52 protein-coding genes and 1 tRNA gene (2 of these 53 cut by a window edge) are annotated in these 57671 nt (G+C 36.9%); 31 read left to right on the top strand and 22 right to left on the bottom strand.

Annotation, left to right across the window (positions count from 1 at the left end):
* From J0871_RS03835 to J0871_RS03810, 6 genes are all read left to right on the top strand, one after another.
* Positions 1–2844: the 3' portion of a DUF4175 family protein gene (locus J0871_RS03835; RefSeq protein ID WP_208223556.1), read on the top strand. Its footprint begins 417 nt before the window's first position; 2844 of the gene's 3261 nt are visible here — the last part of the coding sequence; its start codon lies off the left edge, out of view; the stop codon is at positions 2842–2844.
* Positions 2837–3256: an rRNA maturation RNase YbeY gene (gene ybeY, locus J0871_RS03830; protein ID WP_208223924.1), complete on the top strand. Its 420-nt coding sequence runs from the start codon at positions 2837–2839 to the stop codon at positions 3254–3256. The genes J0871_RS03835 and ybeY overlap by 8 nt, the downstream gene beginning before the upstream one ends.
* Positions 3257–3276: 20 nt before the next feature.
* Entirely contained in the window at positions 3277–5148 is a 1872-nt protein-coding gene (gene mnmG / locus J0871_RS03825) for a tRNA uridine-5-carboxymethylaminomethyl(34) synthesis enzyme MnmG (RefSeq protein ID WP_208223554.1), read from the top strand.
* Between the two features lie 141 nt (positions 5149–5289).
* Positions 5290–5781 (top strand): hypothetical protein, encoded by a 492-nt coding sequence (locus tag J0871_RS03820; RefSeq protein WP_208223552.1) that lies wholly within the window; start codon positions 5290–5292, stop codon positions 5779–5781.
* On the top strand, positions 5781–6614 hold the full coding sequence (locus J0871_RS03815) for a class I SAM-dependent methyltransferase (protein WP_208223550.1): 834 nt from the start codon (positions 5781–5783) through the stop codon (positions 6612–6614). Before J0871_RS03820 ends, J0871_RS03815 begins: the two co-directional genes overlap by 1 nt.
* Before the next feature lie 230 nt (positions 6615–6844).
* Positions 6845–7357 carry an OmpH family outer membrane protein gene (locus J0871_RS03810; protein ID WP_075325361.1) on the top strand — a complete coding sequence of 171 codons (513 nt, stop codon included), beginning with the start codon at positions 6845–6847 and terminating at the stop codon, positions 7355–7357.
* A gap of 147 nt (positions 7358–7504) precedes the next feature.
* Here J0871_RS03810 and J0871_RS03805 read toward each other — a convergent pair whose 3' ends face one another.
* Both J0871_RS03805 and J0871_RS03800 read right to left on the bottom strand, forming a co-directional pair.
* A complete protein-coding gene (locus tag J0871_RS03805) occupies positions 7505–7900 on the bottom strand; it encodes a DoxX family protein (protein ID WP_208223548.1) in 396 nt (131 codons plus the stop codon).
* Between the two features lie 4 nt (positions 7901–7904).
* On the bottom strand, positions 7905–9059 hold the full coding sequence (locus J0871_RS03800) for a DNA polymerase III subunit delta' (RefSeq protein ID WP_208223546.1): 1155 nt from the start codon (positions 9057–9059) through the stop codon (positions 7905–7907).
* 140 nt (positions 9060–9199) lie between these two features.
* Between J0871_RS03800 and J0871_RS03795 the strand changes: the two genes are divergently transcribed.
* The 3 genes from J0871_RS03795 to J0871_RS03785 are packed head-to-tail and all read left to right on the top strand — an operon-like array spanning position 9200 to position 13023.
* Positions 9200–10384, top strand: a complete 1185-nt coding sequence (locus J0871_RS03795; RefSeq protein ID WP_075325358.1) for a phosphoglycerate kinase — start codon at positions 9200–9202, stop codon at positions 10382–10384.
* 50 nt (positions 10385–10434) lie between these two features.
* Complete coding sequence (locus J0871_RS03790; RefSeq protein WP_208223544.1) at positions 10435–12018, top strand: LysM peptidoglycan-binding domain-containing protein; 1584 nt, start codon at positions 10435–10437, stop codon at positions 12016–12018.
* A gap of 24 nt (positions 12019–12042) precedes the next feature.
* A complete protein-coding gene (locus tag J0871_RS03785; RefSeq protein WP_208223542.1) occupies positions 12043–13023 on the top strand; it encodes a DUF4837 family protein in 981 nt (326 codons plus the stop codon).
* A 71-nt stretch (positions 13024–13094) separates the two neighbouring features.
* Here J0871_RS03785 and tatA read toward each other — a convergent pair whose 3' ends face one another.
* Positions 13095–13307 carry a twin-arginine translocase TatA/TatE family subunit gene (gene tatA / locus J0871_RS03780; protein ID WP_075325355.1) on the bottom strand — a complete coding sequence of 71 codons (213 nt, stop codon included), beginning with the start codon at positions 13305–13307 and terminating at the stop codon, positions 13095–13097.
* A 214-nt stretch (positions 13308–13521) separates the two neighbouring features.
* On the opposite strand from tatA, the gene J0871_RS03775 reads away from it, so the two are divergent.
* The 7 genes from J0871_RS03775 (at position 13522) to J0871_RS03745 (ending at position 20853) form a co-directional block, all read left to right on the top strand.
* On the top strand, positions 13522–14391 hold the full coding sequence (locus J0871_RS03775) for a M23 family metallopeptidase (protein WP_075325354.1): 870 nt from the start codon (positions 13522–13524) through the stop codon (positions 14389–14391).
* Between the two features lie 69 nt (positions 14392–14460).
* Complete coding sequence (locus J0871_RS03770; protein ID WP_208223540.1) at positions 14461–15960, top strand: GH3 auxin-responsive promoter family protein; 1500 nt, start codon at positions 14461–14463, stop codon at positions 15958–15960.
* Between the two features lie 7 nt (positions 15961–15967).
* Positions 15968–17650, top strand: a complete 1683-nt coding sequence (locus J0871_RS03765; protein WP_075325352.1) for a hypothetical protein — start codon at positions 15968–15970, stop codon at positions 17648–17650.
* Positions 17651–17653: 3 nt separating this feature from the next.
* On the top strand, positions 17654–18199 hold the full coding sequence (gene rfbC / locus J0871_RS03760; protein ID WP_075325351.1) for a dTDP-4-dehydrorhamnose 3,5-epimerase: 546 nt from the start codon (positions 17654–17656) through the stop codon (positions 18197–18199).
* Positions 18196–19044 carry a dTDP-4-dehydrorhamnose reductase gene (gene rfbD / locus J0871_RS03755; RefSeq protein ID WP_208223539.1) on the top strand — a complete coding sequence of 283 codons (849 nt, stop codon included), beginning with the start codon at positions 18196–18198 and terminating at the stop codon, positions 19042–19044. The genes rfbC and rfbD overlap by 4 nt, the downstream gene beginning before the upstream one ends.
* A gap of 41 nt (positions 19045–19085) precedes the next feature.
* A complete protein-coding gene (locus tag J0871_RS03750; RefSeq protein ID WP_208223537.1) occupies positions 19086–20075 on the top strand; it encodes a UDP-glucuronic acid decarboxylase family protein in 990 nt (329 codons plus the stop codon).
* A gap of 7 nt (positions 20076–20082) precedes the next feature.
* Positions 20083–20853, top strand: coding sequence for a glycosyltransferase family 2 protein (locus J0871_RS03745; RefSeq protein ID WP_208223535.1), 771 nt, complete (start codon positions 20083–20085; stop codon positions 20851–20853).
* A 166-nt stretch (positions 20854–21019) separates the two neighbouring features.
* Here J0871_RS03745 and J0871_RS03740 read toward each other — a convergent pair whose 3' ends face one another.
* Positions 21020–22327 carry a phenylacetate--CoA ligase family protein gene (locus J0871_RS03740; RefSeq protein ID WP_208223533.1) on the bottom strand — a complete coding sequence of 436 codons (1308 nt, stop codon included), beginning with the start codon at positions 22325–22327 and terminating at the stop codon, positions 21020–21022.
* A gap of 85 nt (positions 22328–22412) precedes the next feature.
* Between J0871_RS03740 and purD the strand changes: the two genes are divergently transcribed.
* Positions 22413–23687 (top strand): phosphoribosylamine--glycine ligase, encoded by a 1275-nt coding sequence (gene purD, locus J0871_RS03735; RefSeq protein WP_208223531.1) that lies wholly within the window; start codon positions 22413–22415, stop codon positions 23685–23687.
* Here the strand turns inward: purD and J0871_RS03730 are convergent.
* Positions 23679–23912: a uracil phosphoribosyltransferase gene (locus J0871_RS03730; protein WP_075325345.1), complete on the bottom strand. Its 234-nt coding sequence runs from the start codon at positions 23910–23912 to the stop codon at positions 23679–23681. The genes purD and J0871_RS03730 overlap by 9 nt on opposite strands.
* A gap of 111 nt (positions 23913–24023) precedes the next feature.
* Here J0871_RS03730 and J0871_RS03725 point away from each other — a divergent pair, with 111 nt between their 5' ends.
* The 6 genes from J0871_RS03725 (at position 24024) to J0871_RS03700 (ending at position 29016) form a co-directional block, all read left to right on the top strand.
* Positions 24024–24947: a DUF6427 family protein gene (locus tag J0871_RS03725; protein WP_208223529.1), complete on the top strand. Its 924-nt coding sequence runs from the start codon at positions 24024–24026 to the stop codon at positions 24945–24947.
* Positions 24948–25583 (top strand): hypothetical protein, encoded by a 636-nt coding sequence (locus tag J0871_RS03720; RefSeq protein WP_208223527.1) that lies wholly within the window; start codon positions 24948–24950, stop codon positions 25581–25583.
* A complete protein-coding gene (locus J0871_RS03715) occupies positions 25580–26578 on the top strand; it encodes a DNA adenine methylase (protein ID WP_208223525.1) in 999 nt (332 codons plus the stop codon). Before J0871_RS03720 ends, J0871_RS03715 begins: the two co-directional genes overlap by 4 nt.
* Before the next feature lie 3 nt (positions 26579–26581).
* Positions 26582–27187, top strand: coding sequence for a DUF4254 domain-containing protein (locus tag J0871_RS03710; protein ID WP_208223523.1), 606 nt, complete (start codon positions 26582–26584; stop codon positions 27185–27187).
* A gap of 19 nt (positions 27188–27206) precedes the next feature.
* The gene (locus J0871_RS03705; protein WP_208223522.1) at positions 27207–28304 is read left to right on the top strand and encodes a glycosyltransferase family 9 protein; all 1098 of its coding nucleotides are present in this window, start codon (positions 27207–27209) and stop codon (positions 28302–28304) included.
* 106 nt (positions 28305–28410) lie between these two features.
* Entirely contained in the window at positions 28411–29016 is a 606-nt protein-coding gene (locus J0871_RS03700) for an HAD family hydrolase (protein ID WP_093304771.1), read from the top strand.
* Positions 29017–29168: 152 nt separating this feature from the next.
* Here the strand turns inward: J0871_RS03700 and J0871_RS03695 are convergent, their stop codons facing one another.
* The 5 genes from J0871_RS03695 to J0871_RS03675 all read right to left on the bottom strand — a co-directional run bounded on the left by J0871_RS03695 (position 29169) and on the right by J0871_RS03675 (position 34956).
* Entirely contained in the window at positions 29169–31325 is a 2157-nt protein-coding gene (locus J0871_RS03695; RefSeq protein WP_208223520.1) for a prolyl oligopeptidase family serine peptidase, read from the bottom strand.
* Between the two features lie 90 nt (positions 31326–31415).
* Complete coding sequence (locus J0871_RS03690) at positions 31416–32405, bottom strand: aspartate-semialdehyde dehydrogenase (RefSeq protein WP_208223518.1); 990 nt, start codon at positions 32403–32405, stop codon at positions 31416–31418.
* 303 nt (positions 32406–32708) lie between these two features.
* Positions 32709–33143 carry a large conductance mechanosensitive channel protein MscL gene (gene mscL / locus J0871_RS03685; RefSeq protein WP_075325337.1) on the bottom strand — a complete coding sequence of 145 codons (435 nt, stop codon included), beginning with the start codon at positions 33141–33143 and terminating at the stop codon, positions 32709–32711.
* 66 nt (positions 33144–33209) lie between these two features.
* Complete coding sequence (alr, locus tag J0871_RS03680; RefSeq protein ID WP_208223511.1) at positions 33210–34316, bottom strand: alanine racemase; 1107 nt, start codon at positions 34314–34316, stop codon at positions 33210–33212.
* A complete protein-coding gene (locus tag J0871_RS03675; protein WP_070054255.1) occupies positions 34309–34956 on the bottom strand; it encodes a thymidine kinase in 648 nt (215 codons plus the stop codon). Before J0871_RS03675 ends, alr begins: the two co-directional genes overlap by 8 nt.
* A 195-nt stretch (positions 34957–35151) precedes the next feature.
* On the opposite strand from J0871_RS03675, the gene J0871_RS03670 reads away from it, so the two are divergent.
* The 3 genes from J0871_RS03670 to J0871_RS03660 are packed head-to-tail and all read left to right on the top strand — an operon-like array spanning position 35152 to position 37194.
* Positions 35152–35946 carry a hypothetical protein gene (locus tag J0871_RS03670; protein ID WP_208223510.1) on the top strand — a complete coding sequence of 265 codons (795 nt, stop codon included), beginning with the start codon at positions 35152–35154 and terminating at the stop codon, positions 35944–35946.
* Positions 35947–35956: 10 nt separating this feature from the next.
* Entirely contained in the window at positions 35957–36628 is a 672-nt protein-coding gene (rsmI, locus tag J0871_RS03665) for a 16S rRNA (cytidine(1402)-2'-O)-methyltransferase (protein WP_208223508.1), read from the top strand.
* Positions 36628–37194 carry a uracil-DNA glycosylase family protein gene (locus tag J0871_RS03660; protein WP_208223507.1) on the top strand — a complete coding sequence of 189 codons (567 nt, stop codon included), beginning with the start codon at positions 36628–36630 and terminating at the stop codon, positions 37192–37194. Before rsmI ends, J0871_RS03660 begins: the two co-directional genes overlap by 1 nt.
* A 17-nt stretch (positions 37195–37211) precedes the next feature.
* Here J0871_RS03660 and ade read toward each other — a convergent pair whose 3' ends face one another.
* Entirely contained in the window at positions 37212–38837 is a 1626-nt protein-coding gene (ade, locus tag J0871_RS03655) for an adenine deaminase (RefSeq protein WP_208223505.1), read from the bottom strand.
* A 133-nt stretch (positions 38838–38970) separates the two neighbouring features.
* Here ade and recJ point away from each other — a divergent pair, with 133 nt between their 5' ends.
* Positions 38971–40665, top strand: coding sequence for a single-stranded-DNA-specific exonuclease RecJ (gene recJ / locus J0871_RS03650; protein WP_208223503.1), 1695 nt, complete (start codon positions 38971–38973; stop codon positions 40663–40665).
* 109 nt (positions 40666–40774) lie between these two features.
* Positions 40775–41128, top strand: a complete 354-nt coding sequence (locus tag J0871_RS03645; protein ID WP_208223501.1) for a hypothetical protein — start codon at positions 40775–40777, stop codon at positions 41126–41128.
* Here the strand turns inward: J0871_RS03645 and J0871_RS03640 are convergent.
* Positions 41125–41883 carry a UDP-2,3-diacylglucosamine diphosphatase gene (locus J0871_RS03640; RefSeq protein WP_075325329.1) on the bottom strand — a complete coding sequence of 253 codons (759 nt, stop codon included), beginning with the start codon at positions 41881–41883 and terminating at the stop codon, positions 41125–41127. The genes J0871_RS03645 and J0871_RS03640 overlap by 4 nt on opposite strands.
* 81 nt (positions 41884–41964) lie before the next feature.
* A complete protein-coding gene (locus J0871_RS03635) occupies positions 41965–42414 on the bottom strand; it encodes a 6-carboxytetrahydropterin synthase (RefSeq protein ID WP_208223499.1) in 450 nt (149 codons plus the stop codon).
* A gap of 101 nt (positions 42415–42515) precedes the next feature.
* Between J0871_RS03635 and J0871_RS03630 the strand changes: the two genes are divergently transcribed.
* The gene (locus tag J0871_RS03630; RefSeq protein ID WP_075325327.1) at positions 42516–43172 is read left to right on the top strand and encodes a 2OG-Fe(II) oxygenase; all 657 of its coding nucleotides are present in this window, start codon (positions 42516–42518) and stop codon (positions 43170–43172) included.
* 188 nt (positions 43173–43360) lie between these two features.
* On the opposite strand, the gene J0871_RS03625 is transcribed toward J0871_RS03630, so the two are convergent.
* The 4 genes from J0871_RS03625 to J0871_RS03610 form a co-directional block, all read right to left on the bottom strand.
* Complete coding sequence (locus J0871_RS03625; protein ID WP_057480960.1) at positions 43361–43549, bottom strand: hypothetical protein; 189 nt, start codon at positions 43547–43549, stop codon at positions 43361–43363.
* Between the two features lie 268 nt (positions 43550–43817).
* The gene (locus J0871_RS03620; protein WP_208223497.1) at positions 43818–44585 is read right to left on the bottom strand and encodes an enoyl-CoA hydratase/isomerase family protein; all 768 of its coding nucleotides are present in this window, start codon (positions 44583–44585) and stop codon (positions 43818–43820) included.
* Between the two features lie 444 nt (positions 44586–45029).
* Positions 45030–46358, bottom strand: coding sequence for an MATE family efflux transporter (locus J0871_RS03615; RefSeq protein WP_208223496.1), 1329 nt, complete (start codon positions 46356–46358; stop codon positions 45030–45032).
* 79 nt (positions 46359–46437) lie between these two features.
* Complete coding sequence (locus tag J0871_RS03610; RefSeq protein WP_208223495.1) at positions 46438–46959, bottom strand: GNAT family N-acetyltransferase; 522 nt, start codon at positions 46957–46959, stop codon at positions 46438–46440.
* A 73-nt stretch (positions 46960–47032) separates the two neighbouring features.
* On the opposite strand from J0871_RS03610, the gene J0871_RS03605 reads away from it, so the two are divergent.
* Positions 47033–47106 (top strand) — tRNA-Ala (locus J0871_RS03605).
* Positions 47107–47423: 317 nt separating this feature from the next.
* On the opposite strand, the gene J0871_RS03600 is transcribed toward J0871_RS03605, so the two are convergent.
* The 5 genes from J0871_RS03600 to J0871_RS03580 all read right to left on the bottom strand — a co-directional run bounded on the left by J0871_RS03600 (position 47424) and on the right by J0871_RS03580 (position 57104).
* The gene (locus J0871_RS03600; protein ID WP_208223494.1) at positions 47424–48326 is read right to left on the bottom strand and encodes an alpha/beta fold hydrolase; all 903 of its coding nucleotides are present in this window, start codon (positions 48324–48326) and stop codon (positions 47424–47426) included.
* A gap of 7 nt (positions 48327–48333) precedes the next feature.
* Positions 48334–51069 carry a PD-(D/E)XK nuclease family protein gene (locus J0871_RS03595; protein ID WP_208223493.1) on the bottom strand — a complete coding sequence of 912 codons (2736 nt, stop codon included), beginning with the start codon at positions 51067–51069 and terminating at the stop codon, positions 48334–48336.
* A gap of 74 nt (positions 51070–51143) precedes the next feature.
* A complete protein-coding gene (locus tag J0871_RS03590; RefSeq protein WP_075325320.1) occupies positions 51144–52553 on the bottom strand; it encodes an OmpA family protein in 1410 nt (469 codons plus the stop codon).
* A 193-nt stretch (positions 52554–52746) separates the two neighbouring features.
* On the bottom strand, positions 52747–53940 hold the full coding sequence (gene kbl, locus J0871_RS03585) for a glycine C-acetyltransferase (RefSeq protein WP_075325319.1): 1194 nt from the start codon (positions 53938–53940) through the stop codon (positions 52747–52749).
* Between the two features lie 32 nt (positions 53941–53972).
* The gene (locus J0871_RS03580; RefSeq protein WP_208223492.1) at positions 53973–57104 is read right to left on the bottom strand and encodes a UvrD-helicase domain-containing protein; all 3132 of its coding nucleotides are present in this window, start codon (positions 57102–57104) and stop codon (positions 53973–53975) included.
* A gap of 166 nt (positions 57105–57270) precedes the next feature.
* Between J0871_RS03580 and J0871_RS03575 the strand changes: the two genes are divergently transcribed.
* Positions 57271–57671: the 5' portion of a superoxide dismutase gene (locus J0871_RS03575; RefSeq protein WP_075325317.1), read on the top strand. The gene runs 208 nt beyond the window's last position; the window shows 401 of its 609 coding nt (coding positions 1–401); the start codon lies at positions 57271–57273; its stop codon lies beyond the right edge, outside the window.

Genomic DNA, 57671 nt, shown 5'->3' with positions numbered 1-57671 from the left:
TTTACCCGTGCTGTAGATTATAAGGAGAACCGAAAATACTTAAAATACGCCTTATTTCCAGTAGTATTGATTTTAGGGCTTTTAGTAACCGGAAATATGAAGTTGATTGCTTCGCCATTAGATAGACTTGCAAAACATAATACCGAATTTGAAGCGCCCGCGCCATTCAGGTTTATAATTTTGAACGATTCTTTAAAAGCCAGGGAGAATTCAGAATATAAAATCCTGGTAAAAACAGAAGGAAATATCACTCCCGGAAAGCCTGAAATTTCTTACAACGGACAAACCTATTTTTTAAAACAAGTTGCCCCGGGAAGTTTTGAATATACTTTTAAAAGGCTTCAAAATAATGTGAATTTTAGGTTGAGTGCCAACGGCATAAATTCTAAAGAATATACCCTTGAAACTCTAAAAGTACCCAAACTTTTAGATTTTAAAATTAAGTTTGACTATCCTAATTACATAGGAAAGCTTAATGATAGTTTAAGTGGTTCAGGGAATGTAAATGTACCGGAAGGCACAAAAATCACCTGGAATTTTAATACAAGAAATACCGAAATTCTCAATTTTACGATTGAAGATTCTTTAATTAAACTTTCTGCTGAAAATTCAGATTTCCAATATTCACAGGCTGTTTATTCTCGTTTGGATTATAATGTTAGCACTTCAAATAGGGCTATTAAAAACTTTGAGGCTTTAGATTATTCCGTAAACGTTATCAAGGATGAATATCCGGTAATTGAAATTCAACAGAAACTGGATAGTACAGATAATACTACACAGTATTTCTATGGAAAACTTTCTGACGATTACGGTTTAAATAGCTTAAAACTGGTTTATTATGTTGAAAATAAAGAAGATAGCCTTCAAAAGGATGAGATTTCGATCTCTAATGCCGCTTTTGATGATTTCCATTACACATTTCCCGGAAATTTGGATCTAGAACCCGGAGAAACCTATAATTTCTACTTTCAGCTTTGGGATAATGATGCGGTGAATGGAAGTAAAAATACAAAAACTTCAACCTTTAGTTTTAGAAAGAAAACAAACGAGGAAATAGAAGAGGAGAAGTTAAGACAACAAGGTGAGTCTATAAATAATTTGAGTGAAAGTTTAAAAAACATTCAATCTTCAGAAGAAGAATTAAATGAACTTAACCGCTTGCAAAAGGAAAATGAAAACCTGGATTATAATCAGCGTAAAAAACTTCAAAACTTTATTCAACGTCAAAAGCAACAATCTGAAATGATGCGTAATTATTCTGAAAAACTTAAAAACAGTTTTGAAGAAAATCAGCAGGAATTAAGTTCAGATTCTCCTGAAAAAGATGAACTCAAAAAACGTTTAGATAGAAATGAAAAACGCCTTCAGGAGAATGAAGCACTATTGGAAGAATTGCAAGAAATAGCCGATAAAATTAACCGGGAAGAGTTGGGAGAAAAACTGGAAGAACTTTCTAAAAGAAATCAGAGTGAAGAAAGAAATTTAGAGCAGCTTTTAGAATTAACCAAACGCTATTATGTAGAAGAGAAGCTTCACAAATTGGCGAGAGATTTGGATAAACTTTCTGAAAAACAAAACCAATTGTCAGAAAATTCTTATGCGGAAACTTTAGAAGAACAAAAGAAAATTTCGGAGGAATTTGAAGAATTTCAGCAAGAAATGAATCAATTGGAAGATGATAATAAGGATTTACAAAAGCCCACAGATTTACCTCGTGACGAAGTTGATGAAGAAAGTATAGAAAAAGATTTGAATGATGCAGAGCAAAATTTAGATAATGGAGACAGGGAAAAGGCAAAGGAAAAACAGAAGAATGCTGCTCAGCAAATGAAGGAAATGAGCCAAAAAATGCAGCAGCGTTCAATGCAGCAAAGTGGAGAAGAACTAAAAGCTGATATTGAAACGCTTCGACAAATATTAGATAATTTGGTCACATTTTCATTTCAGCAGGAGGAGCTTTTGGAGGATTTCAGTAAAATAGATATCAATAATCCGGGATATGCTGCCAGGCTTAGAAGACAAAACGATCTCAGGGAAAACTTTAGACATATTGATGATAGTTTATATTCCCTTGCGCTTAGTAATCCTATGATCACCGAGAATATTACTAAAAGCTTAACTGACATAGAATTTGATATCGATAAATCACTTGAGCGGCTTGGCGAGAATCAATTACCCCAGGGAACCGCGAGCCAGCAATATGTAGTAACCGGCACAAATGATTTGGCTTATATGTTGAGTGAAATTCTGTCGATGATGCAACAACAGGCAAATCCGCAATTGGGAAAAGGACAGGGTGAAAATTCAGAATTTCAGCTTCAGGATATTATTAAAAAGCAGCAGGAAATTAATAAAGAATTTCAGGAGCAGGGAAAACAGCAAAAAGGAAAGCAGAATGAAGGAAGGAAGCCCGGGGAAGGAATGGGAGAAGGGGAGATGGAAAGGCTGTTCGAAATTTATAAAGATCAGCAAGAACTGCGGCAAAGCTTACAGGAATTAAATGAGAAAGAAAGTTCGCAACGGGGAAAACAAATTGAAGAGCAAATGAAGGAGGCCGAGGAACAATTACTGGACAAAGGTTTTGATCCTGAAAATCTTCAGAAATTGCAGCAATTGGAACACGAATTGATGGAATATGAAGACGCGCGTTTGCAACAGGGAGAAAATAATAAACGAGAGTCTGAAACCAATCTTCAGCAGTTTGACAACACGACTAAAGATCAAAGTATTAAGGCTAAAGAATATTTTAATTCTATAGAAATTTTAAATAGACAAAGCTTACCTTTGCGCGAAATTTATAAACAGAAAGTAAAATCCTATTTTGAGCGAACAGATAATTAATTTTTATTCGGAAAATGATTTCGAGTTTCAGGAGGAAAAATCTTTTGATACCTGGATTAGAAAAGTAATCTCTTCAGAAGAGAAACAGCTTGGAGAGATTAATTATATTTTTTGTGACGATCATTATTTATATAAGATTAATCTCAAATTTTTGGACCACGATACTTATACCGACATTATCTCTTTTGATAATTCTGAGGGAGAAGAATTGAACGGAGATATTTTTATTAGTACAGATCGGGTAACCGAAAATGCGAAAGAGTATAATGTTGATTTTTCTGAAGAACTTAAAAGGGTTATGATCCACGGGATATTGCATTTATGTGGATATGGAGATAAGACTGAAAGTGAGGCCGCTTTAATGCGACAGAAGGAAGACGAAAAGATTGCATTGTTCCACGTGGAACAATAAATTTAGAAAGAAGAATTTTTATGTTCGAAAGTGAATATGATGTTATTGTAGTAGGTGCCGGTCACGCTGGAAGTGAAGCCGCTGCCGCTGCCGCAAATATGGGTTCTAAAACCTTATTGGTGACGATGAACCTACAGAATATTGCGCAAATGAGTTGTAATCCTGCGATGGGTGGGATTGCAAAAGGACAAATTTTGCGTGAGATAGATGCGATGGGTGGTTACAGCGGGTTAGTTAGTGATACGAGTGCCATTCAATTTAAAATGCTTAATAAATCTAAAGGACCCGCAATGTGGAGCCCAAGAGTGCAAAGCGACCGTATGATGTTTGCTGAGCATTGGCGACTTAGATTAGAGCAAACTCCAAATCTGGATTTCTACCAGGAAATGGTAGCCGGTTTGATTTTAGAAGGGAACGAACTTAAAGGGGTGAGAACTTCTTTAGGTTTGGAAATTCGTGCTAAATCTGTAGTGCTTACTAACGGTACTTTTTTAAATGGATTAATTCATATTGGCGATAAGAATTTTGGAGGCGGTAGAGCAGGAGAGAGAGCCGCAACCGGGATTACAAAAGATCTTGTTGATGCAGGTTTTGAATCGGGTAGAATGAAAACCGGAACACCTCCAAGAGTAGATGGTAGATCTTTGGATTATTCTAAAATGATAGAGCAACCCGGGGATGATGTTCCTTCTAAATTTTCTTTTTTAGATGAAACCCAACCTTTAAAAAAACAGCGGTCTTGTTATATGACTTACACCTCGCCAGAGGTGCATGAAATCCTTAAAGATGGCTTTGAAAGATCGCCCATGTTTAATGGACGTATTCAAAGTATTGGTCCCAGGTATTGCCCTAGTATAGAAGATAAAATAAACAGGTTTGCAGATAAGGACAGGCATCAACTTTTTGTTGAACCTGAAGGATGGAATACGGTAGAAGTTTATGTAAATGGCTTTTCTACTTCGCTTCCTGAAGATGTTCAATTTAAAGCTTTAAAATCTGTAGCCGGATTTGAAAATGTGAAATTTTTTAGACCTGGTTATGCGATAGAATACGATTATTTTCCACCTACGCAGTTGAAACATACTTTGGAAACCAAGTTGGTTGATGGGCTATATTTTGCCGGTCAAATTAATGGAACTACAGGATACGAAGAAGCCGCTTGCCAGGGATTAATGGCAGGAATAAATGCTGCTTTAAAAGTTCAGGAAAAGGAAGAATTTATCATTAAGAGAAACGAAGCTTATATAGGTGTTCTTATAGACGATCTTATTACGAAGGGTACAGAAGAGCCTTATAGAATGTTTACTTCCCGTGCTGAATACAGAACTTTATTGCGTCAGGATAACGCCGATTTTAGATTGACCGAGCGTTCTTATAAATTAGGTTTGGCTTCTGAAGAACGTATGCGAAAAATGGAAGAGAAGAAGGAAAAGTCTTCTGATTTTGTAAATTTCCTTAAGAACAAAAGCGTTTCTCACGAGGATGCAAATCCTATTTTGGAGGAGAATAATTCTTCCCCAATGAAGCAAAGTGATAAGATCTTTAAAATATTTTCCCGTCCAAATATTACTATGGATGATGTGCGAAATTTCCCCGGAGTAGAGGAGTATATTCAGGAGAATAATTTGAATACCGAGATTTTGGAACAGACCGAAATCCAGGTAAAATATTCTGGATATATTGAGAAGGAAAAGAACAATGCCGATAAATTGAATAGGCTGGAAGATGTAAAAATCCCTAATAGTTTTGATTATTCTAAGATCAAATCTATGTCTTTTGAGGCACGGGAAAAGCTTAATAAAATTCAACCAACATCAATTTCACAAGCATCAAGAATAAGCGGGGTGAGTCCAAATGATATTTCCGTTTTATTGGTTTATATGGGAAGATAATTTTAAAAGTTCCACGTGGAACAATTTTATTTTTGAAGTACTTTGTTGAGATAAATTTCGCAGGATTAACTTGAAAAACTATTAAAGATCAATCGAATTTTTCATCATTTAAAAACGAGTGTAGGTAATAAGAGCTTCTTATTGCTCTTCACTTTTTTGATTTTTCAATCCTGCATAATTACTACGCATTCCGTAAAGGAAATTAAGACTTCAGAATTAAATTCTCCCGAAGATAAATCTGATTATACTTCTTTTAAATTTAGTAGTTCCATTAAGGTACAAAAAACAAGAGATTGGTTTAGAAATTATTTTGCCTTAGAAAGTGAAGATGATTTAATGAATTTTGAAACCAGTTTTTTAAAAGGATCAGATCACGAATTTATTGTCACCGTTTTTGATTATTCCGATAGGGAACAATATATGGATCTTACCGGACTTTTTTTTGGCGATGGTGTGGAAACTAGGGAGAGCGATCTAAAGTTTTTTGTTGGTATTACAGTTACCGATAAAACCGGAATAGATCACTTAGCAGAAAGTTCTATTTTTCAAAAACCGCTACTCGAACAATTAGCTGAAATGCGAGAAGAATTTAGAAACTTTACCGTGAATAATCCCGATCAAAAATTCTTTTAATGAGCGATAAAAATTTTCATTTAACCTGTAAAGATCATTTAGTTTCTGGCGAAGAATTTCAATTACAAAAGAGAAGTGATTTTGAAATCTTAGAAACAATTCCAAAACCAGAAAATCTTTCGGCTTACTATGAAAGTGAAAATTATATTTCCCATACAGATTCGAGTAAAAGTCTTACCGATAAAATTTACCAGGCTGTTAAGAATTTTATGCTACTGCAAAAATTGAAATGGGTAAATAAAGTTGCTAAAGGAAATAACTTATTAGACATCGGCGCTGGAACCGGGGATTTTTTACAAACGGCTAAAAGAAAGAAATGGAATGTTGAAGGTATTGAACCAAATGCACAGGCAAGAAAATTAGCTGCTGAAAAAGGGATTGAGCTTCAGCAAGAATTATCTTACTTTGAAGATAATTCTTTTGATGTAGTTTCTATGTGGCACGTTTTGGAACACGTTTCAGATTTTGATTTTCAGCTAAAGGAATTGTATCGCTTATTAAAACCAAATGGGGTAGCGGTTATCGCAGTTCCGAATTTTAAAAGTTTTGATGCCGAATATTACAAAGAATTTTGGGCGGCTTACGATGTGCCTAGACATCTTTGGCATTTTTCTCAAACTGGAATTACCGGGTTATTCAAAAAACATAATTTTGAAAAGCTCAACACCAAACCTCTTGTTTTTGATTCCTTCTACGTGAGTTTACTTTCAGAAAAAAACAAAATGGGAAAATCAAATATTATAAAAGCTTTTAAAACTGGCCTGGAATCAAATTTAAGAGCACAACGTACTTCAGAGTATTCTTCTCTCGTTTATTTCTTTCAGAAATGCTAAAAAACGTATTTTAAGCTTATTTAAGCTCGTTTGGCTATTAGGATGATATGATATCAGGTCAATTTTGAGAAACAAGCTTATTTCTAAGCTATTTAATTCATTTTTTATCTATTAAATTTATCATTATAATTTTATATATAAGAATTTCTTATACACCCTTCATAAGTCAGTTTTGATTTAAATCGAAAATTTAACTTTCATACATTTGCGACAAACAAATTCAATTAATGATGAAAAAACTTTTAATGATTTTGGTAGTTGCTGTTTTGCTTACTTCCTGCGACCAGGAAAAAACGGCTTATGTAGATACCACAAAACTTATCCAGGAGTACAAAGAAATGAAAGATGTTGAAGCTGACTTTACTTCTAAATCAGATTCGGTAAAAAAACAATTAGATTCTATTGCCAGAGGATTTCAGCAGGAAGTTCAGGCTTACCAACAGGAAATGAATTCTATGTCCCAGGCGCAACGCCAGGAAAAAGAGCAAGAATTAATGCAGAAGCAGCAAAGAATCCAACAGCAACAGCAAATGCAGGGCAATCGTCTAAGAGAGCAGAGCGATGCTGTTATAGATTCTATTGTAGATAAAGTAAAGGAATATGTAGCAGATTACGGCGAAGAGAATGGCTACACCTACATTTTTGGTTCTAATGAGTCTGCCAACATTATGTATGCGAAAGATGGGAAAGATCTAACCCAGGAAATCCTTGATAATTTGAATGAGACTTATAACAAGAACTAGATTTAAGTTCTGAGTTTTTAAAAGAGGTCTGAGAAGTTTTCTATAAACGTCATCCTGAATTTATTTCAGGATCTAGGTTCAAATTAGCTTAGAAGCTGAAACCAGTTCAGCTTGACGAAAGGAAAACTTCTCAGGCCTTTTTCTATTTTAAGACATTAAGTAAACTCCAAAGATCACTACGATAAAGTAGCCGGTTAATGTGAAAGCTCCGGCGTAATCTTTAGCAATTCTTTGTCCGAATAATAACATTAAAAGGGTGATAGCGGCCAGGATGCAAGCGTAAAACGCTATTGTAGGGTCGTTATAAGCGATTAGCCAAATTATTCCCGGGATAGTGGCAAAACCTGTAATGATTTCAATTATCATTATTATTCCCACCATAAGTGGCACCTGCCCGGCAAGAAATGTTCCTGAAAAATGCTCTTTTAACCAACCGGTATTTCCTTTCCAATCTGCAGCTTTATCTATCCCAGATTGCAAAAATGTAATTAGAATAAATAAAAGAATAAGAAGTTCGGTAATATTCGTGTAAAGGTTCTCCATAATTTTAAGCGGCTTTTTTATGTAAATATCGGGTTAGTCTTATAGAAAGATCGGTGAGTATAATTTTTGCATTTCCGTTTCTTTCAATATGATAAATGGCTTCTTCAAGAGCTTCTATAATATCTTTTATATTATTTCCGTGCACGAACGGGGCAAATTTTTCCAGTTTAAATCCCGGCGTTGCCGGTTCAAGATAGACTAGCTTTTCGGCTTTATAATTCAGCATTAAAGCCTGTCGGAAAAAGTCTATGCAATACAGTAAAAAGCTCTTTTGAGATTCCCTTCCCATTCCTGCAATTTCTTCGCTCCAGGCAATAAGTTCAAGAACTGTAGATCTATTTCCTTTGGCTTTAAATGCACTACGTACCCAATTGATAAACCAGGTTTCAAATTGCTGATCTCCGCTATTTTTTTGTAATAAATGTAATGCGCGGGTATAACTACCATTGGCCTGGTGGGCAATTTTTAAAGCCTCAGGTTTACTGCAGTTTTCATTTTTTTCTAAAAATGCGGCAATTTCATCTTCCGGTAAAGGAGGGAAATGTAGTTTCTGACAACGAGACCGTATGGTTTGTATAATTTGTTCTTCATCTTCGGTCACTAGAAGAAAAAGGGTATTGTTTGGTGGTTCTTCTATTAATTTCAATAATTTATTGGCTGCCGCAGTATTCATCTTTTCGGCCATCCAAATGATCATTATTTTAAATCCGCCTTCATAAGCTTTTAGAGAAAGGGATTTAACCACTTCCTGGGCTTCGTCTACACCAATTTGACCTTGTTTATTTTCTATTCCAAGTTTTTGGTACCATTCAAATAAACTTCCGTAGGGATTGGTTTTTACAAATTCCCGCCATTCTTCTAAAAAGTGGGAAGAAACAGGATGTTTTTTTATTTTTTGATTGGCAGCAACTGGAAATGCAAAATGAAGATCGGGATGCGCCAATTTTTTAAATCGTTCATTACAATTGCTGTTTCCAGAATTGTTTTCTCCTTCCTTATTTTTGCAAAGTATGTATTGCGCGTAAGCAATAGCCAGAGGTAAAGTACCACTACCACTTTTTCCTACAAACAACTGTGCGTGGGGAACACGGCCATTATCTACCGTTGTGGTAAGATGTTTCTTTAAATGCTGTAAACCTATTATTTCTTCAAAAAGCATAAGCAAATATAAAATTTATATACACTTTAATGTCTTCGGAAAAATTTATATTTGTAAATAGCGTATGCTGAATAAAAGCCGATTGGGCTTAATCTTAATCAACCAAACCATATTTTTGGTTCTAAAAAATGAAATGAAAAATGAAGACTTTAAACGATTTTAATTTTAAAGACAAACAGGCATTAATAAGAGTAGATTTTAATGTTCCATTAAATAAAGATCAGGAAGTAACTGATGCTAATAGAATTGAAGCTGCAAAGCCTACTATTCTTAAAATTTTGGAAGATGGTGGGAGCGTTGTTTTAATGTCGCATCTTGGCAGGCCAGAAGGCAGAGAAGAAAAATATTCTTTAAAACATATTGTGAAAAAAGTCGCAGAGGTTATTGGGGTAGAACCCAAATTTGTGAACGATTGTGTTGGAGATGAAGTTAAAACTGCAGCCGATAATTTACATCCAGGTGAAATTTTATTACTGGAAAACCTTAGATTTCATAAGGAAGAAAAAGGTGGGGACGAAGATTTTGCAAAACAACTCTCGCAACTTGGAGATATTTATGTAAACGATGCCTTTGGTACCGCACACCGTGCTCACGCATCTACTACTATTGTTGCCAAATATTTTGACGATAAATGCTTTGGATATTTATTGGAAAAAGAAATTAAAAACCTTGATAAGGTACTTCACAGTAAAGAAAAGCCGGTAACTGCGGTTTTAGGTGGCGCTAAAGTTTCGTCTAAAATCACCGTAATTGAAAATATTCTTGATAAAGTAGATCATTTAATTATTGGTGGGGGAATGGCCTATACTTTTATCCTTGCCAAGGGAGGTAAAATAGGAAATTCTCTTGTAGAAGAAGATAAACAGGAATTAGCTCTGGAGATTCTTAAAAAAGCCGAAGCCAAGAATGTACAGGTTCATCTTCCCGTAGATTCTATAATTGCCGATAGTTTTTCTGAACAGGCTTCTACAGATACCGCTAAAATCAATGAAATTCCCGATGGTTGGATGGGACTTGATGCCGGGCCAGAAAGTATCCAAAATTTTGATGCAGTAATCCAGGAATCAAGAATTATTCTTTGGAATGGGCCGCTTGGTGTATTTGAAATGGATAAATTCTCAAAAGGAACTATTGCTTTAGGAAATTCTATTGCTGAAGCTACCCAAAATGGTGCTTTCTCTTTAGTAGGAGGTGGAGATTCTGTAGCCGCGGTTAAAAAATTCGGTTTTGAAGATAAAGTAAGCTATGTTTCTACAGGCGGTGGTGCTATGTTAGAAATGTTAGAAGGAAAATCATTGCCCGGTATTGAGGCAATAGGGAAATAAAACGTACTAAAATCTAAGATTTTACGTTCTTTTTTAAATATTGAATAATTATGGGCAGGTATATAATTTTATCTCTTGTATTCCTTTTTGGGATTAGCCTTCAGGCGCAGGAAGAGGAGAAGGGGAAGCAGGTAGAGAAAGCTAATTTTAGGGTGCAGATCTTCCAGAAGGTAGATAGCAATGAAATTATTCTTGCTCATCCCGACCCGGAGTTCAAAAATAAGTTACCAATTTCGGCTGTGATCAGGGATTCTTCTGCGGTTTCGTTAGAAGATCTTCCCCGCGCAGCCAAAATTGATTCTGTTTGGAAAGCACAGCTTACCAATTCAGATCTTTTTGACGAGATGTATAAAAGCATCAGGGAACAGGATTATGAAAATGAAGTAAACAAAGAACTTCCCACCGATACTTTAAAAGCCAGGTTAGCGAAATTAAATGCTCGCACGCCGTTTAACGTAGAATACCATCCCGTACTGGAAAGTGTTATTAATTCCTATTTAAAACGCAATAAGAAGGCTATGGAGCGTCTTATGGCGTTAAGTGAATACTATTTCCCAATGTTTGAACAGCAGCTGGATCGTTATGATATTCCGCTGGAGATAAAATACCTGGCCATCGTAGAATCGGCTTTAAACCCAAGAGCAAAATCCTGGGTGGGTGCTACGGGCCTTTGGCAATTTATGTATAGAACAGGAAAAGCTCACGGACTTGATGTAAGTAGCTATGTAGATGATCGTATGGATCCTCAAATGTCTACGGAAGCCGCTGCAAAATACCTGGCAAACCTATATCGATCTTTTGAAGACTGGGATTTGGTGCTCGCCTCCTATAATTCTGGTCCGGGAAATGTTTCAAAAGCAATTAGACGTAGTGGTGGCTCTAACAATTACTGGGAGTTAAGACGATTTTTACCACGTGAAACTGCAGGATACGTTCCTGCTTTCCTCGCTACACTTTACCTTTTTGAGTATGCCGATGAACACAACTTTCAGCCGCAAGGGCCGGACATTGCCTTTTTTGAAACCGACACCATAAAAGTGAAAAAGTTGATCACCTTCGATCAAATTTCTAAGGTTACCGGAGTAGAAAAAGAAATGCTACAGTTTTTAAATCCCAGTTACAAACTGGATGTTATTCCATTTGTAGAAGATGAAAATTATATGCTAAGGCTTCCGGCCACCGTAAGCGGTGCTTTTGTAAGTAATGAAGCTGCTATTTATAATTTTGCCGAAGAAGATATTAAAAATAAAGCAGCCGCTTTTCCTGAGTTTGTAAAAGCAGATGAACAAATAAGGTATCGTGTAAAAAGTGGTGATTATTTAGGAAAAATTGCTGAACGTTACGGGGTAGGAGTAAGCAGTATTAAGCGCTGGAATAATCTAAGAGGCAATAATTTAAGAATAGGGCAATATCTTACTATTTATCCGCGAAAACCCGGTACAGAAGCTCAAAATACATCTACGGCAAGTAGCCAAAACAATAAGGAAAAAACCTATACCGTGAAGAAAGGAGATTCACTTTGGAGTATTTCCCGTAAGTTTCCGGGAGTTACGGTACAGAATTTGAGGGCTTGGAATGATATGGGTAATAACAGCCTAAAACCCGGGATGGAACTTAAACTTTCCAAGGGTTAATCATTTCAAACCAAACTAATAAAAATGAAAAAAACATTATTCCTTCTATTCAGTTTAGTTTTTCTCGTTTCATGTAACGAAAACGGCGATAAAACAGAAGAACGTATCCTTTCAGACTCTTCCGGAAATATTAATCAAATTACCCTGATTATTGAGAACGAATTATGGGAAGGCCCGGTAGGCGAAGCCATTAGAGATAATTTTGCAGCTACGGTAGAAGGTTTGCCCCAGGAAGAACCTTTGTTTTCTTTAAGCCAGATACCGCCAGAAACCTTTAGCGGATTTGTTAGAAAAAATCGTTCTTTTATTTCCGTCCAGGAAGGGAAAGAAGCTGAAGCCAGAATTATTAAAGATCTTTATGCCCGGCCACAAACCGGTGCAATAATCTCTGGTGAAAGCGAAGAAGAACTAATTCATATAATTAATGAAAGTTCAGAGAAAATGGTTTCTGCCTTTAAAGAAACTGAAATGAAGGAGAAGCAACGCCGAATGAAAAAATCGCTTAAAAAAGATGGAAAGCTGGAAGAAAAATTCGGTTTATCCTTAGATTTTCCATCGGCTTATAGATATGCGTTAGAAGAAGAAGATTTTGTTTGGATTAGAAAGGAAATACCAAAAGGAAATATGGAAATTCTTATTTACGAGGTACCCATCAGTCAAATTGAAGCTGATACCAATACTATTGGAAATATTATAAAAATGCGCGATTCTATTGGAAAAGCCCATATTCCCGGCCCTACCGAAGGAACTCATATGATTACCGAAGAAGCCTACGCTCCTTATCTTTTTGAGACTGAAATTGATGGTAAATTCGCGTACGAAACCCGTGGAACCTGGGAAGTAAAAGGCGCTTTTATGGCGGGACCATTCTTAAATTATGCAATTAAAGATGAAGCTAATAATCGCTATTTGGTAGTAGAAGGTTTTGTTTTTTCTCCCTCAAGAGGCAAACGTGATAATATGTTTGAAATAGATGCTATCCTGCAATCTGCAGATATTGAATAGCACAAATTAAAATACAAATAAAAAGCCCGAACTTTAAAATTCGGGCTTTTTATTATAAGGTAGTTATTTGTCTATTTCTTTTCTTCTGAAAAGTTCTTATCATCAGAAGTAACTGGCTTTTCGCCATTTTCGTCTTTAGAAGCGTCTTTAAATTCTTTAATTCCACTACCTAAACCTCTCATCAATTCAGGAATTTTTCGACCTCCAAATAGTAGCAATATTACCACAACAATTAAGATAATTTGCGGGGCACCAATAGCTAATGGTAAAATAAGTGCATTCATAACGTATAATTTTGATATTACAAACTTAACAAGAATTAAATAATTACAACGTTAATATGGCTTAAATTTAAGTTTTAGTTTTGGGGTATTATAAAACGGGATGGCCATTTTATTGAAAATCTTATTTTTTCTCTCTAAAAAGATCCAATTTGGACCTAAGTTTGAGAACTTCACTGAACAGGCAAAAATTTTAATTTAACTTTGTAAATGTAATATGGCAGAAAATAAAAAAGAGAGAAAAAAATTCACCAAAAAGTTACTTCATAAATACCGAATGGTAGTTTTGAATGAAGATACTTTTGAGGAGAAACTTTCTTTTAAATTAACCCGCCTCAATGTTTTTGTGACAATCACGTTAAGTGCAATAATTTTAATCGCTGCCACTACTTTTATAATTGCTTTTACTCCGCTTAAAGAGTATATACCTGGCTATTCTTCGGCCCAATTAAAAAGACAGGCTTCTGAGCTGGCTTATAAGTCAGATTCCCTTCAGCAGGTTTTAAAGCTGAATAATCAATATTTAAGTTCAATTAAAAATGTACTTACCGGGAAAGCAGATACCTCCAGTTTAAGTAGAGATTCTATGGTAGAAAACCCTATAATGGGCCAGGAAATTGAAGCTATAGAACCTTCCCGCGCAGATTCCCTGTTAAGAGAAGAAGTAGCGCAGGAAGACAAATACAATGTTCTACCCTCGGCTACAGATAATATTGACTTTTCTCTGTTTCCGCCGGTAAAAGGTTCAATTTCTGAAGCTTATGATGCTAAAGAAAAACATTACGCAGTAGATATTGTAGTTGCAAAAAACACTCCGGTTAAATCGGTTGCCGATGGGCGGGTAATTTTTGCAGAATGGACTACAGAAACCGGTTATGTGATAATTATTAAGCACGAATATGGCTTATTGTCGGTTTACAAACATAACGCATCTATAGCCAAAGAGCAGGGTGAAAATGTAAGAAGGGGAGAGGTAATTGCCACGGCAGGATCTACCGGAGAATACACCACCGGCCCACATTTGCATTTTGAACTTTGGAATGAAGCCGTGCCCGTAGACCCTACAGATTATATTGATTTTGATTAATAAATCACGACCTTTGTAACACCAAAGGTATTTCTGAAATTTAAAATACCAATTAATTCAATAAAACCTATGTCTTTAAAGTCGTTTGGAGCAAAGATTTTTGCCAATTATATACGCAAAAAAATAGATAAATGGGCTTCCCAACCGGAAGCCACCCAACAAAAAGTATTCAGGGAGCTTATTGAAAAAGGCAAAGACACGCAGTTTGGCAAAGATCACGATTTTAAGAACATCAAAACTTATAAAGATTTCATCCAAAATGTACCAATTCGCGATTACGAAGAATTGCGCTTTTATGTAGATAAAATGGTAGCCGGCGAAGAAGATATATTATGGCCGGGTAAACCTTTATACTACGCAAAAACTTCTGGTACTACCAGTGGTGCTAAGTATATTCCGCTCACTAAAGATTCTATGCCATCGCATATTAACGCGGCCCGAAATGCGATTTTATGTTATATCGCTGAAACCGGAAATGCAAAATTTGTAGATGGAAAAATGATCTTCCTCCAGGGAAGTCCGGAAATGGATGAAAAAAATGGAGTAAAATTAGGTCGTTTATCGGGAATCGTGGCACATTACGTGCCTTCCTATCTTCAAAAAAATAGAATGCCCAGTTGGGAAACCAATTGTATTGGGGATTGGGAAACCAAGGTAGATGCCATTGTAGAAGAAACCCGAAACGAAAATATGAGCGTTATTAGCGGGATTCCTTCCTGGGTACAAATGTATTTTGAGAGACTTCAACAAAAAACCGGAAAGAAAGTAGGGGAGCTTTTTCCTAATTTCGATCTGTTTATTTATGGCGGCGTAAATTATGAACCTTACCGTTCAAAATTTGAAAACCTAATTGGTAGAAAAGTAGATAGCATTGAACTTTACCCGGCTTCAGAAGGGTTTTTCGCTTTTCAGGATAAGCAAACCGAAAAAGGAATGTTGCTGCAATTGAATTCAGGAATGTTCTACGAGTTTATAAAAGCCGATGAATTCTTTGAAGAAAACCCAAAACGGCTTACTATTGGCGAGGTAGAAACCGGTGTAAATTATGTAATATTGGTTTCTTCAAATGCCGGTCTTTGGGCCTATAATATTGGCGATACAGTGCAGTTTACAAGCACAAAGCCTTACCGGGTAATTGTTTCAGGCAGGATTAAACATTTTATTTCGGCCTTTGGAGAGCACGTTATTGCCAAGGAGGTAGAAGAAGCTATTCAGGAAGCCACTGCGGCAACAAGTGCAAGAATTAGCGAGTTTACCGTGGCACCGCAAATTACCCCAGAGAATGAAGAATTACCTTACCACGAATGGTTTGTAGAATTTGAAAAAGAGCCTGAAGATTTATCTAAATTCAGTAAAATTTTGGATAAAAGTCTTCAGCAGCAAAATTCTTACTATTTTGATCTTATTGAAGGAAAAATTCTTCAGCCATTAAAAATATCAAAAGTTCCAGAAAATGGTTTTCAGCAGTATATGAAATCTATTGGAAAATTGGGCGGACAAAATAAACTGCCACGACTTTCCAACGATCGTAAAATTGCTGAAGTCCTGGAAAAAATTATAAAAGCATAACAAAAAAATGATAAACCTAAAATTACTAGGCCGTACCCGCGCCCAGGAGAGTACCCACGCGATAGAGCGTATGTATATTACAATGCGCCACCTTTTTAATCGTGGTTTTTATAAACCTATGGGCGTTTCGGGAGAGACTTTAAGAGAAGCTTTACTTATACTTCGCCCCGAAATTTATGGCTCTATAGCCGATGATAAAGCTGAATTAAGCGGATTACTTTATGTGATAGACCGTTTACCAAAAGGAATTGAAGAATGTAGGTTTATAAACCTTACCAGTGATGAAGGCTATGGGAATTCGCATTTTAAGCCTATTGTTCCGCCAAAACGCCGGCGTAACTGCTATAGGATAGACGATGAGCAAATGAATATTGAAATAACCCGGGGCCGTTCTGAAATCTATGATATTCTTACACACCTTACTTTTCTGTTTGTAGAGTCTCATAAAATAATGCGTCGCGTAATTATAGATGAAGAAGGTAGTGTTACCAGAGATTGGCAAAAACTGGAAAAAGCTGTTTTACAGGAAGAACCTTTAGACCAGGCACAACGCGAAATTGCTTTAACTCACACCGCCAATATTTTAGGCCGAACTTTCTTTGAAGTTCAGGATATTTATCCAAAATTCTCATTACCGGGAAATCCAGAACGTTTCTTAAATATAATCTATTGGTTAGGGAAACTCGCTATTGCTGAAACCATAAATAACGATAAAAGGATTATTACTTTTAGTCCCGTTTTAAGAGAGCGCTTAGGGCACCATATTCATGGAGAAATTTGGGCCGATAATATTAAGCAACATCTCATAAAAGAGAATTTAATGCACCGCCCTTTACACATTATTAGTGCGAATATGCACAGTGTAATGAACACGCTTTATACGCCTTCAGCTTTAAAAACCGAACTTAAAAAGAAAAAACCACTGGAGATATACGAATTGCTTAGTAATACTGCCAACGGCGATTTACGCAGCAAAGTAATGAAATCGGCTTTAGATAATGGGATGACGTTTTTAGATGATAAAAGCGGAACCAATATAGATGTGCAAATCTTTGATACGGCTAAACTAAACGGTAAATACGGAAGCTGGGATATTAAAACCGAAGAAGAAGCTCCGGTAATTATAGTGATGGACTATGCTTTTGGTGAGCAGGCTTATGAAACTATGGATGAACTGCTGAAACCATACAATTTTGAAGGAAATGAGATAAAAATGAACGTAGAATCTATCTCCATTATGGGAAAAGCCGGTATCCTGGAAGGCGGAAAAGGAGATATTATGATTCCTTCTGCGCATTTATTTGAAGGCACTGCAGATAATTATCCGTTTAAAAATGAACTTAGTCCGGCCGATCTTGAAGGCAGCGGAATTGATATTGTAGACGGTGCTATGATCACCGTTTTGGGAACATCGCTTCAAAACCGGGATATTCTTAAATTTTTCCACGATTCTACCTGGAATGTTAGCGGGCTTGAGATGGAGGGCGCACATTACCAAAAAGCCATACAGGCGGCTTCCAAATTACGCGGAAGCATAGATAGCGAAGTTAAAGTTAGATATGCCTATTACGCCTCAGATAATCCGTTGGAAACCGGTAGCACCCTGGCATCAGGTGGGCTTGGAACTACCGGGGTAAAACCCACTTATTTAATTACTGAAAAAATCCTGGAACAAATCTTTAAATCTTAGTTTATGAAAGTTGAAGAATCACCTTTAAAAGATTGTTTTATTATAAAACCCGATATTTTTCGGGATAAACGAGGCCTTTTTCTGGAGAGCTATCACAAGAAGAAATTTATAGAGTTAACCGGGATAGAAAAGGAATTTGTTCAGGATAATCAATCTATTTCAAAAAAAGGTGTTTTGCGCGGGTTGCATTATCAAACCGGGGAATTGGCACAAACCAAGTTGGTGCGCGCTATTTATGGCAAAGTGCTGGATGTGGTGGTAGATTTACGGCCAGAATCGCCTACTTTTAAACAAAGTTTCAAAATAATTCTTGACGATGAGAATTTATATCAGCTCTATATTCCAAAAGGATTTGGGCACGGCTTTGTAACCCTGTCTGAAACTTCGGTTTTTGCTTATAAATGTGACGAATATTATTATCCGGGTTACGAAGCAGGTGTTATTTTTAACGACCCCGATTTGGCAATAGACTGGGGCTTTCCCGAAGAAGATATGATAATCTCAGATAAAGATTTAAAACAACCGCGATTAAAAGAGATTTTTAAATGAAAAATATTCTCGTTACCGGTGCCAATGGACAATTAGGAGCTTGTTTTAAAAAGATTTCAGGGAATTATCCTGATTTCAATTTCGTTTTTAAATCTTCTTCTGAAGCTGATATTACCAATAAATCGAAATTACAGAAACTTTTTGCTGAAGGGAATTTTGATTGGGTTATTAACTGCGCGGCTTACACGAACGTAGAAAAAGCCGAATCTGAAGAAGAGAAAGCTTTTAAAATTAATGCTGAAGCTGCCAAACATCTCGCTGAGCTTTGTAATGAAAATCAAGCGAAATTAGTTCATTTTTCCACCGATTATGTTTTCGACGGGAAAGCTGAAAAACCTTATATAGAAACCGATAAGACAAATCCTATTAACGTTTATGGCGCTTCAAAATTAAAGGGAGAACAGTTAATCGCTGAGGTTTTAAAAGAACATTTTATTTTAAGGACTTCGTGGCTGTATTCAGAATTTGGTCATAATTTTTATAAAACTATCCTTCGAAAAATAGACGAAAAAGCTGAATTAAATATCACCACTTCTCAAACCGGAACCCCAACAAATGCTAATGATCTGGCTAAATTTGTTCTGGAAATTATCGCTTCAGAAAATAAAGATTTTGGCTTGTATCATTTCAGCAATATAGGCGAAGCTACCTGGTATAGTTTTGCAAAAGCAATTTTAGAATTTACAGGAAATTCAGAAGAAATTCGGTTAAACGAAAGCAACAATTTTAAAACTATTGCCACAAGACCGGAATATAGCGTGTTAGATAAAACTAAAGTTCAGGAGAAATTTCATAAGAAAATTCCCGAATGGAAGATGAGTCTTAAAAGCCTCATCCTTTCGTAAATCTCATAAAATTTAAGTAATTTTCGCACCAAACTTCAGGAATGGCAAAAAGAATACTCATTACCGGTGCTGCCGGCTTTTTAGGCTCTCATTTATGCGATAGGTTTATTAAAGAAGGATATGAAGTTATTGCGATGGATAACCTTATTACTGGAGATCTAAAGAATATTGAGCATCTTTTTAAACTGGATAATTTTGAATTTTTTCATCACGATATTACCAAATTTATCCACGTTCCCGGCGAGTTAGATTATATTTTGCATTTTGCTTCTCCCGCAAGCCCCATAGATTATTTAAAGATTCCCATTCAAACCTTAAAAGTTGGTTCGGTGGGGACTTTGCATTGTCTTGGGTTGGCAAAAGAAAAAAATGCCAGGATTTTAATCGCATCAACTTCCGAAGTTTATGGAGACCCGCAGGTGCATCCGCAAAGCGAGGAATATTATGGTAATGTAAATACCATTGGACCGCGTGGGGTTTATGATGAAGCAAAGCGATTTCAGGAATCTATCACCATGGCGTATCACCGTTTTCACGGTTTAGAAACCAGGATTGCGCGTATTTTTAACACGTATGGTCCCAGGATGCGTTTAAACGATGGGCGGGTAATTCCTGCTTTTATTGGGCAGGCCTTACGTGGCGAAGATCTTACCATTTTTGGCGATGGTTTACAAACTCGTTCTTTTTGTTATGTAGACGACCAAATAGAAGGAATTTATCGCCTATTATTAAGCGATTATCCCGATCCTGTAAATATTGGAAATCCAGATGAAATCACTATTAAAGATTTTGCCGAAGAAATTCTGAAACTTACCGGAACCGAGCAAAAAGTGGTTTATAAAGAACTTCCCGAAGACGATCCTTTAAAAAGACAGCCAGATATTCGTCGGGCAAAAGAGGTTTTAGGCTGGGAGCCAAAAGTTTCTCGAACTGAAGGAATGAAAATAACTTACAATTATTTTAAAAATCTAAGTCCGGAAGAATTAGAGAAAAGCGAGCACAAAGATTTTTCCAATCATATAAGGCGATAAGCAAGATATGGAGAATCCCCTGGTTTCCGTAATTATGCCCGCTTTTAATGCGGAAAATTTTATTGAAGCTGCGGTAAATTCTGTAATTGTTCAAACCTACTCCAACTGGGAATTGTTTATTATCGATGATGCCTCAACAGATACTACGATTTCTAAAGCTGAAAAATTAGCAAAGCAAGATTTCCGAATTAAAATACTTCAAAATCAAAACAATTTCGGCACAGGAATAAGTCGAAATAAAGGAATTAAAGCCGCTCAGGGCGATTTTATCGCTTTTTTGGATGCAGATGACCAATGGAAACCGGGAAAGCTGGAAATTCAGCTTAAAATGATGCAGCATCAAGATGTTGCGGTTTGTTTCTCCAGTTATTTACAAATAGATGAAAATGGAAATTCCAGAAACGAAATTATAGAAGCACTGCCCGTTTTAACCTATCAAAAATTGCTTAAATCAAATTACCTGGGCAACCTCACCGGGATTTATAACGCTAAAAAACTAGGAAAGATCTACGCTCCCGAAATAAGGAAAAGGCAGGATTGGGCACTTTGGCTGGAAGCTGTTGAAAAAGGTGGGCCGGCGGTAGGAATTCAAAAGTGTTTAGCAAAATACCGGGTTAGAAAAGGCTCTATTTCAGGAAATAAAGTTGAGATGCTTAAATATAATTTCAACATTTATCACAAGTTTTTAGGTTTTAGTTTCCCTAAAAGCCTTAGTTATATGCTGGTTTTTCTAAAGGAACATTTCTTTGTTAAGCCTAAACAGGTAAAAAAGATTTAGAATAATTTACGTCATCCTGAATTTATTTCAGGATTTATGTTTTGGCCAACCACCCTTTTCTTCAGCTTCGTTAAATTCATTCCCTCCTTTATAAGTAGGGGAGCTTTTTATAAATATATTCCTGAATTCGTGGCCGAAAAACCGGGGGAGTTTTTACCAGGAAATGCTACAAATCTGAAGTAAACTGCTTTAATTTCCCGCTTTTACTACGGGTAAGTTTATCCTTTCTTTCAAAAATCACCTTTAGATTTTTACCCACGTAGGTTTCAATGGCCATTAAAATTTTTTGCTTTTGGTTTTCAGAAAAATCAATTTGACTCACATACTCAATTTTAAAAGAATCCTGGGTATTTTGATTAATCACAAACTCCTTGATACTGCCATTATCCTCAATAATGCTTTTGGTTACATAATAAAAAGTAAGTCCCGGCACCACTTTCCCATCGGGAAGGGTAGCGATATCATTTGTTCGCCCAATTAATTTCTCAAGAATTGGCTTTTTCAAGGTGCTTTTTTCTGAAAGTACGCCGGTATCACCAATATCGTATCTAATCATTGGATGAGCTTTATTATACAAGGAAGTAATTACAATTCGGCCTTCAGTGCCATTTAGTACAGGATTGTTATTCTTATCAAGAATTTCAACAAAAAGATCTTCTGAATTTACTCTCCATTCATTTTCCTTATTTTCAAACGCTATGAGGCCAACTTCACTGGCGCCATATTCGTTTACTACAGGAACTCCAAAAACTGCTTCCATCAGTTTTTTATCTTCTTCAAATAACCTTTCAGAAGTGACTATAGAAAGTTTTAAATTGGGGCAAACTTCTTTTAAAATTAGGTTTTTGTTTTTAAGAAATTTTGCGAAAAGCAAGACTGCGCTGGTGTACCCGTTTATATAGCTAAAGTTTGATTTTTGAAAACGCTTCAGAAATTTTTCCATTTTCTTCTCGCTCAGGTCAAAAATGGGGAATCTTCGCCGTAGACTAATTCGGTCTTTAATTCGTTCCTGGATATTTCCGTAGAAATCTAGTGGAATTCCATAAAACCTGGCCTGTAAAGATTTGTTGAGATCAATATCGTGCCATTGGTAACGATCCTGAAATCCCGCCCAACTAAGTGCGTGGGCAAATTTATCTTTGGCGAAAATAAAGGGCGTACCGCTGCTGCCCGAGGTTTTTCCAATATAAGCGGTAGATTTTGAAAAACCTTTGCTCAGGCGGTTTTCAAGTTTTTGCTGTAAATCGGTTTTGGCCATTACCGGCACTTCGTTCCAATTAGAAAAGGAACTTTTTCCGAAGAAATTTTTATAAAAATGATTGTTATTTAAGTGATATTCAACTATTTCCCGGCGTTTTTCACTAAGGTAATCTTCATAATTTGCTGCGGGAATTTTCTGTATTTCCTGTAGTACTTTTTGCGCCCGGTTTATGGGAAATTTATTAAGCTGCAACGAAAGTTTAAACCAGTCCAAGGGCGAAAAAGCTTTTTTATAAGAAATAATTGGTGCTTCAATTTACAAACAATTATTTTTGGTGCATAACTAAAATGACTTCAGGATGAAAATTTTAATTCTCGGCGCCGGCGGACGCGAACATACATTTGCTTACAAACTGGCTCAAAGCCCAAAATGTTCTCAACTTTTTGTGGCACCGGGTAACGCGGGAACCGCTGAAATTGCAGAAAACATTGATCTAAAAGTAACCGATTTTAAAGCGATTAAAGATTTTGTGCTGAAGGAAGAAATTGATATGCTGGTAGTAGGTCCCGAAGATCCTTTGGTAGAAGGCATCACCGATTTCTTTGCTGAAGATGATGCGCTAAACAACGTAAAAGTTATTGGCCCATCTAAACGAGGGGCGCTTTTAGAAGGCAGTAAAGAGCGTGCAAAGGAGTTTATGGCGATGCATAAAATTCCAACCGCGGCCTACGAGAGTTTTACCGAAAAAAGCCTTGAAGCCGGAAAAGAATTTTTGGAAACTTTAAATCCGCCGTACGTTTTAAAAGCCGATGGACTCGCAGCCGGAAAAGGGGTTTTAATTATTAATGATCTGGAAGAGGCTAAACAGGAACTTCAAAATATGCTGGCCGAAAAGAAATTTGGAGCCGCCAGCACCAAAGTGGTCATCGAAGAATTTTTAGACGGAATTGAATTAAGCGTTTTTGTTCTTACTGACGGGAAAAACTATAAAATCTTACCAACCGCCAAAGATTACAAACGAATAGGAGAAGGAGACACCGGTCTAAATACCGGCGGAATGGGCGCTATTTCTCCCGTTCCCTTTGTAGATGATGAATTGATGCAGAAAATTGAAGAACGCATCGTAAAACCAACGGTTAATGGTTTGCAGAAAGAAGATATAGACTATAAAGGTTTTGTTTTTATCGGTTTAATTATGGTGAAAAACGAACCTTATGTTATAGAATATAATGTGCGCATGGGTGACCCGGAAACTGAAGTTGTTCTTCCACGTATCAAATCAGATTTAGTAGAGATTTTTAAAAAAATTTCTGAAGAAAAATTAAACGAAATTTCTTTAGAAATAGATGAACGCGCAGCCACAACAGTAATGTTGGTCTCTGGCGGTTATCCTGAAGCTTACGAAAAATCTAAAGAAATCACAGGGTTTAATAAAGTTGAAGATTCCATAGTTTTCCACGCGGGAACCAAATTTGAAGGCGATAAAGTAGTAACCAGTGGTGGAAGGGTGATTGCGGTGACTTCTTTTGGGAAAGATTACAAAGAAGCACTAAAAAAATCTTATCAAAATGTAGAAAAGCTACATTTCGATAAGATGTATTATAGAAAAGATCTTGGTTTTGATTTATCCTAAAAACGAGTGTGCCGTTGGGTCGCGATCTTCATCATTAACTTCGTTGTAGTGCTTTAATTGCTTCATCCAATAAGCAAAAGCAGCCAAACCAACTAAAATAAAGATGAAGTTTAAGGCGTTTGCAGCCCACCAGGAATCAAGTTCCAGCGATCTTAAAGCATCTAAAGGAACAAATAATATTTCCTCGAATAAATAGGCGATACCTTCAAATATATCTCTTAACATTTTTAATGTATTTTAAGTTCAAATTATTTCAAAGCGATATTAAAATACCTTTGAAGGCGTTCAATAACTAACTTTGGTATATTTAAGATTACAAAAATATAAAAAACCACAATGCTAACAAGCTTTTTTGGCAAATCAAAACCGGTAAATGGGGTTGCGATCACCGTTTTTCTCATTATATTTTTTATTATCGCTAATTTTAGGGAGTGGTTTTTAGATTTTAACCTATTATTTTTCCTGGAAAAACTGGCGGTTTTATTATCACTTATTTTAAGTGTTTTCACCCTTAACTTTATTGCCAAGAAAAACGAACTTACCCAGCGTAGTGCCTATAAAATCTTGTTTTTTGTAATTTTCACAGCTTCATTTTTTGCACTTTTAAGAAATCACCAGGTAATATTTGCCAATTTATTAGTGCTGCTGGCTTTTAGAAGAATTATTAGTTTAAAATCTAAAAAAGTAATGCAGAAAAAGGTTTTTGATGCAACTTTTTGGATTTGTATCGCGTCACTTTTTTATTTCTGGTCTATTCTATTCCTGGTGGTGGTGTATGCCGGGATCTTATATTATCTTCCAAAACCTAAAAACTGGCTAATTCCCCCAATTGCAGCTTTAGCTGTAGCGCTTTTAACGCTTGGTTTTCATATTATCGCTTACGACCAGTTTTATACATTTTCGCAGTGGTTTGAGTGGAGTAATTTTGATTATTCCAATTATCAAAACCTCGAAATTCTCATTCCCGTAAGTATTATTTTGACTTTGGCACTTTGGACACTTGTCCAGTTTTTTGCAGTGGTGAGCAAGGCAAGCGTCTCCATGAAGCCTTCCCTAAACCTGGTTTTGTTAAGTTTACTCACCGCGGTGGCGGTTGCTATTTTTGCACCTACCAAAGATGGTAGTGAACTTATATTCTTTTTTGTACCGCTTAGTATAATCACTTCTATTTATTTTGATCAAAGAGAAGACAAAGTCTTTCGGGAAGTTTTGCTGGTTTTGCTTATCTTAATGCCTTTGTGTATTCCTTTTATTTTTTAAATGAATTTACCGGCAATTGAGACCGAATTAAAAAAGCGCTGCAAATACCAATATCGCTGGTTTCGTAAGCAAAATAATTCTTGGGACAGGCTGTCTTCCTTTGTTTATTCCACTTCAAGTTGGGATAAATTAAATGAGCAAATTGCCTTAATTATCGCTACGGAAAAGTTAGATGAAAAGCAATTTTTCCAGTATTGCAGTAACCGCTGGTACAACTTCTGGAGTGCCATGGCCGTGGAGCACATATTTGCCGAAATGAAAGAAGTTATTCCAAATAAAAATCCCAGAAATCGAAAAATTGATTTTAATTTCTTCGGAAATGATTTCGATTTAAAAACAAGTGTTTTCCCAAAAGCATTTAATCGTTCCCTAGAATTTGCTAAAAATAATCCTGAAACTTTGATTTCCTGGTTATATAAAAACCAAAGCAAACAAAGCCGTTTTCATCTTGAAAATCGATTATTCTTAATAGTTTATGCTGAAGATGGACAGCACTGGAAACTAAAGGCTGAAATTTCTTTCTTGAAGCAGGTGATTGAAAAATATGTTGCTATTTTTGAAAATTCACAACTAAAAGAATTCCAATTTCAGCAAGGAAAAACCACTTTAGCTGATGTGATCTGGGCAGTAAAATGAATTATATAGGTTCTAAACATAAGCTTGGTGATTTTATAAAATCTACGGTAATAGAAGTGGTTGGCGAAGATCTTTCTCAAATGTTTTTTTGCGATCTTTTTGCCGGTACAGGCAGTGTGGGCAGGAATTTTAAAACTTCGGTAAAATCTGTTATTGCTAACGATGTAGAATATTACAGTTATGTTTTACTCAGAAATTATATTGAAAATCATCAAAAATTAGATACTGAAGACCTCCTTGTTAAATTAAATAAGCTGGAAGGAAAACCGGGTTTTATCTTTGAAGAATACAGCGAAAATGGAAAATCTAACCGGCTTTATTTTTCTAAAAATAACGGTAGGAAAATTGACGCGGTTAGGCAGCAAATTGAAAATTGGAAATTAAATAATGAAATAGGGGAAAACCAGTATTTTTTCCTTTTAGCTTCATTATTGGAAAGTGCCGATAAAGTGGCTAATACCGCTTCAGTTTACGGGGCTTTTTTAAAAAAAGTAAAGTTTTCTGCACAAAAAGAATTGGTAATTAGGCCGGCAAACTTTGAAATAACCGAACATTCTCACCGGGTTTTCCAAAAAGATGCCAATCAATTAATTAAGGAAATTGAAGGGGATATTTTATACTTAGATCCGCCCTACAATGCACGCCAGTACGGCGCGAACTACCATATTTTAAATACCATCGCAAAATATGATACCTTTGCACCACAGGGTAAAACCGGTTTGCGAGAATATTATCGTTCAAATTATTGTAGCAGGACAAAGGTTGAAAATTCTTTTAAAGATTTGCTGGAAAATGCAAATTTCAAATATATTTTCTTCAGCTATAATAACGAGGGTTTAATGCCTTCAACAGAAATAAAAAAAATAATGAGCCGTTTTGGAAATTACGACCTGGTAACCAGAAATTACCAGCGTTTTAAAGCCGATAAAACCGAAAACCGAAACCATACGGCCATAAATACAACAGAATATTTACACATTTTAGAAAAAAAATAATTTATGTTTTCAGATAAAGCAAATAAGATTTTTCAGGAAGTAATAGAAAAATATCACGAAAAAGATACGGTAGAACAGCCGTTTACCAATCCGTACGACAGCGAAAATGAGTTGATTGAGCATTTATTATACAGAAAATGCTGGATAGATACAGTGCAGTGGCATTATGAAGATATTATTCGCGATAAGCACATAGATCCTGTAGATGCACTGGCGCTAAAACGCCAAATAGATGCGTCTAATCAGGACCGAACGGACACTGTGGAATATATTGATAGTTATTTTTTGGAAAAATTTAAAGACGTTAAGCCAAATGAAGATGCTACAATAAATTCTGAAAGCCCGGCCTGGGCTATAGACAGGCTTTCAATTTTAGCGTTAAAAATTTATCATATGGACGAGGAGGCTAATAGGGAAGATGCCTCACAGGAGCACCAAATGAAATGCAAGGCTAAGCTTGATGTTTTGCTGGAGCAACGCGTAGACCTTTCTACCGCGATAAACCAACTGTTAGAAGATATTGCTGCCGGGAATAAGTTTATGAAAGTTTACAGGCAAATGAAGATGTATAATGACGATGAGTTAAATCCTGTTTTAAGAAAAAAATAGCGCTTAAAATTGTTTAAAAATGAAGAAGAAGACCTCTTTTAATAAAAGAAATTCTCCCCTTTCAGGAGAGATTCCACAGGCAGAGGGGGCTTCTCATATTTTGGTTATTCGCTTATCGGCAATGGGCGATGTGGCGATGACGGTACCGGTATTACGGGTGCTTAGCGCCACTTATCCTCATTTAAAAGTTACGGTTTTAACCCGCGGGTTTTTTGAACCAATGTTTAAAGGAATTCCGCGGGTTTCAGTTTATGAAGCCGATGTTAACGGAGTGCATAGTGGGGTATTTGGTCTCTGCCGACTAGCCAAAGATTTAAGGGATCTGGGAATTGATAAAGTAGCCGATCTTCACGATGTTTTGCGGAGCAATATCTTGAAATCGGTGTTCTATATGTTTGGGATTCCGGTAAAACAAATTGATAAAGGCCGAAGTGAAAAGAAGGCCTTAACCACTGAAAACAATAAGGTTTTTAAGCAATTAAAACCCACCGTGCAGCGCTATGCCGATGTTTTTGACGCTTTAGGTTATCCGTTAGACTTCAAAACACACCAATTTCCTGAAAAAGGAAAAATTTCAGAAAAGATAAGAACACTGGTTGGCACAGAACCTAAAAAATGGCTTGGCATTGCACCTTTTGCCCAGCACAATTCCAAGGCCTATCCGGCAGATTTAATGGAAGAAGTTTTAGGGAAATTAAGTGAAAATTCAAAGATTAAAATTTTGCTTTTTGGCGGTGGAAATAAAGAAAAACAACAACTGGAAACCTGGGCCGCCAGATTTAAAAATACCCTTAGTATTGCCGGAAAACTCACTTTAGCAGAAGAACTCGCACTTATCTCAAACCTGGATGCCATGCTTTCTATGGACAGTGGGAATGGACATATGGCCGCGATGTATGGAATTCCCGTAATAAGTATTTGGGGTGTTACGCACCCTTATGCCGGTTTTAGACCTTTTAATCAGCCGGCGGAAAATAGCTTACTTCCCAACCTTACACAATACCCTAAAATCCCGACTTCCGTTTACGGGAATAAGTTTCCAGAAGGCTATGAGAACGCTATTAGAACTATTTCCCCACAAACTGTATTAAAAAAGATTCAGGAAGTACTTTTTTAAAGATTGCCTTTTACATATCTGGTTAATTTCTTGTTTAGAAAATGATAAAATTCGGGGTAGAAAGATGATTCTTAGTATCTTTCTTTAGAAGTCTAACATTACGAAAATGCAGGAAATTATAGTTTACGACCTTAATCAAACTTTGTATAAAAAATCGTCTAAAGATGAATTTTTTAAATTCATTTGCTATAAAAAAGGCTATAAGTTATTGCATCTCTTTCAAATTGGCTGGCTGCATGTGTTGGGAAAGCTTCATATAACCAGTAAAACTTATTTTAAAGAAAATTTCTATGATTATTTGAATAAGCTTTCACCTGAAAAGGTAAAAAAGTACGCTAAGCAATTTTGGAATATTGAATTTCCCGAACATTTTAGAGAGGATATGCTCACCGATATTAAAGAAAAAGATAAAGCTGGTATAAAAGTGTATATAGTTACCGGCGGATTCGAGGTCTACACAAAATATTTGGAAGAACTTTTGCCTTTAAAAGTGATTGGTACTCTCACAAAATATGAAAATGAAGATTATAAGATAATAGGAAAAACCTGTAATGATGCCGAAAAGGTAAAACGCCTCGAAGCTGAAATGAATGGAGAGTACAGGCTACTAGAGGCCTACTCAGACGATGATGAGGAAATTCTGTATAAAGCTGAAAAAGGCTATTTACTTGAAGAGGGAGAATTGAAATTGGTGCAGAATAGAAAAAAATAAAAAAGAGACTGCCTGAAAAGTTCTTAATATCGTCATCCTGAATTTATTTCAGGATCTAAAATATTGATAATCAAAACATCTTAGAAGCTGAAACAGATTCAGCTTTACGAAACTAGACATTTCAGACAGCCTCTTTGAGATAATAAAAAAAATTATCCTTTTACTTCTTCTTCCGTTTTATTAGGTAACGTGTCAAAGCCCATATTATAAAGGGTGAAACCAAAAATATCGGCATATTCTTCAATAATCATTTTTGTAGGTTTCCCTGCACCGTGACCGGCTTTGGTTTCAATCCTGATTAAAGCTGGTTCTTTCCCTGCATGTTTATCCTGTAATTCAGCGGCAAATTTAAAAGAATGCGCAGGCACCACACGATCGTCGTGATCTCCCGTGGTTACCAAAGTTGCTGGATATTCAGTTCCTTCTTCAAGGTTGTGCACCGGCGAATACTCAAGAAGGTATTTAAACATTTCTTCACTATCTTCTGCAGTTCCATAATCGTAAGCCCAACCTGCACCTGCGGTGAAAGTATGATAACGTAGCATATCCATTACGCCAACAGCCGGTAGAGCCACTTTCATAAGATCTGGACGCTGGGTCATTGTTGCTCCAACTAAAAGTCCGCCGTTAGAACCACCACGAATGGCCAGGTAATCGCTGGAAGTATAATTCTCTTCAATTAAGTATTCCGCGGCAGCGATAAAATCGTCAAAAACGTTTTGTTTTTTAAGTTTTATACCGGCATCATGCCATTCTTTACCATATTCACCACCACCTCTAAGGTTTGGCACGGCGTAAACACCGCCTTGTTCCATCCAAATCGCATTTGCAGTGCTAAAAGAAGGCGTTAAACTAACATTGAATCCTCCATAACCATAAAGCATCGTTGGGTTCTTTCCGTCAAGCTCAAGGCCTTTTTTGTGGGTAATAATCATAGGAACCTTTGTCCCGTCTTTCGAGGTGTAAAAAACCTGCTTGCTTTCGTAATCGTCTGGATTGAATTTTATGTTCGGTTTGTTATAAACTTCAGAAGTTCCTTCTTCAATATTGTATTTGTAGATGGTACCCGGAGTTACATAATTTGTGAAAGAATAATATAATTCTTCTTTTTCTTTTTTAGCACCAAATCCGCCTGCAGAACCAATTCCCGGAAGTTCAACTTCACGAACTAACTCTCCTTCATAATCGTATTGTTTTACTTCAGAAACCGCGTCTACCATATATTCGGCAAAGAAATAGCCACCGCCTGTAGAAGGGCTTAATACGTTTTCGGTTTCAGGAATAAAATCCTCCCAGTTTTCAGGAGAAGGATTTGCAGCATCTACGATCACCACCTTACGATTTGGCGCGTCCATATTGGTAACAATGAACAATTTGCTGTCTTCGTTGGTAATTACGTAGCTATCGGTGTTTTCGTGGTCTAAAATAGTAACCAGTTCAGGATTTTCTTTAGAAAGATCCATCATAAAAAGTTTTCCTCCAGAGGTTGAATTCCTTGCAGAAATAAATAAAAACCGGTCATCTTCTGAAACGCCACCACCAACATAACGATGTTTTTGCTCTTCAGAATCTCCAAAGATTACTTTGTCTTCGCTCTGTGGAGTTCCCAGTTTATGGTAAAATAACCTATGCTGATCTGTTTTTGCTGAAAGCTCGCTACCTTCAGGTTTTTCGTAGCTTGAATAGTAAAAGCCTTCGTTTCCTTTCCACGAAATTCCACTGAATTTTACATTTTGAATGGTATCTTCTATACGTTCTTTATTTTCGGCATCTATAATGATTATTTTTCTCCAGTCGCTACCACCTTCAGAAATAGCGTAAGCGGCTTTGCTGCCATCTTTAGAGAAACTTAAGCCTGCAAGGGAAGTAGTCCCGTCTTCACTGAATTTATTAGGATCCAGGAAAACTTCTGTTTTACCATCTTCACCTTTTTTTCTATAAACCACGTATTGATTTTGTAAACCATCGTTTTTATAGAAATAGGTGTAATCACCTTCTTCAAAAGGAGCACTTATTTTTTCATAATTCCATATTTCAGAAAGTCTTTCTTCAAGCTCTTTTTTATACGGAATGCTGTTTAGATAATCGAAAGTCACCTCATTTTGGGCTTTTACCCATTCTTCGGTTTCTTCGCTACGATCGTCTTCCAGCCATCTATATGGATCTTTTACTTCGGTGCCAAAATAATCGGTTACCGTATCTACTTTTTTGGTTTCAGGATAATTCAAACTGATTTCTTTTTCTGATTTAGAATCGTTGCAGGAAGCCAGGACGGCGAGTGCAAAAATTCCGGGTAATGTTTTTTTCATAAATTATGTTTTGATACAAACAGTTAGTACTAAAAAATGCCTGTAAGTTACAATTTTACAGGCATTAGTTAATTTTTTGTTTGCTACCGTTTACACTAACTTATTTTTAATCAGGTATTCGGCAATTTGTATGGTATTGGTAGCTGCGCCTTTTCTAAGATTATCGGCCACCACCCACATATTTAAACTTTTAGGTTGTGAATAATCCCTACGGATTCTTCCAACAAAAACATCATCTTTTCCTTCAGCATAAATAGGCATAGGGTAAGTGTTGGTATCAGGATTGTCCTGTACGGTTACCCCTGGAAATTGACTTAAAATTTTTCTTACTTCAGCTTCATCAAATTCATTTTCAAATTCAATATTCACAGATTCTGAATGTCCGCCAACAACGGGAATTCTAATCGCGGTAGCACTCACCAAGACCGATTCATCTCCTAGGATCTTTTTGGTTTCTTTGGTAAGTTTCATCTCTTCTTTGGTATACCCGTTTTCCTGGAACACATCGCAATGCGGAAGTGCATTCTTATGAATAGGATAAGGATAGGCCATTTCGCCTTTTTCACCTTTGTACTCATTTTCCAATTGCTCTACCGCTTTTACGCCGGTACCGGTGATAGACTGGTAAGTAGAAACGATAACGCGTTTAATTTTGAAAGCATCGTGCAGCGGCTTTAAAGCCATCAACAACTGGATGGTAGAACAGTTTGGATTGGCAATAATCTTGTCTTCTTTAGTTAACTCAGAAGCATTAATTTCTGGAATTACCAGTTTTTTGGTTTCATCCATTCTCCAGGCCGAAGAATTATCTACTACCGTTGTTCCGTTTGCGGCGAATTTTGGAGCCCATGCTAAAGAAGTTTCTCCGCCGGCTGAAAATAGCGCAATATCCGGTTTAAGATCTACTGCCGTTTGCAAACCAATTACTTCATAGTCTTTTCCTTTAAAATTGATCTTTTTCCCAACTGACCTTTCTGAAGCAACCAGGTATAATTCGGTAATCGGAAAATTCCTTTCGGCTAAAACTTTTAACATGATCTCGCCTACCATCCCGGTAGCGCCTACAACTGCTATTCTCATAATTTTAAACTTTTGTCTTTTTCCGCGTAGGCGGAAAACTATTTATTTTAGTCATTTCCGCTTTGGCAGAAACCTTATTTGGGTAATTTCTTTTGGTTAAAAAATGTTCTTAAAACAAGCCGCAAATTTATTGACCAGAACTTAACTAACCCACTTTCAGAACCTAAAATTGAAAAGAATTATTGTTTTTAAACTAATTAATGATTTTCGTTAAAAAAAGACCCCACAGTTTCCTGTGGGGTTTAATTAAATTACGATTTATTTAAAATGAGCAGTATAGCGGTGCTCGTATCTTTAAGAATTTTAAGTCGTACTATTCTGTTTTTTTAGCTCATCCCTAATTTGGGTAAGCAAATCTTCCTGGGTTGGGCCTTTTGGCTCCACCAATTTTGGGGCTTCTTTTTCTTTCTTCGTCTTTTCGTAAGCCCGTAATACCAAAAATATAAAAAATGCTACGATTATAAAATGAATAATGGTATCTATTAAATTTCCGTAGGTAATTACAGCGGCTTCAGCTTCTTTTGCTGCTTCTAATGTTTCGTAGGAAACGCCATCTAACGAGATAAATTTCTGTGAAAAATCTGTTCCTCCGGTAATTAAACCAATAATAGGCATAATAACATCTGCCACTACAGAAGCAATGATTTTGTTAAAAGCGGCACCTATTACCACCGCGGTAGCAAGGGCTATAATATCACCCTTGAGCATAAACTTTTTAAAATCTTGAATAAAACTCATGATAAATTCTGATTGGATTAGTAGCTAACCAAATTACACAATAATTCGCTAGAAAAATTCATTTAACTATTGAATAATTATCCGTTTTACTCTTTGGGAAATTCCGGTGATAAGCTCATAAGAAACGGTTCCTCCTTTGGCTGAAAATTCGGGCACATTTTGGGGGCCGCCAAAAATTATTACTTCATCACCTTCCTTACAGTCAATGTGGGTAACGTTTATCATAATAATATCCATACAAACATTACCAACAATAGGAGCGTATTCACCATTAATAAAAACCCCGGCTTTTCCGTGGCCGTAAATACGTTTTATACCATCGGCATGGCCAACCGGAAGTGTAGCTATTCTTGTAGTTTTTTCGGCTTTAAAAGCACGGCCATAACCCACCGTGTCTCCTTCTTCTAAATTCTGAATTTGAGAAATAACCGATTTAAAAGTGCCAACAGGTTTTAATTTTTTGTTGAGGTTATCGTCATTGGCGAAACCATAAAGTCCCAGGCCGCTTCTTACCATAGAAAAAGTGGCAGAAGGATAGTTAAAAATCGCTGAGGTATTACAAAGATGCAAAAGCGGTTCGTAGCCAATATCATCCAAAAGTTTACCCGCCAGATCTTTGAATTTATAGATTTGAGAAAGGGTAAACTCCCGTTCTTTCCAATCTTCGCTGGCTGCTAAATGGGAAAAGGCAGAAGCTATTTTTACCGATTTCGTTTTCTTTAATTTCTCCGGAATATGATGATAATCGGCCTCAGTAAAGCCAAGACGGTTCATTCCCGTATTGAATTTTAGATGTACCGGATAATCTTTCTGATTTTGCTTTTCAGCGAGCTCTATAAAAAGTTGAAGCGTTCTTGCACTGTATAAATTAGGCTCCAGGCAATGTTCAATTATTTCAGGATAATTTACGGGTTGTGGGTGCAGTATTAAAATAGGCTTACTAATTCCCGCTTCCCGCAATCTAATGCCTTCTTCGGTATAAGCAACCGCAAAATAATCGGTGCCCAGGTCTTCTAATTTACGAGCCATTGCTACAGAATCATTTCCGTAGGCATAAGCTTTAATAACCGACATAAATTTAACGCCCGGTTTTAACTGCGATTTTATGGTTTTAAAATTATGAGCTAAGGCGTTAAGGTCTATTTCCAGAACGGTTTCTTCGGCTTTAGGCATTCTTTTTCTTTAGGTTAGGTTGCAATTCTTCGGCATCTTTCACATCTAATTTTTTAACCCTTTCCCTAAGCATAGCTTTGTAATATGCACCACGGCTTAAAGGTTCGTATTCTTCGTTTTCCCCTAGAAAAACCAAGTCGTCATTAATCGCTTTTCTATAGCTAAATTGTGCCAGATTCCCAGTGCGGGTGCAAACTGCGTGAACTTTGGTCACATACTCTGCAGTAGCCATAAGATAGGGCATAGGACCAAAAGGATTTCCTTTAAAATCCATATCCAATCCGGCCACAATTACCCGAATTCCTCTATTTGCGAGATCGTTGCAAACGGTAACGATTTCATCATCAAAAAACTGGGCTTCGTCTATTCCTACCACATCACAACCATCGGCAAGAATCCTGATATTGGACGCCGAAGGGACGGGAGTAGACCTAATTTCATTAGAATCATGAGAAACCACCATTTCCTCGTCATAACGCGTGTCTATGGCGGGTTTAAAGATTTCTACGGTTTGTTTGGCGAACTGCGCTCTTTTTAAACGGCGAATTAGTTCTTCGGTCTTGCCAGAGAACATACTGCCGCAAATAACTTCAATCCAGCCAAATTGCTCTTCGTGATTTACTGTATTTTCGAGAAACATTTTGTAATTTTCAAATCGAAATGGGAACTTGCCCTTTTTGATAAAGGTGGAACAAATTTATTAAAAATACAAGCCATTAGCGGTTGGTAACCACTAAAGTTATTAAACCAGATTAAGGCACTTTTTTTGTAAGTGTTATATTGAAACTTGAGAGAGAATTTAAATAAAAAGTGGGTTCATAAATATTGCTGAAAAATGAAAAACAGACTTAAAAAAGACTTAGTAAAACTTGCCGAAGAAATAATTTCTGAAAAAGAAAATCTAGATACCAAAGCGCTTAAATTAAAAGCGGCAACCTTATATGAGCAACTTTCTATATTGAATTTCACCGAAAAAAATCTTGAGGCATTTGAAGCTCCTGAAGCCACACCAACACCTAAGATTGAGAAGAAGGTTCAGGCTAAAGCACCGGTACAGCACGAACGTGACGATTACGCCCCAGATGGAACGGAATACCGGGAAGATGCCGATGCAATTACAGAACCCAATACCGAAAAAATTAAAGATATTGTAGCGCAAATGCCTGCAGAATCTGAGCGGGTAGATGAGCTTATAGAACAGGCAAATCCTAAACCACAGGCACCACCTGCGCAACAGCAATCTCTTCAAATGGAAGAAGAGCCACCAAAGCCAAAAACCGAAGCTCCCAAAAACGACTTTAGAAATATTGGGGTAGATTATGATAATCTTCCCGATTTTGAACCCTTGAATAATCGGCAAAAAGATCAAAGACCAAAGTCTGTAAATGACAGGTTGAAAAAAGGAATTAATATTGGTCTTAACGAACGACTTTCATTTATAAAAAATCTATTTGACGGAAATTCTTCAGATTATAATCGGGTACTTTCCCAGTTAAATACTTTTAGTTCTTTAGATGAAGCCCAAAAATTTATCCAGTTGGTAGTAAAGCCAGATTACAACCACTGGGAAGGAAAAGAAGATTATGAAGAGCGATTTATGGCCAAAATAGAGAACAAATTTAGTAATTAAATTCGCTTTAATGGGAAAATTATTCCTGGTTCCAACGCCAATAGGAAATTTGGACGATATGACTTTTAGGGCGGTAAAAGTGCTAAAAGAAGTAGATACAATTCTTGCCGAAGACACCCGAAATAGCGGGAAACTCTTAAAGCATTTTGATATTGGTACGCATATGCAAAGTCACCATATGCACAACGAGCATAAAACAGTAGATCACATTGTTGAACGGATTAAAAGCGGCGAAAATATTGCGCTGATAAGTGATGCCGGAACTCCCGCAATTTCAGATCCCGGGTTTTTATTAACGCGCGCTTGTGTTGAAGCAGGCATAGAAGTAGATTGCCTTCCAGGCGCTACGGCTTTTGTTCCGGCGCTGGTAAACAGTGGATTTCCAAATGATAAATTTATTTTTGAAGGTTTTTTACCGGTAAAAAAAGGCCGCCAAACCCGCTTGAATTTACTTGCAGAAGAAACCCGAACTATGATTTTTTACGAATCGCCTCATAAATTGCTGAAAACCTTAAAACATTTTTCAAAGTATTTTGGCGAAGACAGGCCGGTTTCGGTTTCGCGGGAAATTACCAAACTTCACGAAGAAACAATTCGCGGTACGGCAGCTGAGGTTCTTCAGCATTACACCAAAAAACCGCCTAAAGGTGAAATTGTAATTGTAGTAAAAGGAAAATCTTAATGCAGCAATTGCTAGAAGAAGCCAGGGCCTGCAAATTTTGTGAAAAGCATCTGCCGCTTGGAGCAAAACCTATTGTTGAAGCCACTAAAGAATCTAAAATTGTTTTAATAAGTCAGGCGCCGGGAAGAATAGTCCACGAATCGGGGATTGCCTGGAATGATCAAAGCGGGAAAAAGCTTCGGGAATGGCTGGGAGTAGACGAAAGCACTTTCTACGATACCAATAATTTTGCGATTCTTCCTATGGGATTTTGCTATCCCGGAAAAGCCAAAACCGGGGATGCACCACCTCGCAAAGAATGTGCACCAATGTGGCACGATACTATTCTTTCAGAATTAAATAATGTTGAACTCACCATTTTAATTGGAGCTTATGCAGCAAATTATTACCTGCCCGGGAAATTAAATCTTACCGAGAAAGTAAGTTCTTACCAGGATTTTTTACCTGATTATTGGTGTTTGCCGCATCCCTCGCCGGTGAACCGTTTTTGGAGAAGTAAAAATCCCTGGTTTGAGAAAGAGGTGGTACCCAAATTACAAACCAGGATTCATAAAATTATAGATTGATTGGCTAACCGTGTTAATTACTCTGCCAACTCAACAAAATCAAACTTTTTTCCGCTAAATAGGCCTTTATCCGAAAGTTTTAGATCGGGAATTACTAAGAGCGCCATAAAAGAAAGGGTCATAAAAGGAGCTTTTAGGGTGCTGCCCAAATCTTTGGCCATTTTATCAATTTCCTCGTATAATTTTCCGGTTTCCCAACCATCTTTATCGCTAATAATTCCGGCAATTGGCAGCGGAAGTACTTTTTCATCATTTCCATTCACGCTACAAATTCCTCCTTTATGCTTAATGATGAGGTTTACCGCGTTACAAATTTCTTCGTCTGAAGTTCCCATAGCAATAATATTATGAGAATCGTGCGCTACGGAACTTGCTATCGCTCCTTTTTTTAATCCGAAATTCTTTATAAATGCTACTGCAGGAGCTTTGTCCTCATAACGGTTTACAACCGTGATTTTTAAAATATCATTTTCATTATCTGAAATTAGTTCCCCGTCCTTTTCTAAAGCTTTCTGTTGAATTTCATTAGTAATAAGTTCACCATCCAGCGCTTCAATAACTTTAATAGTATTACCGGCTGCTTTTATTTTGAAATCTTCCGGCTTTTTGGATGAAGTATTAAAATTATTCGGCTTTTCGAATGGAGAAGATTTGATGTGAGATTTACCATTTTCAGCAACTAGCTCACCATCAATATAAGTTTGTAAAACTTCAAAGTTGGTCAGGTCTTTTACCGAAATAAAATCGGCGGGATCGCCCACTTTTAATTGTCCGACTTCTAAATTATAGTGATTTATTGGATTAATACAAGCGACTTCCAGCACCTTAAATACATCTATACCTTTTGCAACTGCCCTGGCACAAAGCTGGTTAATATGTCCTAAAATCAGGTCGTCGGGATGTTTGTCGTCTGAACAAAACATCATATTTTTATAATGTTCCGGCAGCAGATCTATAAGCGCTTCAAAGTTTTTAGCGGCGCTGCCTTCGCGAATGAGTATCTTCATTCCCAAACAAAGCTTTTCCTCGGCTTCTTCAGCGGTATAACATTCGTGGTCTGTAGAAATACCGGCTTCAGCATATTTTTTAGCGTCTTCTCCGCGCAATCCGGGTGCATGGCCATCGGTGGGTTTATTAAAATGTTTAGCCCAGGCAATTTTCTTCATCACTTCTTCATCTTCGAAGATCACGCCGGGATAATTCATCATTTCCGCGAGATATTTTATTTCAGGAAGCGCCAATAGGTCTTTAGTATCATCAGCATTAATAACTGCTCCCGAAGTTTCAAAATTGGTAGCCGGCACACAGGAAGGCGCGCCAAAGTTAAATTTCAACGGACTTTTCTTTCCATTTTCAATCATAAACTTAACGCCTTCTTTCCCCAAGACATTGGCAATCTCATGAGGATCTGAAACTGTAGCCACCGTACCGTGAATAGCAGCTAAACGGGCAAACTCGGTAGGGACCAACATAGAACTTTCAATATGTATATGCGCATCTATAAACCCGGGAAGCAGAAAGCTTTTTACTTCGTGCTCTTTTTCTTCAATCTTTTTAATCTTTCCATGCTCAATGCTTATTTCCGCAGGAAAAATCTTCCTGTTTTTAATATCTACGAGCTGGCCCTGTATAATTTTGATCATATTTTATCTATAAATCCTAAAGCGTGAAATTAGGGATTATTATTAATTGCTGAAAAATTTCTATTAATCTGTTTTAGTGAATTCCCCCTTATTGGTATTGAAATACTATACGTATTTTTGAAAAAAACTTACGATGCGCTGGACTTTAAAACCTAAACCCGATTCTTTAGTTGTTAATAAACTTGCCGAAGAATTAGGGGTGGAAACGCCTGTGGCGACACTTTTAGCGCAGCGTGGAATAATGACTTTTGAAGCTGCAAAAAAGTTTTTCAGGCCCAGTTTGGAAGAGCTGCACGATCCCTACCTGATGAAAGATATGGATGTGGCTGTAAACCGAATTCAGCAGGCAATTGCTTCCGAAGAAAATATTATGGTTTATGGCGATTATGATGTAGACGGAACTACAAGTGTGGCTTTGATGTCTTCTTACTTAAAAACCCTTACTCCGAATATTGCGACCTATATTCCCGACAGGTATACTGAAGGTTACGGTATTTCTTACCAGGGAATTGATTTTGCGGCAGATAACGAAATTTCGCTGATTATTGCACTGGATTGTGGAATAAAAGCCATTGATAAAGTGGCTTATGCCGCTGAAAAAGGAATTGATTTTATTATTTGTGATCACCACCGGCCGGGAGAAACTATTCCTGAAGCCGTTGCAGTGCTGGATCCCAAGCGCGAAGATTGTGAATATCCATATAAAGAACTTTGTGGTTGCGGGGTTGGTTTTAAATTGATCCAGGCTATAAACTCTAAAAGAGGAGGAAAGCCCGAGGTTTTGTTGCCTTATCTGGATTTGGTTGCTACTGCCATTGGAGCCGATATCGTACCTATAACCGGGGAAAACAGAATTCTGGCCTATCACGGTTTAAATGTTATTAACGTAGCACCGAGAACTGGTTTTAAAGCAATTCTGGCACAGGTTAAGAAGGATAAACTCACGATAACTGATGTAGTTTTTATTATTGCACCGCGTATAAATGCAGCCGGAAGAATGAAGCACGGTTTGCACGCCGTGAATTTACTTACCGAAGAAGACGAAGCGACCGCCATGGAATTCGCTGGGGAAATAGAGAATTTTAACGCCGAAAGAAAAACTACCGATAAGGCGATAACGGTTGAAGCATTAGATCAAATTGAAGAGTTACAGGAGCAGGAACGCTATAGTACCGTGGTTTATCACGAAGGCTGGCATAAAGGCGTGATTGGTATTGTAGCATCCCGTCTAACCGAAACTTATTATCGGCCCACACTGGTTTTTACTAAAAGCGGAGAGAAACTGGCGGCTTCAGCTCGCTCGGTGAAGGGTTTTGATGTGTATAATGCTTTGGAAGCCTGTAAAGAACATATTGAGCAGTTTGGCGGACATAAATATGCAGCAGGATTGACTTTGGAAGTTTCGGAATATGAAAATTTTAAAGCGAAGTTCGAGTCGGTGGTTTCTGAAACTATAGATAGGCGGCTGCTAACTCCTGAGATTGCAGTAGATGCCGAAATCAATCTGGATGAAATTACTCCGAAATTCTTTAGAATTCTAAAGCAATTTGCTCCTTTTGGGCCGGGGAATATGAGTCCGGTTTTTATGACGCAAAACCTCACCGATACCGGTTATGGGAAATGTGTGGGAGCAGATGAAGCGCATCTTAAGTGCAAGGTTGTACAGCAAGGAAAATCGGCAATGTTTGATATGATTGGTTTCGGACTGGGAGAAAAATTTGAAACAATTTCAGAAAAGAAAACCTTTAAAGCGGTGTATTCTTTAGATGAAAATGAATGGAACGGGAATATTTCTATTCAGTTAAAATTAAAAGATATCAGCGAATAAATCTTTTCTATTTAGATTCATTTTAAATAATAATTTTATATTTGGGTAACTTATTTCGAAGCAAGCTTCGGAGTTTTTAAATCTCGATTATCGAGTAAATTATTTTAAAATGGATGATGTAGCTGTAATTTATCACAACAAATTGGGAATTTCTTTTCGGTGGAAAAATAATTTACCGAATGCTGATCCTGCCAGGATACAAATGGTTTTTAAGGATATGGGTTTCTATTTGTTACCTGAAGAAATTCAACATTTTTCCAATAATTTAAAAGCAGCTAAATATTATAATTGTGGTAATTGTACCAGTGAAAAATCCTGTAGGAACATTCTGTTGAGATCTCCACTTGAAAAAATGGATTTCGCGGTAAGTGCAGTAGAACTGGAGCAAATTTCAGACTTAATAGAAGGAACTTTATTTAAATTAAACCTGGAAAATTATTTGACTGGCTGTGGGAGGAATTAAAATTCTAATTTCTTTAAAACTGTCTTCTCACCATCAAAAACCGCGTAGGTGTAAAAGTCTATCCAGTCGCCGGTGTTGATATAGGTCGATTTTCCGTTTAGGTCGATTTCCAGGGGTAAATGCCGGTGGCCAAAAAGAAAGTAATCGTAATGCTTTTCTTCTAATTTTCGCCTACAATATTGAATAAGCCATTCCTTTTCTTCTCCTAAAAATTTTTGCTCCTGGTCTCCCGAGATCGCTTTATTTTTTACTGAAAAATACTGCGCCAGAGGAATGCCTAAATCTGGATGCAACCAACGATAAAGCCATTTTGAAAACGGATTGGTAAAAACCTTTTTCATTCGTTTATAACCGTGGTCTCCGGGTCCCAGGCCGTCTCCGTGGCCCACAAGAAAGGTTTTATTATTGAATTCAAATTCTTTAGGCTTACGAAATACGGGGATACTAAGTTCGTCTTGAAAATAACTTTCCATCCACAAATCGTGATTCCCTACAAAAAAATAGATCGGGATTCCGCTGTCTTTAATTTCTGCAAGTTTCCCTAGAACCCTTACAAAACCTTTAGGCACGGCGTGTTTATACTCAAACCAGAAGTCAAAAAGATCACCGAGAAGAAAAATAGCAGCAGCGTCTTCTTTAATTTCATCCAGCCATTTTACAAATCTAATTTCCCTTGGTCTACTTTCTTCTTGAGTAGGTGCACCAAGGTGATTATCACTGGAGAAATAAACTTTTTTGCCTTCGGGAATAGTCATTTATGATAATTCTAAGCTGTAAATATAATATTTTAGAAAAAGAGCTCACGGGTTTCACTCCCCCTTCGGGGGATGGGGGGCTTATTGATCGTTTGCAAACCATTCCGCAAAACTGGATTCGGTTTCCTGGAGTTTTAGCGAGTGTAGTTTTATATGCTCCGGTAAATGTTTTTGAATCTTTTCAGCAAAATTTACCACCATATTTTCGCTGGTGGGTTGGTATTCTACCAGAATAACGTGATGTCCTCGATTTTTTAATTCTTTAGCAAGCTCTACGTGAGGCGTATTCTTGTTAAAAACCGTGGCATGGTCAAACTTATCTACAATTTCAGATTTTACGATCTTTTTCAAATCTCCAAAATCTATTACCATCCCAAACTTCACATTATCTTTATCGGTAATAGGTTCTCCAATCACACAAACACTAAGTTTATAGCTGTGGCCGTGTACGTTTCGGCATTTTCCGTCGTAGCCATAAAGAGCGTGGCCGGTTTCAAAAGAGAACTGTTTGGTAATTCTAATCTTGCTCATCTCGCGTTATTTTTGGCAAAGTTAAGGGTTTTTTAGCGTTATATTTTTTTGGTCCTGCAATTATGTTTCTGTTGTATATTTGCCCGTTTTTTTAATGAAAAATGATAACAGAAACTGCTCCCGAACTTTTTGAACAACTGGATTTTATAGAAAATCCTTTTTACGAAAACATTATTACCGATTTAGTTGAAAATCAATACTGTACTGTAGACGATTTTTTTAATGCTGAAGAAGTTGCAATGCTTCGCAATTCTTTAAAATCGAAATTTGAAGAAGCGCAATTCAAAAAGGCGGCGATTGGTAATAAAAACAATGAAATTGTTGCGAAATCTATTCGCGGGGATTTTATTTTATGGCTTAACGAAGCTGAAGCGGGAAAAGCCGAAAACCTGTTTTTCAACAAAATCAATTCGTTAGTATCCTATTTAAATAAAACCTGTTTCCTGGGAATTTTAACTAAAGAATTCCATTATGCTCTTTATCCTGAAGGTACTTTTTATCAGCGACATCTGGACACATTTCAGAATGACGGGAGAAGAAAACTTTCTATGGTTTGTTATTTAAACGAAGAAGACTGGAAGCCGGAAAATGGAGGGGAATTGGTAATTTATTCCGAAGAAAATGGGGTTGAGGTTTCAAAAGCTATTTATCCAATGCCAGGTCGTGTTGTAATTTTTGAAAGTCAGGTGCTGGAGCATGAGGTGAAACCGGTACAAACTGCAAGATTAAGTATTACGGGTTGGTTAAAAACTCGATAACCGAAATTAACTTCTCCTAGATTTTTCTCGAAACAAAGAAAGGCTTTTTCTGGCTGGGCAGAAATTAGCCCGCGCGGGTTATTTGTTGAATTTTTTATAAAGTACCACAACAATTAAAACCAGCGCTAATATAAGCCAGAATCCCATTCCGCTTAGAAAACTTAGAAATTCCCAGGTATCTTCTCCCATTAGTTCATGCGGCTTTTTTGCTGCCTTCTTCTCCAGTTATAGCGAGCATAAAGAAAAATGGCAAGAATAAGTAAAATACCCATCAGGTAAAGCCAGTTGTCGGCAATAAACTCCCAGATGGTAAAACCCCATTCCTGTTCGCTGGTTGCGTCGCGGTCTTTTGGTAAATGTTCCTGCGGTAAACTCATAGGCTTATTTCTAGAGTGGAAATTACACTTTTCTCACTAAGGAATATGTTATAATGATGCTAATTTCCTGCGCTGTGGTTTTTAACCATTTTGAGAATGAAGTTTTTTATTTCTGATCCTTCTGCGATGAAAAAAGATTAGCGGTGCTAAAATTAAAAGGAAACTAAAAAGTAGTACCAAGAAATTATCAGCCAAAGCCGAACCGATAGAAACCCCCAGATCTTGAATTTGGCCGCCGTTGGTGTTCAAGTAAAGTAAGCGCATATTTTTATTTTTTATATTTAGCTAAAGCATTTTTAGTAAAATCTGAAAGTACTAATTCTCCCGAAATTGCAGCTCTTTCAGCCAGTAATTTATCCCAATGATCTGTATTTTTCCACAGCATTTGTTTCATTTCGTAAAGTGCTTCGGGATTATAGGAAGCCAGTTTTTCGGTAAAAATAGTTACCTCCTTATCAAGCTCTTTTAGACTTTCAAACACGCGGGCATATAAGCCTTTATCTTTGGCCCAATAAGCGTTTTTCCATTCGTGGGCAGCTAGACTCAACTCTCCAAGTGCGCCAACACCAATTTTGCGCTCTACGGCCGGGGCAATTACAAACGGACCAATACCTATGCTAATTTCTGAAAGTTTTACTGCAGCAGCATCAGTAGCCATAGCATAATCGCAAGCAGCAACCAATCCAACACCACCGCCAACGGTTTTTCCCTGGATACGGCCAACGATGAGTTTTTTACAGTTACGCATCGCGTTTAAAACTTTGGCAAAACCCGAAAAGAATAATTTTCCGGCCTGCATAGTTTCAATCGCTACAAGTTCGTCAAAAGAGGCGCCGGCACAAAAGGCTTTTTCTCCTTCAGATTTCAATAAAATCACTTTTACGCTGTCGTCTTCAGATAATTTCTGAAACTCTATCTCAAGGCGATCTAATAACTCTGAAGGGAAAGAATTACTGGCAGGATGGCCAAATTCTAAGTGGGCGATTCCATTTTCAATATTGGTATATAAACTTCCGTTTTCACGCGTGGTAGACATAAATTTAAATTTTCAGTTAGCTGAGTACCCAAATTTAGAAAGATTAACGCTGAAATAAATTTTTTTGGTTCAATAATTTAAAATTCAATATTAGAACATAAATCTTCTTCTACCATTGATGCAATTTATTTACATTAGGAATACCAGTGATTTAATTAAAACCTTCGAACAGCTTATTTTTCATTTTCTTTGTTCGCCCAAAGAAAACGAAACAAAAGAAAAGGCGCTTTTTCCAAGGTATTTTTCAGCAAAGTTGAAAACCAGTTCTGTTTTGCTAAAACCTTTCCAGGGTTTCAAGATTTTTTAACGCAAAAACAAAACTTATAATGCGGAAAAAGATTCCAAAGCGCTGCTTTAAAACGTCAACATCACGGTTTTTCAAAATTTTTGTATCGAATCCCACTGAGACTGCAAACTGCTCACTAAAGATTGCCAACTGAAAACTCAAACTTCTTTCTGTAAATATTTTCTTCTGAATTTAATGACCAAACCGGCGCTTCGAATAAGCATCCAGACGAAAAACGCGATCCAGATTCCGTAGAGTTTTAAACCGTAATAATCTGAAATTAAAAGGGCAGGAGTAAAGCCCAGAAATGTGGCTACTAAAAGTAAATTCCGTAGATATTTTGCCTCGCCCAAACCTTTAAAAATTCCGTCGAACATAAAAGCGATGGCATTTACCGGTTGCATTAATAGTACGATCCAAAAAACCGATGAGAATATGGCCAGGACGGCAACATCCTTATTGAAAACTAACCCAATTTGATTGTAGAACAGTCCGCAGATTGCCATTAGCATAAAGGCGATCAATACTGCGTATTTACTTATTTTTTTACTGAGTTCCCATAAATTCCTGTAATCCCTGGCGCCGAGTAATTTCCCGCCAATCGCGTTCCCGGCGTTCGCATAACCATCTATAAAAAAGCTAAAGAAAAGCCAGATGTTCATCAAAATACTTTGAGCGGCGATATAGTTTTTCCCGTAATCTGTGGCGTAGGCATTGGCCAGGTAAATGGCGAAATTTAAGGCTGCCGTTCTTACAAAAAGGTTGGCGGCCATAAGTAAAAGCCCTTTTAAACGCGGATTTATATTCAAGCTCAGCTTTAAGTGAAAAGGCGTTTTTTTAAAGAAAAACCATAGTGCCATCACTAGCATTGTCCCTTGTGCAGCAAGACTGGCATAAGCGGCGCCTTTAAGATGCATCGCAGGAATCAGTCCGTCAATTCCGTAAACCAGTAGAAAATCTAATCCTACATTTACTGCGGCTCCGGCAAGACTACATTTCATTGCCCAAAGCGTGTTTTGAAGCCCACGGAAAACGCCAAATATGGCAAAAGTCACCAAAGTTAACGGATAGCCCAAGGCACGGATTTGATAATAATCTTCAGAATATTGTAAGATCAAACCTTCGGCGTTATATGCGCTAAAGATTGATTCTGCGAAAAATGCGGTGGTAGCATAGATCACCAGGCTAAAAACAAAATTGAAATATATAGCCTGCGGAATAAGCGTTTTTACCGCGTGAATTCGGTTTGCGCCCAGATGTTGGGAAACAATGGCAGAAATAGCGGTTTTTGTTTGAGCTACGATCCAAATAATCGCTGAAAGAAATGAACCTACAATTCCTGCCGCAGCCAGCGCTTCAACCGAGTTTTTTTCTACATTTCCAATTACCGCAATATCTGTAAGCGAGATTAACGGCTCGGCAATCCCGGCGATAATTGCGGGAATGGCAATTCGGTTTATATTTTTAAAACTAACAGAAGATTCCAACAGCGGTTATTTTCAGCAGCAAATATAAAATGCTTTATTGTAAAGCCTCATCGCAAGACTAATTTCTTAAAGGTTCTTCTCAGTTTTCGTTTAAAGAAGTTGCTAAAAGTTTTTCGTAGCAGTGAAAAGGATGTTCATTTTTATGCGGAAAATAGACATCACCAAGTTTGGTGTATCCACGGGCTTCGTAGAATTTTTGATTGCGAATATTTTTACTGAAGGTATCTAACCTTATAGAGGTAAAATTCTTGTTTTTAGCGAATTCTTCAGCAAAATCCATCATTTTCCTGGCGTATCCTTTTCCCCAGAATTCTGGGTGCGTGGCCAGCCTGTGAACATAAAGATTATTGCCGGTTTTGCTAAGCCAGTTTATATTTCGGTAAACTTCATCCATATTGGGAGTAAGAACTATAATGGCGATAATCCTATTCTCTTTCTCAAAAACATATAATTCTTGCTTCTCAATATCGTTTTGAAGCTTTTCCAGGGAGGGATAATGTTCATTCCATTGAAAGATATTTTGTTGCTGAAGCGCTTTTGCACAGGCTTCGGTTAGTTTCTTGATCTTCCTGAGATCGTTTAGGTTAGCTTTTCTAATCATTTTTTAATCAACAATAATAAATAAAAGTTCTTTGTTGGAATTTACAGAAAATTATTACATTTGCCTTCCAATTGGGGGATTAGCTCAGCTGGCTAGAGCGTTTGGCTGGCAGCCAAAAGGTCATCGGTTCGACTCCGATATTCTCCACAAAACCACCGTTTTTCGCGGTGGTTTTTTTATTTCCGAACTTTTTAATTTTCAAAATATTGAGAGCTGGCTAGTGCGTCCCGATGCAAGATCGGGAAGGCATCGGTTCCCACGACGCTTCGGGGCGATATTCTTCACAAACCACGCTGTCTAAACAAGGTTTTCGTCAAGCTGAACTTGTTTCAGCTTCTAACATGTTTAGATTATCAAAATATTAGATTCTGAACTAAATTCAGAATGACGATTTATTTAAAATAAAAAACGATCTTAAGAATTAACTCAAGACCGTTTTTAGTGAAAATATTCTTTTAATAAGCTTAAGAATCAGCTTCGTCGTTATCTATGTATTCATCTTTTAGATCCTGAACGCTGGCATCGAGAAAAGTTGCTGTTCTGTTGAGCACGTGCTGAAATTCTTTAGTTAATTCATCTTTATTCCACGGGTGGGAAATACCAAAAACGTGATCGGCATTTTCTACCAAAAGCAATTTAGAAATAGCACTCCATTCAAATAAATTCCCGGCATCGGCAATAGATACCGTGGTGTCATTACTTCCGTGAGCAATAAAATGAGGAATATCCAGCTTTTTGGTTGCTTTTTGAATATTTAAGCGCTCCCTGTTTTCTCTAAAATTTTTATAGAATTGGTAATGATGCGGTAATTGCTGCCCGGTACGTGTATTTTTTATGTATTGTACGCCTTTTTTCTCCCAGGCTTCCAGTTCTTTTTCTTTCGGGAAACGAGAAGCAAAATCACTTACCGCGGCTAGGGTAATAAGCTTGTTAATTCTTTCTTCTTCAGCAGCTTTTATAATTGCAATTCCGCCACCTCGGGAATGCCCAATCAGGTTAATACTCTTCACATCTATTTGTTGAGCCTGGTCAAAATCTGGGGTTAGCACCCAGTCTATAACGGTTTGGAGGTCATCTAACTCCTTTATATAATTATTATCTCCAAAGGCTTCAATATTTAAAAATTCGGTTGGGTTTTCTGGAGAAGTCCCGTTATGAGAAAAGTTGAATTTCACGAAGAAATAACCTTTTTCGGCATAAAATTCTCCCATTTTATCCCAGGCGCCCCAATCTTTAAAACCTTTATAACCGTGGCAAAAAATTATGATTGGCTTGGGTTTCTTATCGTCGTTAAAAATTAAATCTATAAGAATAGGTTTATTGTGCTTTCCATCTATCTGGAGGTTAGTTCTTTTAGTGATTTCCATAGGTTTTTTATATTTCTTTTTCTTTAAAAGGAATTTCGGGATCGCAAATTTCGGTAATTAGTTTCTTTAATTCTATCTCAAATGCGCCTAGAATCTCCTTATTTATAGCAGTTTCTTTATTTTTTGTTCTTGGTTTATCTTTTTTGCCGAATTTCAGGAATCCGCTTTTTAAATTTTTAAATGAAATAATGCCGGCTTCAACCGGTAAATCTATCGAGCTTTGATCTTGCATCATCTTAGTATATGCCAAAACCTGGAAACTTTTGCTGTATTTATCGTAATCTGAAGTCAGATCTTCCCAATCTACAATTTCAATTTTATCCTGGGTTACCTTCCCCGTTTTATAATCAATAATTCTGGTTATACCGTCAGCATTTTCCACACGATCAACTTTTCCGTGCATAAAGATCGGAAAATCAAGATGCTCTATCCTAATTTCAGATTTTAAAGTTTTCTCAATTTTTAGGATTTTAATTTCTTCGGATTTCAGTCTGTCTAATTCCAGGTTTAAAAAGTTGCGTAAATAACGTTTGGCCACTTCATAAATCAACAGGTTTTTTCCCTGGCTTACCGGTCCGTTCATATAAGATTTTTTAAACTGAAGCGTGATCTCTTCCTGGATCCTAGCTTTAAAATCTTTTATATACTCTTCCGTGAGTATTTGGTTTTCCAGCGGTTTATAAAAATTCTCAAGGCTATCATGTACCACCGTCCCCAATGTGTTGTAAGCTACTGTTTCCTCAACTTCTTCGCTACCACGAACATCTAGAACGTACTGCCTGTAAAAGTCAAGCGGATTTCTAATATAAGAAGTTAGGGCAGAAGGGGAGAAGCCATAAGTAGCGAGAGATTGGATCTTCTCCATGATTTCAGGAGTTTTTTTCACTTCCCGAAGTTCATTTTTAATTGCCGGAACTTTTGGACTCACCATAGCATGCGTGAGCTGATGTCCTGGTTGTTTCTCAATTTCCAGCTGAGTAAGAAACCTGCTTTTTTCTCCGGAATTCAACCCGTCGGTTTCTGTATTATAAAGCAAATGCACATTTTGAGCGCGTTGTAAAAGCCTGTAAAAGTGATAGGTATAAACCGCGTCTTTCTCTTTGTAAGTGGGCAGTTTGTAAGTTTGTTTTAAATCGAACGGAATAAAAGAACTCCCCGATTTACCCGAAGGTAAAACGCCTTCGTTAACCGAGCAAATAATCACATTTTTAAAATCTAAAGCGCGAGATTCCAGCATTCCCATAAGCTGTAAACCTTTAAACGGCCTTCCCTGGAAATCCAGGCTTTGGGTACTCATTATTTCTTTATAAAACTGGTAAAGTGATTTAATACTTTTTAGATGTGGATAAGCTTCGTTGAGGTTTTCCAGCTTATTAAAAAGCACATGAAAATGATATAAAAACTCAAGCCCAAGCTTGTTTTCACTGCTTTTTAAATGAATTTTAACCTGGTTTATAATTTCCTGAAAAGCTTCTAAGGCTTTTTTAGGCGAGTTATCCCAACTTCTAAAACAAGCTTTTATTAAAGATTTTGCTTCAGCAGAAAACGATTTTATAATTTCTTTTTCTGAAAGATTTACCGTGTTTTCTGACTGGATTTTGTCTATAAAAACTTCGGTTTCCTTCTTTAGAATTTCGTTTAAAGCGGGGTGATTAATTACCGAGATCACATCTTTATAATAATATGCCGAACCGGTGTTTTGGTGAATTTGAAATAACCTATCAAACAAAGAAGCAATTGGCGCATTTTTAAGCGGAAATCCCATTGTAATGTTTAAATCCTTTACATTGGGTGGTAAACTGTTTAAAACCGGTAACAAAAGATCTTCTTCTCCTAAAACCACGGCGGTTTCCTGTAGTGTTTCTTCATCTAAATTCGCCAATAATTCTCCTAAATATTTGGCCTGTCCCACATTTTTGGGAACGCCGGTAATTTGAATATTTTTAGCTTTATAATACTCGTTTACGTTAAGCTTAGCTTTCTTCTTCTTATAAACCGGCCAGTCTTTTAAATACTGATTTATAAAAAGGGACGCATCGTGCTGGCGGTCTTTTACGAAAACCTCATCTAAGTCCCAATAGATCTCTGCACGATCGTTTTCTAATAGATGTTGAACTATTAGTTGCTCAGCAGTATTTAGGGCATTAAAACCGATAAAAAGGTGCCGGGCTTTGTTGGTTTGGGTGTATTCTGTAATATTTTCTGAGGCTTTCCTATAAATTAAACCCTGGTAGCCGGTGTTTTTGGAAAGTAATTCTTCTTTTAAGGCTTCGTAAAATGCCGGTAAACTATTCCAAAACGATAAATAATTATTTATCAATTCGGTTTTGGGTTCCTGGATAGACCAATGTTTTAGGTCCTGAATATCTGCCAGGTAATTAAAAAAACTTTTGTAATCTATTAAATAACGGTCTATTTCATTAAAATCGTGGATAAGGCTTTGTGCCCAGGCCGTAAAAGTTTCAAAATCTTCCTGTTCCTCTATTGGTGTAATTTTCTTGTAGACATTATAAAATTCGAAAAGAGTAAGGGTATTATCTACAGTTTTTATTTTAGAAATTACTTCTGTGAACTCTTCAATACTATAAACTTTTGGGGCGAAAATGTGATTTTCGCTTAAAGCAGAAAGTTCTTTTAATAGAAAACTTCCCGCACGTTTGCTGGGAAGAATAAAGATGATTTCTGAAATATTTTCTTCTGAAGAAATGAGTTCCTTAAGAACTCCTGAAATAAAAGATACCATAGGCTAAAAATAAAAAACGCCCCGGGAACCGAGGCGTTTTTCTATAATAATTATCTAACTAATTACCAGATTTCTTACTCCATAGAAGAATCAGAATCTTTTACTTCTTTATTTTTATCTAAAGAGATTTCAACCCTACGGTTATCCTGTCTTCCGGCAGCGGTATTGTTAGTAGCAATTGGTCTTTCTTCACCATAACCTTCAGAAGTTAATCTGTTGCTTGGTACACCATTTTCTTCTAACCATTTCTCTACTGAAGCAGCACGCTCACGAGATAGTTTCTCGTTATATTCGGCGCTACCAGTACTATCGGTATGACCTTCAATGTGGAATATTGTATTTGAATATTCATTCATAATATCAGCAATAGACTGAAGTGCTTCTTCTGACTCATCTCTAATTGTAGCCTTGTTCAAGTCGAACAATACAGTTTTAGAATATTCGTTCAATTCAGAAATAACTTCTACGTCTGGTTCTGGACATCCGTTGTTAGCTGCAGTTCCAGCAACTTCAGGACAATCGTCGTCTTTATCTAAAACGCCGTCACCGTCCATATCTTCGTAAGGACAACCATTGTTTTCAGCAGGACCTGCTTCGTTTGGACAGTCGTCTTCGTTATCGGCAACTCCGTCACCATCAGCATCTGGACATCCGTTAAGTTCAGCCAATCCGGCTACTTCAGGACAGTCATCATTAGGATCAGCAATTCCGTCACCATCGGTATCAGGACAACCATCAAATTCAGCTAAACCAGCTTCATTTGGACAAGCGTCCATACGGTCTTCAATCCCGTCACCGTCAGAATCCGGACATCCGTTAAACTCAGGTAAACCTGGAGTTTCTGGACATTCATCATCTTTATCGTAGATCCCGTCACCGTCAGAATCTGTTCCACCGAACATAAATTTCACACCCGCTGCGTGTTGAAAGTGTGTTGCACCATCAACATCAAACACGTGTTTGTAATTAGATTCAACAGTTAAAGCAACATTATCTGTAAACCAGAAATTTAATCCGAATTTACCATTAAGAGTTGCTGCACTAAGATCTGAAATTGGGTAATCTCCATTATCAGCAATGCTGGTGTAACCACCACCAATACCAACAACAGGATCTAACCATCCGTCATTTAATAAAGCTCTTAAGCTGTAGTTAAACGATCCATCTACAGAATAATATGCCATTTGTGGAACAGATTCAGCGCCATATTGTTCTATTTGGTTTACAGAACCCGCAAGTTCAAATACAAAGCCACTTCCAATATAACGACCTACTGTTAATCTAGACATAGATGGCAAGATATTCCAGTGATCTCCAACGTTAAAATAATCGTCAAAAGTTCCTCCTACATCAGTGGTAGGGTGAAAGTCTACCGCGTTGGTTTGAATCCCTATAGACCAGGGATTGTTTGCATCCTGCGCAGTCACCGAAGTAATGCCCAGAACCAACATTGTAGCGAATAAAATTTTGCTAAGATGTTTCATATTCAATAGTTTAGTTTTAAGTGTTAATTGTTAACAAAAGTAGACTGTTAAAGCTTATCGGCAAAGCATAAAATAATAAAGTTTTCTTAATAAACCCTTAGATAATGGCGTTTTTGAGAGCTTTTTAAGATTTGTAAAGCCTTGTTTTTGCTAATATTTCATTATAAGAATCAGCTACTCTTTAACATTGAGACTAAATTATTTCCAATTCTTTACCCACTTTGGTGAAGGCCGCAATGGCTTTGTCTAAATGCTCCTGCTCGTGGGCGGCAGATAATTGTACTCTTATCCTGGCTTTTTCTTTTGGAACTACCGGGTAAAAGAATCCTATTACATAAATACCCTCCTCCAGTAGTCTCTCAGCCATTTTTTGAGATAATTTGGCATCATAAAGCATTACCGGTACAATAGCCGATTCTCCATCTATAATATCAAAGCCGGCATCTTTAATTCCTTTTTTGAAATATTGAGTATTGCTTTTTAGTTTTTCGCGTAGACTATTGTCATTTTTAAGCATATCAAAAACCTTTAACGAAGCACCAACAATAGAAGGAGCAAGGGAGTTTGAAAATAAATAAGGTCTTGAGCGTTGTCTTAGCAATTCTATAATTTCCTTTTTTGCTGTAGTATAGCCACCCATAGCGCCGCCAAGTGCTTTTCCTAATGTTCCGGTGATAATATCTACACGATCCATCACTCCTTTTTCTTCCAGGGTTCCAATTCCTTTTTCTCCAATAAACCCGGTAGCGTGGCATTCGTCTATCATTACCAACGCGTCATACTTATCAGCCAGGTCACAAATTTTATCTAAAGGAGCTACTAGCCCGTCCATAGAGAAAACACCATCTGTAACGATGAGCTTAAATCTTGCTCCTTTTTCGTTGGCATCTTTAAGTTGTTTTTCTAAATCGGCCATATCGCCATTTTGATAACGATATCTTGCCGCTTTACATAACCTAACCCCATCAATAATAGAGGCGTGGTTAAGCGAATCTGAAATTATTGCATCTTCTTTGGTTAAAAGCGGTTCAAAAATTCCGCCATTAGCGTCAAAACAAGCAGCATAAAGAATAGTATCTTCAGTGCCGTAGAAATCGGCTATTTTTTGCTCCAGTTCTTTATGGATATCCTGGGTTCCACAAATAAATCTAACACTAGACATTCCAAAACCGTGGGTGTCCATAGTGTCTTTTGCTGCTTTTATAACTTCTGGATGTGAGGATAATCCTAAATAATTATTGGCGCAAAAATTTATTACTTCCTGTCCGGTAGAAATTTTAATTACCGCATCCTGAGGGCCGGTAATTATTCGTTCTTTTTTAAAAAGGCCGTCTTCTTTAATTTGTTCCAGCTCTTTTTCTAAATGTTGTTTTATTGATCCGTACATAATTTTTAATTTTTTACAAACTTACATTTCTTTTAAACATGGCGCACCTTAAGTGCTTTATTTGTATAAACAAGGTTTTTACTTCCTATTTGGTAACCCATATCTTCTAAAATCCCGGCATAGCTGTTAATTTGAGCTTCGTGGGAAATGTCAAACTTTCCGGTTTTATAGTCTATAATATTCGCTGTTTTTCCCGAAAAATTAATGCGGTCTGGTCTTAGCCTTTTTCCTTCCGGGCTTAAAATATCACGTTCGTTAAAATTTGTAGCGCTTTCTGTATAGTATTCTGAAAGTTGTGGATGATTGGTAATTTCAAGAAGCAATTTTTCTATTTTTTCTGCGGAATCTTTGGTGATTATTCCATCGTTCACCGCTTGTGCAACCACTGGTTTTACCTGTTCTTTATAATCTATTTGTGCCAATAATTCGTGCAGAATTTCCCCTTTTTCAATCGCTTCTTCCTGTTTACTGTCCCATAACATTCCAGATTTGGTCACGATATTCACCGCTTGATTTTGTGTTGCTGAAGAATAAAATTTTTCTGAAATAATATTTGCTGAACTGTTTTTTTCTGAAGTTTTTGGAACGCCAATTTCCCCAAATTCATAAGTATTGATGTTGGAATCCCACCTCCCAATTTCTTTTAAAAAGCCAATCAGTAAGCCTGAAGTCTTATAAGCTTTTTCATTTCCTTTTGAGTCTATTTCTTTTTTGCTGAGCAAATATAGCTGTTGCGAAGCACGGGTACAGGCCACATACAGCACATTTAAGGTGTCCAGCTCTTTTTGATGAATTAACTCGGTGTAAATATCTGAAGCTTTTGGTCCCCAGTTCAGCATTTTATCTGATGCACTCAGGTAATTCATAGGAATTTCATCTAAAGGCGGCTCCATAGGTAACCAAAGTGAATCCATACGAGTGCTTTTGGAATCGGAATTCGCGTAAGGATAGATCACCACCGGGAATTCTAGGCCTTTAGATTTATGGATGGTCATTATTTGTACGGCATCTTCAGCTTTGGGAACTACAATGCTTAAGCTTTCTATTTCCTGTTTCCATAAATCTATGAAATCGGCTATGCCTGCGGTTGCCTTTTGCGTGCTTTCAAAGATAAAATCCAGAAAAAACTGAACATACGCATTAGATGTTTCTACCAGAGAAAAACTTCTAATAATATATTCTGCGGCTTCGTAAACCGAAAGTTGCTTTATTTCATCCAGGTTAAAATTAATATCATACTCTTTCAACCAATTAAAAAATGCTTTTCCATCTTTTGATAAATTGGATGAGATTATGGGATAGCGGTTTTCTATTTCAAGAAACTCGGCCAGGAAATCAAAAAGTTCCAGTTTTAAAATATTGTCTTTAGGACTTAAAGAAAATTCTAGCAAATTAGCGATAAAATTTACTTCAGGAGAATTGGCCACCAGCAAAGTTTCTGAAGAAACTACCGGAATATTATTTTCGCTTAAATAACTCGCAATAGTAACGCCTTCCTTTTTTTTACGGGTTAAGATGCAGATATCTCCTTTTTTAAATTTTCTTTGTTCTAAATTCTGAATAATTTCCAGGATTTTTTCAGGATAAATTTCGTGTTCTTCCGGCGCATTTTCGGCTTCAATGAAGTCGATATTTACATATCCAAAATCTCCTTTTTTAGGATTTTGACCGCTTTCCTGAAACAAATTAGCATAAGCAGGGTGTTGCAAAGTACCGGCTGCATAGCTAAATAAACTATTATTGAAGTTTACAATCTGGCTTCCGCTGCGGTAATTATCTGGCAGATTTTCAACGTATTTTTCAATACTAAAAGGGTTAGTATCTAAGCAAAGGTCTATAAACTGCTCGGCTTTTCCGCCACGCCAACGGTAAATAGATTGTTTGGCATCACCAACCAGCATCGCACTGGCAGGATCCTGTATATTTTCAGAAGAAAGTTTATTATCTATTAGCGGAATAAGGTTTTCCCACTGCATTTGCGAGGTATCCTGAAACTCGTCTATAAAATAATTTTGATAGCGTTCCCCGAGTCTCTCATAAATAAAGGGTGCGGGCTGATTTTTAACCTGCGCGCTTATTTTAGGATTGAATTCTGAAATAAGAATAAGATTGCGCTCTTTTTTAATAAGCTCTACTTCCTGGTTTATGGCATTAAGTAAAGAAAGTTGGGTAAGGTTCTTTTTAATTGAGCTTAGAAAATCCAGATTTAAATACGCTCTTTTTGAAATCTCGAATAGACTAACTATTAAAGATTGAATATCGTCTAATGCATCTTTAACAGCCTGGTTTTTATTAGATTTTGCATAAAGCGGAGCGTTTTCCAGCTTTAGCATCCAGGCCTTTTCAAATCCGTCAATAGGTTTTTGATCTCTTAACTTTATAAAATGCTTATAAACATAACCGCCACTAAAATCTTTTTCTTCGATGCTATTTTTCTCAAGCAAGTCAAAGAACTCGTGGCTTGTTTCTGCAATTAAAGCTTCGGTTTTCTTTATTTCTGAACTTATTCTTTCTTTGAATTTCTGAAAATCTTCTGGAGTTTTTCCCTTTAGTTTTTTTAGTGCTTCCTGGTGATTTTCGCCAATAAGTAATTCAGAAATTTCAAAAAGATCTTTAGCTATATCCCAGCTTTTGTCGTCATCAGTTTTACTAATTGCAAAAGCAATAAGAACCTTTGTAAGCTCTTTATCGGTTCCGGCTTTGCTTATAAGCCTATCTACGGCTTCCCTTAGTATTTGCCGTGTGTTAAGAGCAATTTCAAAATTTACGGGCAATCCAAGATCTTTAGCGAAAGTTCTAAGTACCCGGTGTGTAAAACCGTCTATGGTAGAAACTTCAAAAGCGGCGTAATTATGAATAATACTTTTTAAGATCTTTGCAGCTTTAGTTTTAAGCTCGGCTTCAGATAAACCGGTTTCTTCAGCAATAATTTTAAAAAGCGGATTACTATTAATTGAAGTTTCTCCCGCAGTAAAATCTCTTAAACTGATAATAATCCTGGATTTCATTTCATCTACCGCCTTATTCGTAAAAGTGATAGCAAGAATGTTTTTGTAAGCATCTGGCTTTTTGCTTTTAAAAAGCAAGAGCAAATATTCTTTAACCAGGGTAAAGGTTTTTCCCGATCCCGCCGAAGCATTATAAATAGTGAAATTATTAGTCAAAAAAGCTGGATTTTAATGAAGATTTTGAATTTTAAAGGTAAAATAAAAATGTTTTGTATTCTCCCCCCGCTTTTAAGTATTTTATAACACTAAAATGTTTTTATTAAATAGCTTAATACCTAAATTTGAGTGAATTTTATTACTAATCACTAAAAAATAGATACAAATGGCTTTTGAGTTACCAAAGTTAAAATATGCATTTGATGCATTAGAACCACATATAGATGCGAAGACCATGGAAATTCACCATGGAAAACACCACGCAGGTTACACTAAGAAATTAAACGCAGCAATAGAAGGCACCGATCTTGAAGGAAAAACTATAGAGAATATTCTTGAAAATCTTGATAAAGAAAATACCGCTGTAAGAAATAACGGTGGCGGATTTTATAACCATAACCTGTTTTGGGAAGTAATGTCTCCAGATGGTGGTGGAAAACCAGAAGGTGAACTTGCTAAAGCAATAGATGCTGCATATGGTTCTTTTGAAGCTTTTAAAGACGAATTTGCCAAGGCAGCTGCAGGACAGTTTGGTTCTGGATGGGCCTGGCTTTGTGTTCACGAAGG

Source organism: Salegentibacter sp. BDJ18 (assembly GCF_017579965.1).
Lineage (GTDB): Bacteria > Bacteroidota > Bacteroidia > Flavobacteriales > Flavobacteriaceae > Salegentibacter.
The sequence above is the reverse complement of the archived record's forward strand: the minus strand, read 5'-3'. Positions and strand labels throughout refer to the sequence as shown.

Bases quoted from the DNA above. Each gene is read 5' to 3' on its own strand.
- J0871_RS03785 (WP_208223542.1), top strand. From the start codon at position 12,043: ATGAAAAAAACATTATTCCTTCTATTCAGTTTAGTTTTTCTCGTTTCA.
- J0871_RS03775 (WP_075325354.1), top strand. From the start codon at position 13,522: ATGGCAGAAAATAAAAAAGAGAGAAAAAAATTCACCAAAAAGTTACTT.
- J0871_RS03700 (WP_093304771.1), top strand. From the start codon at position 28,411: ATGCAGGAAATTATAGTTTACGACCTTAATCAAACTTTGTATAAAAAA.
- J0871_RS03800 (WP_208223546.1), bottom strand. From the start codon at position 9,059: ATGCTTTTTGAAGAAATAATAGGTTTACAGCATTTAAAGAAACATCTT.
- J0871_RS03630 (WP_075325327.1), top strand. From the start codon at position 42,516: ATGATAACAGAAACTGCTCCCGAACTTTTTGAACAACTGGATTTTATA.
- J0871_RS03720 (WP_208223527.1), top strand. From the start codon at position 24,948: ATGAATTTACCGGCAATTGAGACCGAATTAAAAAAGCGCTGCAAATAC.
- J0871_RS03725 (WP_208223529.1), top strand. From the start codon at position 24,024: ATGCTAACAAGCTTTTTTGGCAAATCAAAACCGGTAAATGGGGTTGCG.
- J0871_RS03635 (WP_208223499.1), bottom strand. From the start codon at position 42,414: ATGAGCAAGATTAGAATTACCAAACAGTTCTCTTTTGAAACCGGCCAC.
- J0871_RS03590 (WP_075325320.1), bottom strand. From the start codon at position 52,553: ATGAAACATCTTAGCAAAATTTTATTCGCTACAATGTTGGTTCTGGGC.
- purD (WP_208223531.1), top strand. From the start codon at position 22,413: ATGAAAATTTTAATTCTCGGCGCCGGCGGACGCGAACATACATTTGCT.
- J0871_RS03675 (WP_070054255.1), bottom strand. From the start codon at position 34,956: ATGTTTCTCGAAAATACAGTAAATCACGAAGAGCAATTTGGCTGGATT.
- kbl (WP_075325319.1), bottom strand. From the start codon at position 53,940: ATGTACGGATCAATAAAACAACATTTAGAAAAAGAGCTGGAACAAATT.
- ade (WP_208223505.1), bottom strand. From the start codon at position 38,837: ATGATCAAAATTATACAGGGCCAGCTCGTAGATATTAAAAACAGGAAG.
- J0871_RS03770 (WP_208223540.1), top strand. From the start codon at position 14,461: ATGTCTTTAAAGTCGTTTGGAGCAAAGATTTTTGCCAATTATATACGC.
- J0871_RS03765 (WP_075325352.1), top strand. From the start codon at position 15,968: ATGATAAACCTAAAATTACTAGGCCGTACCCGCGCCCAGGAGAGTACC.
- mnmG (WP_208223554.1), top strand. From the start codon at position 3,277: ATGTTCGAAAGTGAATATGATGTTATTGTAGTAGGTGCCGGTCACGCT.
- rfbC (WP_075325351.1), top strand. From the start codon at position 17,654: ATGAAAGTTGAAGAATCACCTTTAAAAGATTGTTTTATTATAAAACCC.
- J0871_RS03695 (WP_208223520.1), bottom strand. From the start codon at position 31,325: ATGAAAAAAACATTACCCGGAATTTTTGCACTCGCCGTCCTGGCTTCC.
- J0871_RS03705 (WP_208223522.1), top strand. From the start codon at position 27,207: ATGAAGAAGAAGACCTCTTTTAATAAAAGAAATTCTCCCCTTTCAGGA.
- J0871_RS03610 (WP_208223495.1), bottom strand. From the start codon at position 46,959: ATGATTAGAAAAGCTAACCTAAACGATCTCAGGAAGATCAAGAAACTA.
- J0871_RS03805 (WP_208223548.1), bottom strand. From the start codon at position 7,900: ATGGAGAACCTTTACACGAATATTACCGAACTTCTTATTCTTTTATTT.
- J0871_RS03670 (WP_208223510.1), top strand. From the start codon at position 35,152: ATGAAAAACAGACTTAAAAAAGACTTAGTAAAACTTGCCGAAGAAATA.
- J0871_RS03660 (WP_208223507.1), top strand. From the start codon at position 36,628: ATGCAGCAATTGCTAGAAGAAGCCAGGGCCTGCAAATTTTGTGAAAAG.
- J0871_RS03710 (WP_208223523.1), top strand. From the start codon at position 26,582: ATGTTTTCAGATAAAGCAAATAAGATTTTTCAGGAAGTAATAGAAAAA.
- rfbD (WP_208223539.1), top strand. From the start codon at position 18,196: ATGAAAAATATTCTCGTTACCGGTGCCAATGGACAATTAGGAGCTTGT.
- alr (WP_208223511.1), bottom strand. From the start codon at position 34,316: ATGCCTAAAGCCGAAGAAACCGTTCTGGAAATAGACCTTAACGCCTTA.
- mscL (WP_075325337.1), bottom strand. From the start codon at position 33,143: ATGAGTTTTATTCAAGATTTTAAAAAGTTTATGCTCAAGGGTGATATT.
- J0871_RS03810 (WP_075325361.1), top strand. From the start codon at position 6,845: ATGAAAAAACTTTTAATGATTTTGGTAGTTGCTGTTTTGCTTACTTCC.
- J0871_RS03790 (WP_208223544.1), top strand. From the start codon at position 10,435: ATGGGCAGGTATATAATTTTATCTCTTGTATTCCTTTTTGGGATTAGC.
- J0871_RS03640 (WP_075325329.1), bottom strand. From the start codon at position 41,883: ATGACTATTCCCGAAGGCAAAAAAGTTTATTTCTCCAGTGATAATCAC.
- J0871_RS03730 (WP_075325345.1), bottom strand. From the start codon at position 23,912: ATGTTAAGAGATATATTTGAAGGTATCGCCTATTTATTCGAGGAAATA.
- recJ (WP_208223503.1), top strand. From the start codon at position 38,971: ATGCGCTGGACTTTAAAACCTAAACCCGATTCTTTAGTTGTTAATAAA.
- J0871_RS03645 (WP_208223501.1), top strand. From the start codon at position 40,775: ATGGATGATGTAGCTGTAATTTATCACAACAAATTGGGAATTTCTTTT.
- J0871_RS03595 (WP_208223493.1), bottom strand. From the start codon at position 51,069: ATGGTATCTTTTATTTCAGGAGTTCTTAAGGAACTCATTTCTTCAGAA.
- J0871_RS03815 (WP_208223550.1), top strand. From the start codon at position 5,781: ATGAGCGATAAAAATTTTCATTTAACCTGTAAAGATCATTTAGTTTCT.
- tatA (WP_075325355.1), bottom strand. From the start codon at position 13,307: ATGAATGCACTTATTTTACCATTAGCTATTGGTGCCCCGCAAATTATC.
- J0871_RS03620 (WP_208223497.1), bottom strand. From the start codon at position 44,585: ATGTCTACCACGCGTGAAAACGGAAGTTTATATACCAATATTGAAAAT.
- J0871_RS03625 (WP_057480960.1), bottom strand. From the start codon at position 43,549: ATGAGTTTACCGCAGGAACATTTACCAAAAGACCGCGACGCAACCAGC.
- J0871_RS03795 (WP_075325358.1), top strand. From the start codon at position 9,200: ATGAAGACTTTAAACGATTTTAATTTTAAAGACAAACAGGCATTAATA.
- J0871_RS03750 (WP_208223537.1), top strand. From the start codon at position 19,086: ATGGCAAAAAGAATACTCATTACCGGTGCTGCCGGCTTTTTAGGCTCT.
- J0871_RS03715 (WP_208223525.1), top strand. From the start codon at position 25,580: ATGAATTATATAGGTTCTAAACATAAGCTTGGTGATTTTATAAAATCT.
- rsmI (WP_208223508.1), top strand. From the start codon at position 35,957: ATGGGAAAATTATTCCTGGTTCCAACGCCAATAGGAAATTTGGACGAT.
- J0871_RS03690 (WP_208223518.1), bottom strand. From the start codon at position 32,405: ATGAGAATAGCAGTTGTAGGCGCTACCGGGATGGTAGGCGAGATCATG.
- J0871_RS03600 (WP_208223494.1), bottom strand. From the start codon at position 48,326: ATGGAAATCACTAAAAGAACTAACCTCCAGATAGATGGAAAGCACAAT.
- J0871_RS03745 (WP_208223535.1), top strand. From the start codon at position 20,083: ATGGAGAATCCCCTGGTTTCCGTAATTATGCCCGCTTTTAATGCGGAA.